Origin of the sequence: Niastella vici (genome assembly GCF_002077945.1) — a bacterium.
In the GTDB taxonomy this organism is placed as follows: domain Bacteria; phylum Bacteroidota; class Bacteroidia; order Chitinophagales; family Chitinophagaceae; genus Niastella; species Niastella vici.
The window spans coordinates 1-57,671 of the sequence record NZ_LVYD01000050.1; the positions used below are offsets into that span (position 1 = coordinate 1).

The 57,671-nt window shown below is 46.2% G+C and carries 52 protein-coding genes and 1 riboswitch (1 of these 53 running past the window's edge); of the genes, 37 read left to right on the plus strand and 15 right to left on the minus strand.

What is annotated here, in order from left to right; all coding sequences use genetic code 11:
* The 3 genes from A3860_RS19530 to A3860_RS19540 form a co-directional block, all read left to right on the plus strand.
* Positions 1-2,244: T9SS type B sorting domain-containing protein (locus tag A3860_RS19530; protein WP_173820233.1), on the plus strand; the 2,244-nt coding region annotated here is incomplete at its 5' end.
* 12 nt (positions 2,245-2,256) lie between these two features.
* Positions 2,257-3,270, plus strand: a complete 1,014-nt coding sequence (locus tag A3860_RS19535; protein WP_081148766.1) for a PorP/SprF family type IX secretion system membrane protein — start codon at positions 2,257-2,259, stop codon at positions 3,268-3,270.
* 160 nt (positions 3,271-3,430) lie between these two features.
* Positions 3,431-6,673 (plus strand): AsmA family protein, encoded by a 3,243-nt coding sequence (locus A3860_RS19540; protein WP_081148768.1) that lies wholly within the window; start codon positions 3,431-3,433, stop codon positions 6,671-6,673.
* 336 nt (positions 6,674-7,009) lie between these two features.
* On the opposite strand, the gene abc-f is transcribed toward A3860_RS19540, so the two are convergent.
* Positions 7,010-8,593 carry a ribosomal protection-like ABC-F family protein gene (abc-f, locus tag A3860_RS19545; RefSeq protein WP_081148771.1) on the minus strand — a complete coding sequence of 528 codons (1,584 nt, stop codon included), beginning with the start codon at positions 8,591-8,593 and terminating at the stop codon, positions 7,010-7,012.
* 129 nt (positions 8,594-8,722) lie between these two features.
* Entirely contained in the window at positions 8,723-10,033 is a 1,311-nt protein-coding gene (locus tag A3860_RS19550) for an ankyrin repeat domain-containing protein (protein ID WP_081148775.1), read from the minus strand.
* Positions 10,034-10,102: 69 nt separating this feature from the next.
* Between A3860_RS19550 and A3860_RS19555 the strand changes: the two genes are divergently transcribed.
* The 9 genes from A3860_RS19555 to A3860_RS19595 all read left to right on the plus strand — a co-directional run bounded on the left by A3860_RS19555 (position 10,103) and on the right by A3860_RS19595 (position 19,156).
* A complete protein-coding gene (locus A3860_RS19555; RefSeq protein ID WP_317043501.1) occupies positions 10,103-10,681 on the plus strand; it encodes a helix-turn-helix domain-containing protein in 579 nt (192 codons plus the stop codon).
* Positions 10,682-10,891: 210 nt separating this feature from the next.
* On the plus strand, positions 10,892-13,153 hold the full coding sequence (locus A3860_RS19560; protein WP_081148780.1) for a heavy metal translocating P-type ATPase: 2,262 nt from the start codon (positions 10,892-10,894) through the stop codon (positions 13,151-13,153).
* Between the two features lie 16 nt (positions 13,154-13,169).
* A complete protein-coding gene (locus A3860_RS19565; RefSeq protein ID WP_081148783.1) occupies positions 13,170-13,385 on the plus strand; it encodes a heavy-metal-associated domain-containing protein in 216 nt (71 codons plus the stop codon).
* A 120-nt stretch (positions 13,386-13,505) separates the two neighbouring features.
* A complete protein-coding gene (locus A3860_RS19570; RefSeq protein WP_081148785.1) occupies positions 13,506-14,417 on the plus strand; it encodes an STM4015 family protein in 912 nt (303 codons plus the stop codon).
* Positions 14,418-14,424: 7 nt separating this feature from the next.
* Positions 14,425-15,528 carry an STM4014 family protein gene (locus A3860_RS19575; protein ID WP_081148788.1) on the plus strand — a complete coding sequence of 368 codons (1,104 nt, stop codon included), beginning with the start codon at positions 14,425-14,427 and terminating at the stop codon, positions 15,526-15,528.
* The gene (locus tag A3860_RS19580) at positions 15,522-16,211 is read left to right on the plus strand and encodes an HAD family hydrolase (RefSeq protein WP_081148794.1); all 690 of its coding nucleotides are present in this window, start codon (positions 15,522-15,524) and stop codon (positions 16,209-16,211) included. The genes A3860_RS19575 and A3860_RS19580 overlap by 7 nt, the downstream gene beginning before the upstream one ends.
* Positions 16,190-17,008: an STM4013/SEN3800 family hydrolase gene (locus A3860_RS19585; protein ID WP_081148795.1), complete on the plus strand. Its 819-nt coding sequence runs from the start codon at positions 16,190-16,192 to the stop codon at positions 17,006-17,008. Before A3860_RS19580 ends, A3860_RS19585 begins: the two co-directional genes overlap by 22 nt.
* Entirely contained in the window at positions 17,001-18,302 is a 1,302-nt protein-coding gene (locus A3860_RS19590; RefSeq protein WP_081148798.1) for an STM4012 family radical SAM protein, read from the plus strand. Before A3860_RS19585 ends, A3860_RS19590 begins: the two co-directional genes overlap by 8 nt.
* Entirely contained in the window at positions 18,299-19,156 is an 858-nt protein-coding gene (locus A3860_RS19595; RefSeq protein WP_081148799.1) for an STM4011 family radical SAM protein, read from the plus strand. The genes A3860_RS19590 and A3860_RS19595 overlap by 4 nt, the downstream gene beginning before the upstream one ends.
* 199 nt (positions 19,157-19,355) lie before the next feature.
* Here A3860_RS19595 and A3860_RS41675 read toward each other — a convergent pair whose 3' ends face one another.
* A complete protein-coding gene (locus A3860_RS41675; RefSeq protein WP_081148801.1) occupies positions 19,356-19,565 on the minus strand; it encodes a hypothetical protein in 210 nt (69 codons plus the stop codon).
* Between the two features lie 12 nt (positions 19,566-19,577).
* On the opposite strand from A3860_RS41675, the gene A3860_RS19605 reads away from it, so the two are divergent.
* Complete coding sequence (locus A3860_RS19605; RefSeq protein ID WP_081148803.1) at positions 19,578-20,630, plus strand: glycosyltransferase family 9 protein; 1,053 nt, start codon at positions 19,578-19,580, stop codon at positions 20,628-20,630.
* Here A3860_RS19605 and A3860_RS19610 read toward each other — a convergent pair.
* Positions 20,601-20,990 carry a response regulator gene (locus tag A3860_RS19610; RefSeq protein WP_158085310.1) on the minus strand — a complete coding sequence of 130 codons (390 nt, stop codon included), beginning with the start codon at positions 20,988-20,990 and terminating at the stop codon, positions 20,601-20,603. The genes A3860_RS19605 and A3860_RS19610 overlap by 30 nt on opposite strands.
* 461 nt (positions 20,991-21,451) lie before the next feature.
* A riboswitch (TPP riboswitch) is annotated at positions 21,452-21,586 on the minus strand.
* Positions 21,587-22,002: 416 nt separating this feature from the next.
* Between A3860_RS19610 and A3860_RS19615 the strand changes: the two genes are divergently transcribed.
* Positions 22,003-23,073 (plus strand): KGG domain-containing protein, encoded by a 1,071-nt coding sequence (locus A3860_RS19615; RefSeq protein WP_081148807.1) that lies wholly within the window; start codon positions 22,003-22,005, stop codon positions 23,071-23,073.
* Between the two features lie 183 nt (positions 23,074-23,256).
* Positions 23,257-23,883, plus strand: coding sequence for a YciE/YciF ferroxidase family protein (locus A3860_RS19620; protein WP_081149114.1), 627 nt, complete (start codon positions 23,257-23,259; stop codon positions 23,881-23,883).
* 143 nt (positions 23,884-24,026) lie between these two features.
* Here the strand turns inward: A3860_RS19620 and A3860_RS19625 are convergent, their stop codons facing one another.
* Positions 24,027-25,181, minus strand: coding sequence for a sensor histidine kinase (locus A3860_RS19625; protein ID WP_081148809.1), 1,155 nt, complete (start codon positions 25,179-25,181; stop codon positions 24,027-24,029).
* Between the two features lie 149 nt (positions 25,182-25,330).
* Between A3860_RS19625 and A3860_RS19630 the strand changes: the two genes are divergently transcribed.
* Positions 25,331-25,795 carry an inorganic diphosphatase gene (locus A3860_RS19630; protein WP_081148811.1) on the plus strand — a complete coding sequence of 155 codons (465 nt, stop codon included), beginning with the start codon at positions 25,331-25,333 and terminating at the stop codon, positions 25,793-25,795.
* Positions 25,796-25,860: 65 nt separating this feature from the next.
* Here A3860_RS19630 and A3860_RS19635 read toward each other — a convergent pair whose 3' ends face one another.
* Together A3860_RS19635 and A3860_RS19640 are read right to left on the minus strand one after the other, a co-directional pair.
* A complete protein-coding gene (locus A3860_RS19635) occupies positions 25,861-27,279 on the minus strand; it encodes a hypothetical protein (RefSeq protein WP_081148813.1) in 1,419 nt (472 codons plus the stop codon).
* An 87-nt stretch (positions 27,280-27,366) separates the two neighbouring features.
* On the minus strand, positions 27,367-28,401 hold the full coding sequence (locus A3860_RS19640) for an LLM class flavin-dependent oxidoreductase (protein WP_081148816.1): 1,035 nt from the start codon (positions 28,399-28,401) through the stop codon (positions 27,367-27,369).
* Between the two features lie 289 nt (positions 28,402-28,690).
* Between A3860_RS19640 and A3860_RS19645 the strand changes: the two genes are divergently transcribed.
* Complete coding sequence (locus A3860_RS19645) at positions 28,691-30,040, plus strand: alpha-L-fucosidase (protein WP_081148818.1); 1,350 nt, start codon at positions 28,691-28,693, stop codon at positions 30,038-30,040.
* A gap of 196 nt (positions 30,041-30,236) precedes the next feature.
* Here the strand turns inward: A3860_RS19645 and A3860_RS19650 are convergent, their stop codons facing one another.
* Complete coding sequence (locus A3860_RS19650; protein ID WP_143774190.1) at positions 30,237-30,899, minus strand: hypothetical protein; 663 nt, start codon at positions 30,897-30,899, stop codon at positions 30,237-30,239.
* An 807-nt stretch (positions 30,900-31,706) separates the two neighbouring features.
* Here A3860_RS19650 and A3860_RS19655 point away from each other — a divergent pair.
* Complete coding sequence (locus A3860_RS19655) at positions 31,707-32,255, plus strand: hypothetical protein (protein ID WP_081148822.1); 549 nt, start codon at positions 31,707-31,709, stop codon at positions 32,253-32,255.
* Between the two features lie 146 nt (positions 32,256-32,401).
* Here A3860_RS19655 and A3860_RS19660 read toward each other — a convergent pair whose 3' ends face one another.
* On the minus strand, positions 32,402-33,712 hold the full coding sequence (locus A3860_RS19660; protein WP_081148824.1) for an acetyl-CoA hydrolase/transferase family protein: 1,311 nt from the start codon (positions 33,710-33,712) through the stop codon (positions 32,402-32,404).
* 228 nt (positions 33,713-33,940) lie between these two features.
* Here A3860_RS19660 and A3860_RS19665 point away from each other — a divergent pair, with 228 nt between their 5' ends.
* The 13 genes from A3860_RS19665 to A3860_RS19725 all read left to right on the plus strand — a co-directional run bounded on the left by A3860_RS19665 (position 33,941) and on the right by A3860_RS19725 (position 43,563).
* On the plus strand, positions 33,941-34,738 hold the full coding sequence (locus A3860_RS19665) for a HipA family kinase (protein ID WP_081148826.1): 798 nt from the start codon (positions 33,941-33,943) through the stop codon (positions 34,736-34,738).
* Positions 34,716-35,099 (plus strand): DUF3037 domain-containing protein, encoded by a 384-nt coding sequence (locus A3860_RS19670; RefSeq protein WP_081148828.1) that lies wholly within the window; start codon positions 34,716-34,718, stop codon positions 35,097-35,099. The genes A3860_RS19665 and A3860_RS19670 overlap by 23 nt, the downstream gene beginning before the upstream one ends.
* 135 nt (positions 35,100-35,234) lie before the next feature.
* Complete coding sequence (locus A3860_RS19675; protein ID WP_081148830.1) at positions 35,235-35,429, plus strand: hypothetical protein; 195 nt, start codon at positions 35,235-35,237, stop codon at positions 35,427-35,429.
* Between the two features lie 87 nt (positions 35,430-35,516).
* Positions 35,517-36,596, plus strand: coding sequence for a fatty acid desaturase family protein (locus A3860_RS19680; RefSeq protein ID WP_081148832.1), 1,080 nt, complete (start codon positions 35,517-35,519; stop codon positions 36,594-36,596).
* Between the two features lie 177 nt (positions 36,597-36,773).
* On the plus strand, positions 36,774-37,472 hold the full coding sequence (locus A3860_RS19685) for a Crp/Fnr family transcriptional regulator (protein ID WP_081148834.1): 699 nt from the start codon (positions 36,774-36,776) through the stop codon (positions 37,470-37,472).
* Between the two features lie 144 nt (positions 37,473-37,616).
* Entirely contained in the window at positions 37,617-38,084 is a 468-nt protein-coding gene (locus tag A3860_RS19690) for a YHS domain-containing (seleno)protein (RefSeq protein ID WP_081148837.1), read from the plus strand.
* 102 nt (positions 38,085-38,186) lie between these two features.
* The gene (locus tag A3860_RS19695; protein WP_081148840.1) at positions 38,187-38,567 is read left to right on the plus strand and encodes a DoxX family protein; all 381 of its coding nucleotides are present in this window, start codon (positions 38,187-38,189) and stop codon (positions 38,565-38,567) included.
* Between the two features lie 195 nt (positions 38,568-38,762).
* Positions 38,763-39,302 carry a YceI family protein gene (locus tag A3860_RS19700; RefSeq protein WP_081148842.1) on the plus strand — a complete coding sequence of 180 codons (540 nt, stop codon included), beginning with the start codon at positions 38,763-38,765 and terminating at the stop codon, positions 39,300-39,302.
* Positions 39,303-39,381: 79 nt separating this feature from the next.
* Positions 39,382-39,882, plus strand: coding sequence for a hypothetical protein (locus A3860_RS19705; protein WP_081148845.1), 501 nt, complete (start codon positions 39,382-39,384; stop codon positions 39,880-39,882).
* A complete protein-coding gene (locus A3860_RS19710) occupies positions 39,870-40,607 on the plus strand; it encodes an NRDE family protein (protein WP_081148847.1) in 738 nt (245 codons plus the stop codon). The genes A3860_RS19705 and A3860_RS19710 overlap by 13 nt, the downstream gene beginning before the upstream one ends.
* Positions 40,607-41,671 (plus strand): ATP-grasp domain-containing protein, encoded by a 1,065-nt coding sequence (locus A3860_RS19715; protein WP_081148849.1) that lies wholly within the window; start codon positions 40,607-40,609, stop codon positions 41,669-41,671. The genes A3860_RS19710 and A3860_RS19715 overlap by 1 nt, the downstream gene beginning before the upstream one ends.
* Before the next feature lie 159 nt (positions 41,672-41,830).
* On the plus strand, positions 41,831-42,430 hold the full coding sequence (locus A3860_RS19720; protein WP_245843577.1) for a LysE family translocator: 600 nt from the start codon (positions 41,831-41,833) through the stop codon (positions 42,428-42,430).
* 281 nt (positions 42,431-42,711) lie between these two features.
* Positions 42,712-43,563, plus strand: a complete 852-nt coding sequence (locus tag A3860_RS19725) for a hypothetical protein (protein WP_081148854.1) — start codon at positions 42,712-42,714, stop codon at positions 43,561-43,563.
* A 225-nt stretch (positions 43,564-43,788) separates the two neighbouring features.
* Here A3860_RS19725 and A3860_RS19730 read toward each other — a convergent pair whose 3' ends face one another.
* Both A3860_RS19730 and A3860_RS19735 read right to left on the minus strand, forming a co-directional pair.
* Complete coding sequence (locus A3860_RS19730) at positions 43,789-45,108, minus strand: (Fe-S)-binding protein (RefSeq protein ID WP_081148857.1); 1,320 nt, start codon at positions 45,106-45,108, stop codon at positions 43,789-43,791.
* A 178-nt stretch (positions 45,109-45,286) separates the two neighbouring features.
* Positions 45,287-45,934 carry a carbonic anhydrase gene (locus A3860_RS19735; protein ID WP_143774191.1) on the minus strand — a complete coding sequence of 216 codons (648 nt, stop codon included), beginning with the start codon at positions 45,932-45,934 and terminating at the stop codon, positions 45,287-45,289.
* A 116-nt stretch (positions 45,935-46,050) separates the two neighbouring features.
* Here A3860_RS19735 and A3860_RS19740 point away from each other — a divergent pair, with 116 nt between their 5' ends.
* Positions 46,051-46,548 carry a phosphoribosyltransferase family protein gene (locus A3860_RS19740; protein WP_081148860.1) on the plus strand — a complete coding sequence of 166 codons (498 nt, stop codon included), beginning with the start codon at positions 46,051-46,053 and terminating at the stop codon, positions 46,546-46,548.
* A gap of 180 nt (positions 46,549-46,728) precedes the next feature.
* On the opposite strand, the gene A3860_RS19745 is transcribed toward A3860_RS19740, so the two are convergent.
* Complete coding sequence (locus tag A3860_RS19745; RefSeq protein WP_143774192.1) at positions 46,729-47,691, minus strand: DUF2279 domain-containing protein; 963 nt, start codon at positions 47,689-47,691, stop codon at positions 46,729-46,731.
* 193 nt (positions 47,692-47,884) lie between these two features.
* Here A3860_RS19745 and A3860_RS19750 point away from each other — a divergent pair, with 193 nt between their 5' ends.
* Complete coding sequence (locus tag A3860_RS19750) at positions 47,885-49,618, plus strand: phospho-sugar mutase (protein WP_081148865.1); 1,734 nt, start codon at positions 47,885-47,887, stop codon at positions 49,616-49,618.
* Positions 49,619-49,868: 250 nt separating this feature from the next.
* Here the strand turns inward: A3860_RS19750 and A3860_RS19755 are convergent, their stop codons facing one another.
* The 3 genes from A3860_RS19755 to A3860_RS19765 form a co-directional block, all read right to left on the minus strand.
* A complete protein-coding gene (locus A3860_RS19755; protein WP_081148868.1) occupies positions 49,869-50,447 on the minus strand; it encodes an OmpH family outer membrane protein in 579 nt (192 codons plus the stop codon).
* Between the two features lie 91 nt (positions 50,448-50,538).
* Entirely contained in the window at positions 50,539-51,732 is a 1,194-nt protein-coding gene (locus A3860_RS19760) for a Gfo/Idh/MocA family protein (protein ID WP_081148871.1), read from the minus strand.
* Positions 51,733-51,884: 152 nt separating this feature from the next.
* The gene (locus A3860_RS19765) at positions 51,885-53,132 is read right to left on the minus strand and encodes a nucleoside permease (RefSeq protein ID WP_081148873.1); all 1,248 of its coding nucleotides are present in this window, start codon (positions 53,130-53,132) and stop codon (positions 51,885-51,887) included.
* A gap of 220 nt (positions 53,133-53,352) precedes the next feature.
* Between A3860_RS19765 and A3860_RS19770 the strand changes: the two genes are divergently transcribed.
* The 4 genes from A3860_RS19770 to A3860_RS19785 form a co-directional block, all read left to right on the plus strand.
* On the plus strand, positions 53,353-53,841 hold the full coding sequence (locus A3860_RS19770) for a MarR family winged helix-turn-helix transcriptional regulator (protein WP_081148876.1): 489 nt from the start codon (positions 53,353-53,355) through the stop codon (positions 53,839-53,841).
* A gap of 5 nt (positions 53,842-53,846) precedes the next feature.
* A complete protein-coding gene (gene hutH / locus A3860_RS19775; RefSeq protein WP_081148878.1) occupies positions 53,847-55,409 on the plus strand; it encodes a histidine ammonia-lyase in 1,563 nt (520 codons plus the stop codon).
* A gap of 34 nt (positions 55,410-55,443) precedes the next feature.
* Complete coding sequence (gene hutU / locus A3860_RS19780; protein ID WP_081148881.1) at positions 55,444-57,117, plus strand: urocanate hydratase; 1,674 nt, start codon at positions 55,444-55,446, stop codon at positions 57,115-57,117.
* Between the two features lie 135 nt (positions 57,118-57,252).
* Positions 57,253-57,671, plus strand: partial view of a hypothetical protein gene (locus A3860_RS19785; protein WP_081148884.1) — the 5' portion only. Its footprint extends 160 nt past the window's final position; 419 of the gene's 579 nt are visible here — the first part of the coding sequence; its start codon is at positions 57,253-57,255; its stop codon lies off the right edge, out of view.

Here is a 57,671-nt window from a genome sequence, read left to right on the forward strand (position 1 = left end):
TTACCATACACCTGGAACGGCAACACCTATAATGCCGCTGGCACTTATAAAGACACCCTGAAGAATGTGGCTGGCTGCGATTCTATCGTCACGCTCACATTGACCGTAAAAGCAACCCTGACCGGCGCTCAAACCGTAACCCTCTGTACAAGCCAATTGCCATACTCATGGAACGGCAACACCTATAATGCCGCCGGCACTTACAAAGACACCTTAACAAGTGCCGCTGGCTGTGACTCAATCGTAACATTAACACTCAACGTAAACACCGTAGTAACCGGCGCTCAAACCGTAACCATCTGTACTAGTCAATTACCATACACCTGGAATGGCAATACCTATAATACTGCTGGAACTTATAAAGACACCTTGAAGAACGTGGCCGGTTGCGATTCTGTCGTCACGCTCACCCTGACCGTAAACGCAGCATTAACCGGTACGCAAACCGTAACCATCTGTACCAGTCAATTACCATACACCTGGAACGGCAACACTTATAATACCGCAGGAACTTATAAAGACACGTTGAAGAACGTAGCTGGTTGCGACTCAATTGTAACCTTAACACTCAACGTAAACACCGCCGTAACAGGCTCTCAAGCGATAGCCATCTGCAACAACCAATTACCATACACCTGGAACGGCAACACCTACAATTCTGCTGGCACTTATAAAGACACCTTGAAGAACGCCGCCGGTTGCGACTCTATCGTCACGCTCACCCTGACCGTAAACGCAACATTAACCGGTTCTCAAACCGCAACAATCTGTACCAACCAATTACCATACTCCTGGAACGGCAACACCTATAACGCCGCCGGAACCTATAAAGACACATTAATCAGCGCCGCCGGTTGCGACTCTATCGTAACACTTACCTTAATCGTAAATGCAACATTAACCGGCACACAAACCGCAACAATATGCCCAGGCCAGTTACCATACTCCTGGAATGGCAATACATACAACGCCGCCGGAACCTATAAAGACACATTAATCAGCGCCGCCGGTTGCGACTCTATCGTCACCTTAATCCTGAACGTAAAATCTTCCACTTCAAAAACAGAAAATATTTCTACCTGTGCCGGCTCTTATAAATTACCCAATGGAGTCATCGCCTCCACAAGTGGCGTATACAGCTCCAGCTTTGTCAACCAGGCGGGGTGCGACAGTATCATCATTACTAACCTTACTTTACAACCTGCTCCTAAATTAATTGTAAACAACCAGAACGGCGCTTGCAACCAAACCAGTATCGACCTTACTTCACAGGCCACAACTGCTGGCAGCGATGCGGGTCTCAGCTTCTCTTACTGGACAGACTCCAACGCTACCAAACCTTTGCCTGCGCCCAATGCAGTAAAGGCCAACGGCACCTATTATATCAAAGCTACCAACGCAGCCGGTTGTACCAGCATTAAGCCGGTTACGGCTCAACTGAAAAACATGCCTACGGCTAAGATCCTGGGTGGCAATGTTTGTCCGGGTACAAAAACCAAGTTAACAATTACGCTCACCGGTACAGCGCCATTTAACTTAACCTATACCGATGACACGGCCAGTCATACTGTCAATGGCATAACCAATTCTATTTATCAGTTTGAAGTAACGCCAACGACCTCTACCAAATACACCATCACCAGCGTAGCTGATGCGGTGTGCATAAACAATTCGCCTAATGCATCGGCCATGTTAAATGTGATCAAACCGCCGGCCTCAATACGTTACAATGAAGTAATTACATCTGTCAATCTGTCAACGCCGCTAAGGGCCAGATACTTTGGAAACAATTATTCCTACTTCTGGTCGCCTGCAACCGGCCTGAACAGCGATGACGTGATCAATCCAATATTCAAATATGGTCAAAAGGTAGATTACCTGATCTATATAAAATCTGACCAGGGTTGTTTAATTGTAGATACACAAACAGTAAAAGTAATTGCCAGAACACAGGGTAATGAACCGCCAAACTTATGGGTGCCCACGGCCTGGTCGCCGCATAATAAAGATGGCCATAACGACTACCTCTATCCATTTACGGTGAATATTGTCGAACTCAGATATTTCAGGGTATTCAATCGTTGGGGTGAACTGGTATTCGAAACAAAAGAATTAGGCAAAGGATGGGATGGCGTCTATAAAGGCGTGCAACAGGTAATGGATACCTATACCTGGACGGTGGAAGCTGTTGGTAACGATGGTACCGTATTCAAAAAAGCTGGTAATGCAATGTTATTACGATAAAAAATTTGCGTTATGAAACAAGATCTAATTCGCAAAGTAGCAGTTCTGTGGTTGTTTTTCCCATGTATTGCATGGGCACAGGACCCAAGTTTTTCTCAATTCTTTTCATCTCCGCTGAATATAAATCCGGCGTTAACCGCCAATATCGATACCAAATGGCGAATGGTCACCAATTTCCGCAGTCAGTGGATTGGTCCTGCCGCACCATATTCAACAGGAACGATCTCATACGATACCAAGGTCATGAAAGATAAATTACCCGAAACAAGCGTGCTGGGCCTCGGCGGCATGCTTATGTACGATTACGCACAGGCAGGCATTCACCAAAGCGTATACGGATCGCTGAATGTTTCATACAACATTACCCTGTCTGATGCAAATGGTGATCACCGGCTGGGAATAGGAGTGGGGGGCATTGTTGCTAACAAACATATAGCTTTCCACCGCCTTATTTATCCCGAACAATTTACCGGCAATGGTTTTGATACCAATTTGCCTTCCGGCGAAGCAGCTCTCTCCAATATGAGGCCTTATTATTCTACCAGTGCAGGCGGCACTTATAGTTATACAAATGACCGTACGAATTTCGACATGGGTATTGCCGTGTTCCATTTGAACCAGCCCAAACAAACCGTGCTCGATGATCCCAACAAATACCTCGCCATGCGAAAAGTAGTGCATGCAAATTTCGAAACCTATCTCAATGATAATATGTTAATAAACACCAATGGCATTTATCAGGAACAATCAAAAGCCAGCTATTTTTCCGTTGGTGGCGCGCTGGGCTTTTTTATAAACGAAACCGGGGAAGACCAGGTCTTATACACGGGCGTTTGGTATTGGTCAAAGAACGCTATTATTCCGTACATCGGTCTCCGGTATAAAACATGGCAATTTGGCTTAACGTATGATATCACTATTTCAAAGCTCAGTCAGGCCGCACAAAAACCAAAAACATTTGAATTATCCTTTATATTGAGGGGCGATGACCATAAAGATGGGGTCATCTGGTGCCCGTGGAAATAGCGCTCCAGATACTTTTTTTCATAATATTTCGTTACGAATAAAGCTTTGCGTGGCAATGGGAACCGCCCCGTAAAGCTTTGTATTATTTTTAGTTTTTCAGGAGTTATTTTTGCCTGGTATTGCCTTGCCGGCTTAGTGAACCCCCAAACCAAATTCGTCCATGAAAAGCAAGATGCGAAAAAGGCTTATCAGATTTCTGTTGATCCCGGTCCTGGTGATGGTTTTGTTGATAGGAGTGGCATTCACCATTTTGCTGACCCAGCAACAACGCCTGGTTAAATTAGCTGTTAAGGAATTAAACAAAAAATTACCCGGCACCCTGTCTATAGAAAGCAGCGACATCTCCCTCTTTCAAAACTTTCCCTATATTTCCCTTCGGCTCAATAATGTGCGCTTTTATGCTACCAAAAGCACTTCCGAAAAGCCGTTATTTGCGGCGGAACGCCTGTTTACCGGCTTTAGTGTCACCGATATTTTGAAACAGAACTACAAAGTGAAAGTGATCGTGCTGAAGAACGGCCATCTCGACCTCGTTGAAGAAAGCAATGGTCAGCTGAATATTGTGGAGGCCAGCCGCATTACCAGCGATACTACCACCACTGCAGATACAACCGATGCCGCGCTCAAACTCGATATCAAAAAGATCGTACTGAAGAATATTGCGGTTTCGTTCCTTGATAAGCAAAACGGCCGCAGTATAGTTTCGCAGATCGAACGCATACAATCATCGGTTCAGGATGACAGTCTGAAGATAACAGCCAGCCTTTCCGGCAAACTGATCATCGATTATACCAGCCCCGGCAATACCTCGCTTTTCCGCCAAAAACATCTCGAAACAGATCTGGCGTTGGCATATGAAAAAAATTCCGAATGGCTAACCATTGGCACCGGCAAACTGAAAGTGGAAGACGCTCTTTTTAACATTATCGGTTCTGCCAGCCTGCAAAAGAATAACAATTCGGTTGATCTCAAATTCGCCGGTGATAAACCCGATCTGCAACAATTGTTTGCCTTTGTACCCGCATCGGTTGCCCGTGAATTGAAGCATTTCCGCTATGATGGACACGTGAATTTTGAAGGGACTGTAAAAGGCAATGTGGGCAACAGACAAATGCCCCGCATCGACGTATCATTCGGTTGTGCCAATGCCTGGCTGCACAATTCCAAAACAAACAAAAAACTCGATTCGCTGGCCTTTAAAGGTTATTATACCAATGGCGATGGAAAGAATGGTAAAACGTCGGAACTGCGAATACTGGGCATGCATGCAAAACCGGGCTCTGGCATTTTCGACGGCAACTTCGTCATGCGCAATTTTGAGAACCCGAAGATCTTCATGCAGGTCAATTCCAAACTGGAACTGGAATTCATAGGCGCCTTTCTCGGCATAAAAGACCTGCAACGGCTTACCGGGCAAATCGATCTTAAAATGAATTTTAAAGAGCTGGTCGATATCAGTATGCCCGAACAATCGGTGGGGCGGCTTACTGAAGGTATCCAAAGCGAACTGGCTGTACATAATCTTACTTTCCGCATCCCCAATTATCCATATAATGTAGAACGGCTTAACCTGCATGCCAATATGAAGAACGGGTTCGTTCGCCTCGATTCCCTGGTATGCAATATTGGCCATTCCGATTTTTATGTCGACGGCACCCTGAACGATCTGCCGGCGATCTTCCACCAGCAAAGCAAACCGGTGACAGCCACCATAAATGCACGCAGCAGCAAAATGATCCTGCGCGAACTGCTGAATATCGATACAACCAAAAACCGTAAGGGAAAAGAAGAGATCTACGGGTTTACGATCGGCGCCTCATTGGAAACTTCAGTCAATGAATTGCTGCATTCGCATCCCTTGCCCAAAGGCATCTTGAAGATAGAACACCTCAACGCCGCCTTTAAAAGATACCCGCATGCCTTCCATGAGTTTGGCGCCGAGCTTACCATCGCCGATACCATGTTGCGGTTAAAGAATTTTGGCGGTCATATTGATAGCTCCGATATTTTGTTCAGCGGCCGCGTAAACAACTATGCGCTGTGGTTCAACAAAATTAAAAAGGGGCGAACTGAGATCGCCTTCGACCTGAAATCGCAACGCCTGGCCATGAAAGACCTGCTGGGCCGCCGCACTAAAAAAATGGTCCCCATCGATTATCAGGATGAAATAGCTACCAACCTGTGGCTGCGTTCCAAAACACAATTGCGATACGATTCTGTCTTCAAATTCGCCAATATCAGGATCGCCAATATTTCGGGACAGCTCACCAAACATGCCTTCCAGCTCGATAGCATCAAAGGCAACGTGAAATTCAATACCGAAAACTTTATAAAGATCGATACGCTCACCGGAAAGATCGGCCGCAGTGATTTTGATCTCAATATGCGGCTGTATACCGGCAAAGACAGCGCAAGGAGAATGAAGGAAAATTACCTCAAATTCAACTCCCGTTTCCTCGACGTTGATGAGCTCACCAATTACAAATTAACCGCAAGGGAAGAAGCCACACCAGCCGCCACCGATTCATCAGCCGCGGCAACAACACCCGTACAACAGGTATCGTCATCAGTACACGCCAAAGCCTTTAATATCTTCCAGGTTCCCTTCCTCGACTTTAATGCAACAGTGAATGTGGGCAAGGTAAAGTATCGCCGATTGTGGCTTAAAAACCTTTCTACCAATGTGCGCATGCTCGAAACCCATCACCTGTACCTCGATACCCTGCATGTTGAAATGGCCGGGGGCGCCATCGATGCACGGGCGCATTTTAATGGCACTGATCCTGAAAAGATCTATTTGAGAAGCCGCATAAAAGTGAACGATGTTGACCTCGAAAAACTGATGCTGAAGCTGGATTATTTTGGCCAGGACTATGTGATCAATAAGAATATTAAAGGCAGGCTTACCGGACAAATAAAAGGTTATATGCGGGTGCATCCTGATCTCACCCCAATGCTCGATCAATCACAGGCGCAGCTCGATATCAACATCTACAATGGTACGCTGATGAATTTTGCCCCCATGGAAGCCATCTCATCCTACTTCAAGGATAAGAACCTGAAAATGGTACGGTTCGATACCTTGCGAAATGTGCTAACGTTCAAGGATAACACCCTGAACATTCCCGCCATGAACATCAACTCCTCATTGGGCTTCCTCGAATTTTCCGGCACGCAATCGCTCGATCTCAAAATGGAGTACTACGTGCGCATCCCGCTCAAAATGGTAACCCAGGTTGGTTTCCGCATGCTGTTCAACAAGAAAAAAGAAGAAGTGGACCCCGACCAGGTTGATGCCATAGAATATCGCGATAAGGATAAAAAGGTGCGCTTTATGAACCTGATGATCACCGGCACCCCCGATGATTACAAAGTTCATTTGGGCAAGCCGAAAAAAGCATAAAGCAGGAGGGGGGAACACCATACCAATAAAAAAACCCCATCACGATATGGGGTTTCTGGGTTTAATAATTTGCACTAATAGAGTCATCGTGCTTTCTTCACAGGGATTGGATCTGCTCATAAGATATCGGACAAAACGGGGCCATCTCTGGAAGTTCTGGGATTGGCACTAGAGCTATATCAAATATAATAAGTAATTAAAATAAAGTAAAGTGTTTTGCGGGTTTTGTTTTAAGTTCCTGAAGAATTAATAGAAGTTCCGCTTTAAGTGTTTTGGTCACAGATGATTAAGTGCCATTTTAAAAAAAGTGATCTGGATCAAGAAATATTTCCAGGGCTAAACTTTAATTGTCCGTTCAACATTTACTGCGCCCAGAAAGTGTTCATCATGCGACACTACGATAAGGGTACCCTGATACCCATTGATTGCAGCAGTCAGCATCTCTATATTCTGAATATCAAGGTTATTGGTTGGCTCATCCAGCACAATAATATCCGGCGCCTGGTTGCTGATGGTAAGGCAACAAAGAATTAACCGCATGCGCTCACCACCACTCAGCGAGCCGCAGCCTTTGTCCCAATCTTCTTTTGTGAACAAGAAACGGTTTAGCCTGATCTTTATCTCATGCTCCTGCAAGGCCATATTGAATTGCTGCGCCTGCTCGTACACATTATAATTGTTGTTGATCAATGTATAATCCTGATCAATATAGATCCATTTGTTATCAGCCCGGTAAACCGTACCAGTCGCTGGTTCCAGCTCACCGAGGATCATTTTTATCAGCGTTGTTTTGCCAGAACCATTTATCCCTTTTATAACGATCCGCTCGCCGCTGTTTATTTGAATATCGAGGTTATGCGCCCAAATGTGATGCTGATCATACTTATGATTTACCCCGGTGGCCGTGAACAGCACCTTTCCCTTGTGCAGCATCATATTATTAAAACCGAATTGCATTTTGTCGATCTCCGGCAATTCATTGCGCAAGGCCTGCAGATCACCCGAAAGTCCGCTGATCTTTTCAGCATGAGCGCCTTTGATCTTTGCCGTACTGTTTTCTGCACTGTTCCGCAAGGTGTTCATCATGATCTTTGCCACGCCTGCTTTTTCCTGCTTACGCTTTCCCCGCGCATCCAGCTTTTGCTGCCTTTCCATGGTTTCCCGTTCTTTCTCCTTTGCCTTTCGCAACGCTTTTTCCTTGCTCTGGATGTCGAGGTTCAGGGCATTATTTTCTATTTGCTTTTGTGCCGCATAAAAATCATAATTACCGCCGTACACAGTTATGCCGCTGCTGCTTAATTCACAAATGGTATTCAACAGGTTCAATAGCTTTCTGTCGTGGCTTACCACTACCAGGGTGCCCGATGTCGATTGTATATAATTATATAATAGTTCCCGGCCCGCAGTATCGAGGTGATTGCTGGGCTCATCCAGTAACACCAATGAAGGCTGGTGAATATGAATACCGGCCAGGAAGACCTTTGTTTTTTGTCCGCCACTTAATGTACTCATTGGCCGGGTGAGGTCAGGCTCATTCAATTGCCAGTACTGCAGTGCTTCCTGGCAACGTTCTTCAATCGTCCAGTCATCATTCAATATAGTAAGGTGTTGTTCTGTAACATGTCCGGCCAGTATCGCTTTCAATGCAGCCAACTTATGCTCAATGCGCAATGCCTGTGCAACAGTAAGCTCGTTGTACTGTCCAAATAGTTGGGGAACATAGTAAGGGGAAACATGTATATTTAAATAACCATCATGTGGTAATAATTCACCCGCCATGATTTGTAACAGCGTCGATTTTCCCGTACCATTATTCCCGGTCAGGGCAATTTTATCACCGCTGTTTACAGATAAATTGAGATTATCAAACAACCGCTCTTTATTGGGATGCTGATAAGAAAGGTTCTGGAGAATTAGCATAATTTCTTTCTTCAGTAGATAAATAAATAATAGCAGGCCGCTTTGCGGTTGCTATCTATTCCGGGCTGAAAGAAATTATCTATTACATTGAGTTGATCTAAATGAAGGAATGCAAATATACGAACTATTTTATTTACGCACCAGCAACAGATCTATCTCATCATACCCCGTTGGCAGGGTTATGCCATTGGTGTTGGCGCCTGCATCGAGCAGGGCTTTAACTGCATCTGGCGAACGCCGCCTGATCCAGTACGAATCCACACAAGCCTTTACAGCCAGCATCAATGGAGTTTGCCCATTCTTATCGGCCACCTCAATGGGTGAACCGGCAGCTATCAGTTTTTTTACCACTGCAGGAAATCCGCGCCAGGCAGCAATATGTATGGCAAGGCTTCCGGTAGGAATGCCATAATAGGCATCGCCGTTCCTGTACGGCTCCTGTGCCGGAACACCAAGATTCAGCAATTGCTGCACGCCGGGTGAATTCCCGCAAACACAAAAACGGGCGAGCAGTTCACCACCCATGCCAAGCAACTGTGTTACCAGGGTGGGGGATTGTTCAGCCAGTGCATGTACGGCCGTTTCATCGCCCATAGCACAGGCAGCTATCAATTCATACACCCCATGCTGTTCAACAGGAATGCCTTTTTGCGCAAATAACGTCAGCACATCGCCACGGCCTTCACAGGCTGCCATGGTAACAGGCGTAATGCCATTGCTCGCCAACAATGGATCGGCCCCCCGGTCGAGCAGCAGCGCTATAAACTCCAGTCCATTGGCGCGTTTCAACGAGTGATGCAATGCATGCCAGCCGCGTTTCCTTTCTCCATTGGCATCAGCCCCGTGATCCAACAGGTATTGAAGTCCATCGTAATCGTGCCAGTCGATTTTCCTGATCAGCATCATCGACAGGTTTTCATTCGTTAGCTTACCGGTTTGTACAAGCGCCTGCATGGCCTCGTTCTCGTATGTTTCGGGTGAATGGTACACCGCTTCTTCATCGTTGGGTTCGGCGCCATAAGCAAGCAATAAACTGGTAAGCGCGGCATCGTGCGCTATACCTGCCGCGCCATATAAAGCCGATTCAAATCCGGGAAATTCTCCCTGCATCATAAAACCCGAGTTGGGATCGGCGCCCGCATCAAGCAACGCAGTAGCCGCTTCTATAAAATCCCCGTTCCTGTTTTTATGGAGCCGCAAATATTTGGACATACATAAATACACCAATGCATTGCCGCCATAGGGCTCCGACAAAGCTGTAGCGTTTGCCGCATCTTCGGCCAGAAATTCACGTACCAGCTCAACCTGGCCGGTAACAGCGGCCGTGTGAATATCCATCGCAGCTATCTCCGGATGCGATAGCAGTAATTGCTCCGCTTCTTCCAGCGAACCATCCCAGATGGCCGCCTTTATAAAGGCCGTACGCCGTTCTTCGTTCATGGGAATATTTTGTTAAACTAATTTATCGAAAAAATGGCAGCTGATCTATAACATCCTGCTAAAAACTATATGCCGTATCTTTGCGCCATGCAATTGTATATAAAAAATATGGTGTGCGACCGCTGTATCCTGGTCATAAAAGAGCAACTGGAAAAAGCAGGCATACCTTATAATAATGTTAACCTGGGTGAAGTAGAACTGGATAAGGAGCCCACGCCTCAACAACTGGAAGTATTGAACAAAAACCTCACCGCCATCGGCTTTGAACTGCTCGATGATAAAAAAGATAAGCTGGTGGAGAAAATAAAGAACATCATCATTTCACTTGTTCATAGAAATGAAGACAGCAACAACAAAAAGCTGTCTGCTATTCTGGAAGAAAGACTGCAACTCGATTATCATTATTTATCAAACCTCTTTTCTTCCCAGGAAGGCATTACCATTGAAAAATATTCCATTCGCCAACGCATAGAACGGGTAAAGGAATTGCTTACCTATAATGAACTAAGTTTGAGCGAGATCGCCAACCAAATGGAATACAGCAGCGTGCAACACCTTTCGCAACAGTTTAAAAAAGAAACCGGTTTAACACCTACCAAATTCCGCGAGTTAAAAGAGAATACCCGCAAGCCACTTGATAAGGTGTAGTTGCCGGTTACTGGTTACCGGGCAAAAAATTCGGAGCCACCGATTACATGTAGAGTGATCGACAATCAAGACCCGGCAACTGGTACCTGGCACCTGGTAACTGGCAATTGGTACCTGGTAACCGGTAACTTAAAATTATATACATCCCGCACTTAATCTTGTAACAATGGATTACTCGCATAGCTGGAACTTTGTACAAAGGTTTTTACTATGTCTACAAGTACCATTGAAAAAGAACAAACATATATAGCCCACGGCCAAACCGTTAGGAAAACATTTCCTGTGCTCGACATGACCTGTGCCGCCTGTGCCATCAGTGTTGAGTCTATGTTAAAGTCGGCAAAAGGCGTCACCAATGCAGGCGTGAATTTTGCCAATCAAAGCGCCTGGGTTGAATACAACCCCGCCATTGCCACGCCTGCCAATTTACAGCAAACTGTGCGCTCCATTGGCTACGATCTCGTTATTGACGAAGCAAACAGCAACGAAATAAAAGAAGCCGCCCAACAGGAACATTATAATGCGCTTAAACAACGTACCCTTTGGGCTTCCATATTATCATTACCGGTAGTACTGATCGGTATGTTCTTTATGGACCTGCCGTATGGAAATTATATCTCCATGGCACTCACCATTCCCGTTATTGGCTGGTTCGGCCGTTCTTTCTATGTAAATGCGTTTAAACAGGCCCGTCATGGCAAGGCCAATATGGATACACTGGTGGCCCTGAGTACCGGGATTGCTTTTTTATTCAGCGCCTTCAACACCATCGATCCCGGCTTCTGGCATGCGCGGGGAATTCACCCCCACGTTTATTTCGAAGCAGCCTCCGTTATTATTGCCTTTATTTCATTAGGGAAATTGCTGGAAGAAAGAGCCAAATCCAATACATCTTCAGCTATTAAAAAGTTAATGGGTCTGCAACCTAAAACGGTGCGGGTGCTTACCGGCGATAAAGAACAGGAATTACCCGTTTCGGCTGTGCTTCCCGGCCATACTATTCTTATTCGCCCCGGCGAAAAGATCCCCGTCGATGGCATCGTAACAAGCGGCGCTTCGTACGTTGATGAAAGTATGATCACCGGCGAACCGGTGCCGGTACAAAAAGAAAAAGACAGTAAAGTATTTGCCGGAACCGTAAACCAGAAAGGCAGCTTTCAATTCCTGGCGCAAAAAGTGGGGAACGATACCATGCTGGCCCATATCATCAAAATGGTGCAGGAAGCGCAGGGCAGTAAGGCGCCCGTACAAAAACTGGTTGATAAAATTGCCGGCATCTTTGTGCCGGTAGTGATCGGCATTTCCATACTCACCTTTGTGGTATGGATGCTGGCCGGTGGCAACAATGCCTTTACCAATGCACTGATCACTTCAGTAACCGTGCTGGTCATTGCCTGTCCATGTGCGTTAGGCCTTGCAACACCTACTGCCATCATGGTAGGTATAGGTAAAGGCGCCGAAAACAATATTCTTATCAGGGATGCCGAAAGCCTGGAACTGGCTTATAAAGTAGATGCAGTTATTCTCGATAAAACCGGCACCATTACCGAAGGAAAACCGGTGGTAACACAAATGAGCTGGCTAACCGGTGCTCAAAACGACCCGGCATTGAAACAGGTGCTGTACAGCCTCGAGATCCAGTCAGAACATCCGCTGGCCGAAGCCGTTATCCATGAACTGAAAAAACAACCAGTTACCGCAGCCCCTGTGCAACAATTTGAAAGCCTTACTGCAAGGGGTGTAACCGGGTTGGTGAATGGTAAACGGTTCTATGTGGGCAATAAACAACTCATTGATGAAAATAAGCTCTCCATTGACGTCGGGTTGTTGCAGCAGGCTGCCCAATTACAACAACAGGCCAATACCGTTATCTATTTTGCCAGTCAGCAACAGGTGCTGGCCATCATCGCCATTGCCGATAAAATAAAGCCAACCTCGGCCAAAGCCATTAAACAGTTACAGCAAATGGGTATTGAAGTGTATATGCTTACCGGCGATAATGAACAAACGGCTGCGGCCATTGCAGCAGAAGCAGGCATTACCCATTATGGTGCCGGTATGCTTCCATCGGGCAAGGCCGGTTTTGTAAAAGAACTGCAGCAGCAACAAAAAGTAGTGGCTATGGTAGGGGATGGCATCAACGATTCGCAGGCCCTGGCCCAGGCCGATGTAAGCATTGCCATGGGCAGGGGGTCGGATATTGCGATGGACGTAGCAAAAATGACACTCATCACCAGCGACCTGCAATCGATCCCCAAAGCGCTGGTGCTTTCCCGCAAAACGGTGCGCACCATTCGGCAGAACCTGTTCTGGGCCTTTATTTATAACCTCATTGGCATACCCCTGGCTGCCGGTGTACTGTATGCGTTCAACGGGTTCCTCCTGAACCCAATGATCGCCGGCGCGGCCATGGCCCTCAGTTCCGTATCGGTAGTGACCAATAGTTTAAGATTAAAAACAACTAAAATATAAAATAAAAACCCATAGTATGGAAACAGTAAAATTCAAAACAACGATCAAATGTGGTGGCTGTGTAGCCACTGTTACCCCGTATTTAAACGAAGCGGTGGGCGCCAACAACTGGAATGTAGATCTTCAATCACCCGATAAAGTATTAACCGTTAATACCGGTCAGCAGGAAAAAGAAGCCGAAGTGATCAAAAAACTACAGGAAGCCGGTTACAAGGCCGAAAAGATCGGCTAAAAGATAAAGGGTTTTGTGGAAAAACAGGGCTGAACGTTATTCATTAAAAAATAATTTTAGTCACATTACTGCGGTAATACTTGCTTCCACAAAACCCTTACTTTTACAAAAACAATTCCCATGGTTTCAGAACACTTGCAAACCTTTCTCAACAAACCTGTCCAGGATTTTTTACCTCCCACCACTATTGATCCCGAAAAATTTGTTTACCGCCTGCGTGTCAGTTATGAAGATGAAGGCGTAACCATCACCGACCTGCTCGAAGCATTTGTACGCGATCCCCAGGTTGGTAAAGTAACAGAACTCATCATTGGCCAGTTCAATGCCGAAGTTTCTGAATCAAGCTTTGAAGTAGTTGACAAACTGGTTGCCCTGAAAAACAGTTTACCAGGCCTGAAAGCGTTGTTCATCGGCGATATCACCTATGAAGAATGCGAGATCTCCTGGATCAATCAAACCGATATATCCCCCATATTAAAAGCATTTCCCGCCCTGGAACATTTACAGATCAGAGGCGGTTCAGATCTTTCGTTCAGCGATCTGCAACACGACCGGCTCACCACACTTATTATTGAAACCGGTGGCATGCCACCCCCGGTGGTTACCCAGGTGAACGCCGCCCGTTTGCCCAACCTTACAAAATTGGAATTGTGGCTCGGTTCAGATGAATATGGCTTTGCTTCCACCACAGCTGATCTGGCAATGGTATTGTCAGGTTCCACCTTTCCAAAACTCACACACCTCGGCCTCATGGATAGCGTCATTCAGGATGATATCGCCATTGCCATTGCCCAGGCGCCGGTACTGAATCAATTGCAGGTGCTCGATTTGTCAAAGGGCATTCTTACTGATAAAGGCGCTGCCGCCCTGCTGAAGAGCGCAGGCATCAAAAAATTGAAACACCTCAACCTGCGCCACCACTTTATGTCGGAAGCCATGATGGAACAGTTGCGATCATTGGGCATTTCCATCAACCTTGATGACAAACAGGAAGAAGACGACGATTACCGCTATGTAGAAGTAGCCGAATAAATAGCATATGCAGTTCACCATTATTGGCAATCCGGAAAACAGAAGGGTAAGGGGCTTTTGCGAAACCGCGCAACAGCTTGGATATGGTATGCCCACCCTCATTTCCTATGCCGGTTGGTTGAATGGCGCCGGCCGGCCCGCCATTCCTTATGGCAGTATGCTGAAGATCGATTCCCCCGGCGAAAATGAAGCCGTACGCAATATGCTCGTGGCCCGGGGAGAGGGCGAGGCATCAGCACCGGCTGAGCACGGTGAAATAAAACATATGCGTGCCTGGTATACCGGTTATGCCGGCTGGTTGCAACAAGTGCAGGCTATCATTCAGGAACAATCGCTGCGGGTTATGAACACCCCGGCCGATATCTTATTGCAATTTAATAAACCCGCCTGTCAGGCATGGTTACAACAACAGGGCGTACCGGTGCCGTTCAGGTTACCGGCTTTTACGGGTTACGACGAACTGGTTGAACACATGCAACGGCATGGCCTGCATAAAGTGTTCATTAAACCGGCGCATGCCTCTTCAGCATCCGGCGTTATTGCCTTCCGCAAAAGCGGTCATCGCGTACAGGCAATTACATCTGCCGAAACGGTTACCTCAGCAGCCGGTATTCAACTGTATAATTCCTTACAGGTATGCACCTATACCCGCGAACCCGAAATAGCGCAATTGATCAACCGCATGGTTAAAGAAAACGTGTTTGCCGAAGAATGGCTGCCCAAGGCAACCCTGAACGGGCGGTACTTCGATGTACGGGTGCTCGTGATTGCAGGCCGGGCACGTCATACGGTGATCAGAACAAGCCGTCATGTCATTACCAATTTACATTTGGGCAACCGCCGCGGCGACATGAACGAATTCATCGAAATAATAGGCGCTCATAAATTGGCGGAAATAAATCAACTGGCCGAAAAAGCAGCCGCCTGTTTTCCCGGTTCATTATACATGGGAATCGACATACTGCTGACCGCCGGTCTTAAAAAAACAGTCGTACTGGAAATAAATGCTTTTGGCGATCTGCTGCCGGGTTTGCTCCATGAAGGGGAAACGTGTTATGAAGCACAGCTCAGGGCCATGGTCAAAAAACACGAACAAGCTGCCATATGTTGACAACGTCTATCAATACCCTCATTTTTGACCTGGACAATACCCTTATTGACCGCAATGCCGCCATGCGCCTGGCCGTGCATGATCTGTTAAAAATATGGGGCTATCGCGACCCGCAATTAAAAACAGCCGTGAAAGAAAGTATCGCATACGACAATTGGGGTTATACCGACAGAGCTGTTTTTTGTTCCTGGTTTTTGCATACCTACGCAAAAGGTGATTTCCGGAGTAAAATGACCCCGGCGGCTTTATTGACGGCGCTGCAGGTAATGATGGCGCAAAGATTACAACCCGACCCTTCTTTAAACGGCTCATTGCATTTTTTGTCAACACAATTTCAACTCGTACTGGCATCAAACGGTGGCGGCAACATTCAACGGGCAAAGCTCTCACGGGCCGGGCTGGAACCATTCTTTCAACCGAAGGCGATCTTTATCTCCGGTGAAATGAAATACGAAAAACCCAATCCGGCGTTCTTTCAAAAGATCATAGAGCAGCTGAAACTCGATCCTTCCAGCACTATGGTAATAGGCGACAACCTCATTCACGACGTTATGGCGCCTGCGTTATGCGGTATGCTCACCTGCTGGGTATCGCATGGCAGGGAAAACGAAGCAGGCATCAGGCCCAACAAAGTCATTAAGAATATAACGGAGATAAGCAGATGGAGCAGGCTATTGACATGAACAGCGTAGTGAAGCACATGCATGTGCTTTTTGTTACGCTCGACAGTTTACGGTACGATGTGGCAGTTAACTTATTCAATGAAGGCCGCACCCAACATCTTCAACAGTACAGCCCCGGTGGCTGGCAGCAATGCCATTCGCCAGGCAACTTCACCTACGCAGCGCACCATGCTTTCTTTGCCGGTTTTTTACCCACGCCGGCTACCAATGCCAAAGCGCCCCGGCTGTTCGCGGCCCGTTTTGCCGGCAGTGAAACTACAGGATCTCAAACACAGGTCTTCGATACGCCCGACATCGTTAGCGGTTTTGCTTCACTCGGCTTCCGCACCATCTGCATAGGCGGTGTGGGCTTTTTTAACAAGCAAACCGCGTTAGGGCAGGTATTACCCTCGCTTTTTACCGAAAGCTACTGGCAGCCTTCCTATGGCGTTACCGACCGCGATAGTACCCGCCATCAATTTGAACAGGCAGCACAACTGGTAAACACTGCCGGCAACCAGCAGCTGTTTATGTTCATCAATGTATCGGCCATTCATCAGCCCAACTATTTTTATTTGCCCGGTGCACAAACCGATACGTTGCAATCGCATGGCGCGGCCCTGCAGTATGTCGACAGCCAGCTGCCCATATTGTTGGAAGCTTTCCGGCAGCAGCACCGCGACACGTTTTGCATCTTCTGTTCCGACCATGGCACTGCCTATGGCGAGAACAATTATTACGGCCATCGCGTGGGGCATTCCACCGTATGGGAAGTACCTATGACAACTTTTATCTTGAAAAAAACTGGCAATGGTTAAAACCCTTTTTAACAACATATACGAAGGGTACGCATATTCCTACCCGCACAAACACAGTTATCGCCGGTTAAACAACCTGTCGCTGCCGGAATTATGGTCACCCGAAAAGAAAGACGCCCTCTTTCTGTATGTGCATTTGCCCTTCTGCGAAATGCGTTGTGGTTTTTGTAACCTGTTCACGATCGCGAATCCACAGACCGACATGGTAGATGCCTACCTGCGCACCCTGGCGCGGGAAGCCAAAACGATAAAAGACCAGATCGCCCCCAAAGCATTCGCACAAATGGCAGTAGGCGGCGGCACACCCACTTTTTTACAACCACCGCAACTGGAAAAACTGTTTTCCATAATCAGGCAACTGGGGGGCGAACCCGAAAACATACCCACCTCGTTTGAATTGTCACCGGCTACGGTCACCCGCGAAAAGCTCAGGTTGTTGGTTGAGCAGGGAGTCGATAGGGTAAGCATGGGGGTGCAGAGTTTTGTGGAAACCGAGGTAAAATCCCTGGGCCGGCCGCAAAAAAATACCGAAGTATACGCCGCACTCGATCTGCTGAAACAATATTCCTTTTCAATAGTGAATATCGACCTCATTTATGGCGCGTATGGGCAAACGCTGTCGTCCTGGCTGCATTCGGTGCAGGAAGTCATCAGGTATGGGGTGGAAGAAGTATTTATCTACCCCCTGTATGTACGGCCGCTTACCGGCATTACAAAACTGAACCAGGAACCCGAAGACAACCGGTTTATATTTTATCGCGAAGCAAAACAGTTACTGCAATCGGCCGGCTACCACCAGGTATCGATGCGCATGTTCCAGAAAACAGGCATTGCACAAAAAAGGCTTGCCCGCAGTTATGCCTGCCAGGAAGATGGCATGATCGGGCTGGGCGCAGGGGCCAGGTCCTATACGCAGTTGGTACATTATTCATCGGAATACGCAGTTGCCCGCCAGAATATTCGTTCCATCATTGAAAAATATATTGCCCGGCCGCATTTTAACGAAGTGGATTATGGCATTGTGCTGAACAAAGAAGAACAGCAGCGGCGCTTCGTTATTAAATCCATTCTGCATGGAACCGGTCTCGATCTGAAAAGATACCATACATTATTTGAGCAGGATGCACTGCGCGAATACCCATTGTTACCAGAACTGATCAATGCCGGTATGGCGCGGCTGCAGGGGCATGAACTCCGGCTAACCGATATGGGCCTCGATTATTCCGACGCCATTGGGCCCGCGCTGTATTCAGCACCCATAAAACAACTGATCACTGAATTTGAATTGCAATGACGTTGTCAATATTATACCGCGGTGTATTATCAGGCTGTAACTACGACTGCCCCTATTGTCCGTTTGCCAAGCGTAAAGATACCCGGGCCACGCTGGCTACAGATGCGCAGCAGGTAGCCCGCTTCGTGCAATTTGTAAAACAGCAAACCAATATCGAATTCAAATTATTCTTCACGCCCTGGGGCGAAGCCCTCATTCGCAGGTATTACCAGCAGGCATTGGTTGAATTAAGTCATTGCAGCAACGTACAAAAGATCGCCATTCAAACCAACCTCTCGTGTGCCACTGGCTGGCTGCAAAAAGCCCTTAAAGAAAAAATAGCGCTCTGGTGCACGTATCATCCCGGTCAGGTTAGCCGCGAAGCATTTTTGAACAAATGCAGCGAGCTCGATGCTATGGGCGTTACCTACAGTGTAGGCATAGTGGGTTTCAAAGAAACGATCCCTGAAATTGAGACCATGCGCACGCTGTTACCCAAAGAAAGATATTTATGGGTGAACGCGCTCAAAAAGCAGGCAGACTATTACGACAATAATGAACGGGAACGGCTGATCGCTGTTGACCCGTACGTGCCCTATAACATGGTGCATCATGAAAGCGAGGGTAAAGCCTGCCGAACGGGACATACCGTAATAAGCGTGGATGGTGAGGGCAATATTTACCGGTGTCATTTTATAAAAGAAAAGCTGGGCAATATTTACCAGCACGACCTCAATACTATTCTAAAACCCCGCGCGTGTACCAATGCCACCTGTGGCTGTCATATTGGTTATGTGCATATGGACCACCTGAATTTGTACGAGGTGTACAATGGCCGCGAGCTGGAGCGGGTGGTGGCAGCAACCCGGCATTAACCATCATTTATCATCTTTCGTTTCCGCGTCAGCATCTGTCTTCAATGACCGCATCAACATCAGTGTTGAAGAATGCCGGTTCTCCATTCTACAGCAGATTGGCCCGGAAATGCGGGGCAATGCCGCATAATGCTGGGGAAATAGCGAAACGCTTCGCTGACATTCAATTTTTTATAAGGCGTTATGTCTACAATTTCTATCAACAATTCAGCTGAAATGGCAGGGCAGGATATTTGATGCCTTTGAAATGCGTGGGCTGTTTATTAATATGACTGCTGCTTACCGCCTGGTTTATAAATAACAGGCTCCGGAACACGTCCCGAAGCCCGTTACACTTTGCTGAAATGGCATTCACATCAGCGGTGGTTTTGCCGGTATATTGGACTATCTGCGGAGCTAAAATATTCAAGAACCTTTTTGTATGATACAATTTGATACAGAAAAACCAACCATCGCCCTGTTCAGGGCCCTGCAACTCGGCGATATGTTGTGCGCAGTTCCCGCCATGCGGGCCTTGCGTCACGCCTTTCCACAAGCCGATATTGCCCTGATAGGTTTACCATGGGCAAATACATTTGTGCAACGGTTCAACCATTACCTCAATCGCCATATTGCTTTCCCCGGTTATCCCGGTTTGCCCGAACAACCATTTTCAGAGAACGGCTGGATGACATTTGTTACCACCATGCAACAGGAACAATTTGATTGCATTATACAAATGCAGGGCAATGGAACAATAGTGAACCAAATGCTGCAGCAGTTATATGCAAAACAACTGGCCGGCTTTCACCGGTACGACTGCCAAATGGACCCACAATTTTTTTTAGAGTATCCGGAAGAAGAGCATGAAGTAATGCGGCATCTGTTATTGATGAAGCACCTGGGCGTGAAGGATGAAGGGGTACAGCTGGAATTCCCCATCACCGAACAGGAAGAAACAACTTTGCATCAGGTAGCGCCGTTTGTACATGACGAACCCTATGTATGCATTCACCCGGGATCAGGGAGCACAGCCCGTCAATGGAATCCCTGTTACTTTGCCGCATTGGGCGATTATTGCGCCGAACATGGGTACCGCGTAGTGCTCACGGGCACGCCCGATGAAACCTGGATCACCGATTATGTAGCCAACCTCATGACACATAAACCAGTGAACCTGGCCGGAAAAACAGGGCTGGGGGTGGTAGCGGCATTAATAAAACGAGCCCACCTGCTGATAGCTGATTGTACAGGCGTTTCCCACATTGCTGCGGCCACGCAAACACCCAGTATCATTATAAGTATGGATGGCGAACCGCATCGCTGGGCACCAATGAACCATTCGTTGCATCATGTATTTGACTGGACAAATAACAGGTCTTTTACAGAGGTACATAATCAGCTTGTAAACCTGGTTGCCATGGATACAAAAGAAAATACATTATCAAAGTTTGCCGTTTTTCAATCAGGGGCAATGGGTTTTATCGTTGAATAAACTCATGAGGTGTTTGCGCAGGATCTTTACATTTTCCGGCTTGGGGATACAGCAATCGGCTCCCAATTGCAATGCTTTTTTATGGTCCTCTTCACTGATGTAGGTAGAATACATTACAAAGACCGATTTTTTTAACTGGTCCAGTTCTTTCAATTGCTTCAGGCAATTGAGGCCATTATAGCGTGGCATATTGATATCGATAAAAACAAATTCAGGTTGCAGCTCCTTTACGAGATGGGTAGCCTGTTCAAGACCGTTAGCCCAAACACACTGGCAATTTTCCCCTGTCATCTCCAATGCCAGTTTAATGATATAATATTCCTCTTCATCATCGTCTACCAACAGAATGGTCCTTTGCATAACAGTGGTTGTGTTGTACATATTTAACGTAAAATAATGGTTCGGGTTAGGCATACAGAAACCAAATACCAATTACAAATGAATTGGGCCTGGGTTTAAATTCCAGAATGAAAGCTGTACATCATACCAATATCCGGGCGCAGGTAATCCTGAAAAAAATAGAACTGAAAGGGCTTAATCCTTAATTATAATATTTTGGTTAATATACAGGAAAAGAATGTATAAACAAACGGGACACTGTGTTGCCGTAGGTATTATGAAGATAGCCACTTAGTCATGTGAAAACAAATTATTTTCTGCTGGCGGCCAGCCGGGTATGAATTGTACCCGGCCCCCGGCCCAGGTAAACAGCATTAAAACAAGACCGTAATTTACTGAAATGAAGAAGACTGTGGTGTATTATTTAAACCAATGCATGCAGTAACGGGAACAGCAAAAAAAAGACTCCGGATGTACCGGAGTCCCCTCTGTTTCCCAGTCCCTACGCTGGCATTATCCAGATCAGGTTGTTGGAGTATTTTCTCAGGTTTAGTTTACTGGTTCTATCCCTTATTCAGAGATATACTTGTTTACTTAAACCACCTCCCTGAAAAACATTTGATCTATAACTAAAAATAATGTGCCAGTAATATCTCCCTCCTGACCAAAATCATTGCAGGTGCATATTGAGGAAATATGTCGTCACTGTACTCAACAAAAATAAATACTGGGGTTTATTTTTTTTATTCATTCAAATGTCGATAGCTTTAATATACCAACAGATCAATTTACCAGCTCACCGTTTGTTTATTTGCTTCGAAACGTTTTATTACTTTTTATTAACTGGGATCAACAATTAACAACAGTAAGGAACAGTTTACGACTATAACGGACAATAACAACCGTTATAGCAACTGTTATACTTATTGAGAACAACGATCAGTGTTTGCAACAATAAAGCAACACAATGCAGTGAGCATTAAAATTGCAGTATATCAGACATTCCATTTACTAACGATTAAACTATTTAATTATGGAAAGAAGAGATCGACAGGGCAGGCGTAATACCGGCCGTCAGTACAATGAAGGAAACCGGGAACGCTATGGCTCGCAAGGAGGCTGGGGACAACAAGGTGAATATGGACAGCAAAGAAGAGGAATGGGAGGTTATGGACAAGGTGAATACGGCAGCCAGCATCAGGGCGGCTGGGGACAACAGGGTGCGTATGGCGGTCAGCAAGGTGGTTGGGGACATCAGGGTGGATACGGCGGTCCGCAAGGCGGCTTTGGTGGAAACCAGGGCTATGGCGGCCAACAAGGTGGCTGGGGCTATCCCGGTTACGGAAACCAGGGCTATGGCCAGCAAGGCGGCTGGGGCGGTGGTTACGGCAACCAGGGTTATGGACAAATGGGCGGCTATGGACAGTATGGACAACAAGGCGAATATGGACAACACAGAGGCGCCTGGGGACAACAGGGTGGTGGTTATGGCAACCAGGGTGGCTATGGCCAGCAATATGGTGGTCAGTTTGACCAGGACTATGACGATAGATACGAAGATGATGATTATGGCAGCCAGATGCAGGGAAGGTATGGCGAAGAAGAAGACTTTGACGAAGATGATGATTATGGTAACCAGATGCAGGGAAGGTATGGCGAAGAAGAAGAGGAATATTATGACGAAGACGAAGATGATTATGGCAGCCAGATGCAGGGCCGTTCGCGCCAGGGCTTCGGCAGCATGAGCCGGGAAAGGGAACGCAGCGGCATAGGTATGGGCAGCCGCCGTTATCAGCATGAAATGGGCGGCATGGGCCAGCAAGGCAATCGTGGCCGTTCATACCGTGAAGAAGAGGATTACGATTACGAAGGTGGCATGTATGGCCGTCAGGGTAGAAGAGGCAGCTCCGACACTTCGCGCCGTGGCTTTGCCAGTTTGCCCAAAAGTGAAGTACGCCAGATAGCCAGCATGGGCGGACGTGCTCGCAGCGGCCAAACAAGCGGCAGCTCGGGACGGGGCCGTTCTTCCAGCAACAAAAGCAGCTCATTTTCCCGTTCACAACGCGGAAAGAGCGGGCAAAGAAGTAAAAGCAGCTCGAGGTAATGAATAGGAAGTAAGAAGTAGGAAGTAGGATGTAAGAAGTATGAAGATCGCAAATAATTGTAAGGCTGAAAATTTCAGACTTTTCTTACCTCCTACTTCTTACTTCAAAAGGTTATGACCTCAATGGTGAACCCATTCACCAAACAATCATTTATTAATAATCACCCACTAAATAATAGTAACATGGCAGCGGTAACAGAAACAGGGAAAAAAGGTAACGGACATACCATAGAATCAGAAACCAGGAAAAAAAGCAGCAGTCAAAGCAGTATAGATGAATCTCCAACCTATTTGCAGAAGTTCTTTCTTGACCAGGTAAAAGATATATATTATGCCGAACAGGAACTGCTGAAAACTTTACCTGAAGTAAAGAGTGTGGCCACTACCGAAGAATTGGAAGACGCCATCGAAGAGCACCACCAGCAAACAAGACGGCATGTGAAAAGATTGGAAAAGATCTTTCACATGATCGGCTCAAGAGCAGAGGGGAAGCGGTGTGAAGCGATGGATGGCCTCATCAAGGAATGCAAAACTATTATCCGCGAAACTGAAGAAAGCACCATGACCCGCGATGCGGCGCTGATCATAGCTTTGCAAAAAATCGAACACTATGAGATCGCTTCTTATGGTGGTTTGGAAGCACTGGCGGTGACCATGGGCCTTGAAAAAGCGGCAGATCTTTTAGACAAAACACTGGCCGAAGAAGAAATGGCCGACCAGCAGTTAACTGATATTGCCGAGAATTTCATCAATGTGGAAGCAGAACACGAAGGCTCCTATAATTGGGATAAAAAGATCTGGGTAGTATAAAGATTAGTTGCCAGTTACCGGTTACCAGTTACCAGGACTTGAATATCGGGCACCCGGCCAATCATTGGGCCCGCCGGATTTTCGCCCGGTAACAGGGAACCGGCAACCGGTAACAGTAACATTGACTATTGGGGATTTCAAATTCATTCCGCAGGTAAATAACATTTTATTGTTGCCCCCTTTCCCGGCTGGGCAATGGCTTGTATAAACCCATCATGCGCTTCCACGATCTTCTTTGCAATGGTAAGTCCCATACCCGAACCATGATACAGGCTTTTGGGATGTAATTTTTCAAACATGATAAAAACCCGGTCGGCATGCACAGGATCAAAGCCGATGCCATTATCAGTAAAAGAAACCTGTACTATTGGTTTATTACTTTGAAACCCGGGTGGCAAATCGGCTGAGTCAATTGCATGGCTGGCAATCCTGATATAGGGCTGATTCCCTTTCTCCTGAAACTTCAGCCCGTTATCAATGAGGTTAACGAACAGGGTTTGCAGCATGTCTTTATAACCGGGTATCAACGGCAAACCGTCTGTTTCAATAACAGCCCCCCTTTCAGTGATCTTTTTTTCCAGCTTTACCAGGGCTTCCCTGTACACTTCGTTCAGGTCAACGTTATTGCGCACCTGTTTGAAACTGTTGATATGACTCAGCGCCCAGATATCATCCAGTAACAGGTTAATTTTATTGATCGATGCCTGAATGCGGCGGATGTTGGCCTTGCCGCCATTCGATAACACCTTTCCTTCCGATTTCACCAGCAATTCAAAGGCAGTATACACATGCCGTAAGGGTTCCTTTATTTCGTTACTGGTGATATAAGTAAAAGTGGCCATTTCGGTAGTGACGGTTTCCAGTTGACGATATTGCTGTGCCAGCGCCTCATTCACTTCCTGCAATCTCTTTTCCGCTTTTACCCGCCCGGCTACATCATGCATGATATTCATAACGCTCTTTACCTTGCCCGCTTCATTGGTGAGAGGAATAAAATGGTTTTCATAATTTTCCCGGTTAAACAAGCCGGTACGGGCCGGAACAAAAGTTTTATAGCCCCTGAATGCAGATTGAATGGCGTCAATCATCTCTGGATCTTCCTTTAATTGCGCAAATACCTGCAGCAAAGATTTGCCAATGATATCATCTTTATGTATTCCGGTAATTAAAGCCGCCGTTTTGTTCCAGGCGATCACGCACCATTGCTCATCGATAGCCATAACCCGGTCAATACTGTTATCGGTTAGCAATTCATACAAATCAGGGTGGGATGTTTGCTGAAAAGCCGCTTTACGCATAGAAGTAAGTTTACTGTTAAAGTCAGCATTGTCAACTTCCAAGGGTTAAAAAAGAACCTGGGTCATTAATTTAAATAACCTGTTCAAACACTCTTAATCCAATATTAAGGTACACCTTTTGATGCAAAAAATAATCAAACCATTACCTGATGGATATCATCATTGAAACGCCCAAAGGAAGCCGCCAGAAATATACATATGATAAAAGCTTACAATTGTTTAGATTGAAAAAAGTATTGCCGCCCGGGCTCGTATTTCCATTTGATTTTGGTTTTATTCCCGGCACAAAGGGTGAAGATGGAGACCCGCTAGATATTATGGTACTTTCAGAATACCAGGGGTTTCCCGGCTGTGTAATGGATGTACGACTGGTGGGCTGTTTACAGGCCACACAGGTTGCCGGCAAAAAACCTTATCGTAATGACCGGTTTATCGGGATACTTGAACAAAGCACGGTCTACGACCGCATCACGTCGCTTGAAGAATTATCCACCGAATTAATTGACAGCATCAAATTGTTCTTCTCTACCTATCTGCAGGCCGAAGGGAAAACCGTTCAATGGGAGGCTGACTTGAACACGTTGCAGGCGATGGAATTAGTTAAAGGCAAATAGTTCACAGTTTAAAGTTCCTGATAAAAAACTGTGAACTTTGAACTTTAAACTTTAAACTAAATAACTTACTTAATTGCCTTTTCTATTCTCGAAAAATTTATTCCAACACTGTGAAATTCTGGTTGCGAACGCAAACGCTCTTTTTCATTAAAACCACAGGCCACTGCTTTTAACAGATCGTTTTCGGCGCCCTTTACTTCGTTTTTCCTTGCCTGTAAGATGGCAGAAAAATACCAGGCTTCGCTGTTGGTGGGGTCGGCCATTTTATACAGGTTCACAAAATATTGCGCGGGCTCATTCTGGTTGTTTTTTATCAGCTGGTTGCTGTACGAATAAAAAGCCAGTGATAAATAGGCCAGTAAACGCTGGTACATGGCGCCATCGGCAGTTTGGGCTTTGGCTTTTGCCTGCAGGTCGTCGATCGTCTTCGTCCAGTAATTCATATCGCCCTGCTGAAACTGTTGCATATACTGGCTTTTGATCTGCTGTTCCTTTTCAAGCAACTGTTGTTTCGCCTGCAGTTGATGCTGGTAAGCCGGTTTACTGGTAATAGCAGCAGATTGCTGTTCAAACCAGCTGCTTTCATTCGATATTCCCTTCAGCAGGTTGATGGCCAGGGTGCATTGCGCCACCGCCTGCACCAGTTTGTTTTCTTTGTTGCTTTTTTCAACAGCATTTTTGCTGGAACCGGTAAAACTATTGATCAGCGCTTCATTCACCGGCAGCCCTTTATTGCGCATGGCATCGAACTGAAAACCGGTAAAGGCTTCGTTCATCGTTGCTTCGGGCGCCCATTCGTGTTTGCCATTGAATAAGAGAATGCGGTGTGGGGTAGAAGTTTTATCAAATGCGGCATTGATGGCTACCAGCTCGGTCATATTCATATCACCTTCACCGGCAATGGCGGTAAAGCTGAACCCGTAATTATCGGCCGGAGCACCATCGGGCAAACCGGCACTGTTGGCAATAACCCCTTTTATTTCGGGATGTTGTAAGGCCACATAGCCGGCCACCTTGGCGCCGCCCGAAAACCCGGCTGTATATATTCGTTGAGGATCTATGTTCAGTCTTCTCCTGGTATCAGCAGAAAGGGCCTGCCAGGTCGCTTCTGCCTGGTCCCAGCTATTCCCGTTCTTTGAGTTATTACTTCCCACCAAAATAAAACCATAACTATTGGCCAGTTGCTGGTATTTGCGCAGGGGTAATGAACCGCTCGCATGCGGATCAAAAAAATAGACTATTGGTAATGGTGTCTTATTTTGCACAGCAGGTATGTACAGGGCATACGACTGGGTGGCATTGCCCGTACAGGGCACGGTATCGATCAGCTTTCCAATTGGAAAAGAATCGGGCGATGCAGCAGAGGTGGCTATAACGGTATCCTTTGCAATACTATCCGTTCGTTTGGGATTGCGGTTATCGCCGGCACATGATTGCGTGCAAAGTATGACCAGAAATAAAACAACAAACCGGTGCAATTTCATAGACGAACAAGTTATTCAGTTCGTAAGTTAGTAAGTTCTTTAATTAAACACAATAACTTACTAACTGAATAACTCAGTAACTAACCACTATTTCTTCAGGTGTTTTCTCAGCTCCGGCGCCACTTTAGTTCCCAATAATTCAATGGCCCGCATCACTTTACTATGCGGCATGGTGCCCACACTGATGTGTAATAAAAACCGGGTGAGGCCCAGCAACTCCTGTTCATACAATATCTTTTCCGTTACTTCCTGCGCACTGCCCACCAGCAGTGCACCACGTTTGCTGCGCATATTTTCAAACGCCTGGCGCGACATCGGTTGCCAGCCACGTTCCTTGCCCAACTGCGTCATTACATACTGGTACGAAGGGAAAAATTCATCGGCCGCCTGTTGCGAGGTATCGGCTATATAGCCATGTGAGTGCACCGCCAATTGCAGCTTGCTTTCATCATGACCGGCTTTTTTATAAGTGTTTCTATATAAGTCGGCCAATGGCACAAAATGCTCCGGACTGCCCCCAATGATCGCCATGGCAAGCGGTAAACCCAAAGTAGCGGCCCGCGTCACTGAATTGGGAGTGCCGCCAACTGCTATCCATACCGGTAATTGATCATGAAAAGGCCTTGGATACACGCCCTGGTTTTGAATGGGCGAGCGAAACTTGCCCCGCCAGTTCACCTTTTCACTTTTATTGATCTGTAGCAGCAGATCGAGCTTTTCGGCAAACAGTTCATCATAATCGTTGAGGTTGTAACCAAACAGCGGGAACGATTCAATAAAGGAACCCCGGCCGGCCATGATCTCGGCCCGGCCATCACTCAACAGGTCAACCGTGGCAAAATCCTGGAACACCCGTACGGGATCAGCGGAGCTTAATACGGTCACTGCGCTGGAAAGCTTTATATTTTTTGTTTTGGCCGCTGCAGCAGCCAGGATAACAGCAGGGGAGGAAGCGATAAAATCGGGCCGGTGGTGTTCGCCAACGGCAAATACATCGAGCCCAACCTGTTCCATTAACTCCACTTCTTCCATCAGGTCGCGCATGCGCTGATGCTGCGAAATGCTTTTGCCCGTAGCGGTATCGGGCGTTAATTCAACGAAAGTACTGACACCTATTTCCATATAAATTGATTCTCCTATGATTGATATAGCAATTGTTATTCGTGAATGGTGAAGGCAATGGGCAAATTATTCCGGTGGTGCAGGATTGGTCATTATTTTCAAAATTCGCGAGCTATTCACCATTGACCATTCACCATTGACCATTGCCCATTCACCCCCATACAACCAAAAGTATGGCAAATAAGTTCAACATACCCACTATACTCCATGTAAGCGATCTCACCCCCGAACAAAAGCAACCGATTGCGGGAGATTGTTTTAATTAATGCTAAAATCTTACATTCACGCCATGAAACGAATTGCATTCGCTATTACCAGCTTACTCCTGTCAACCGGTTGTTTATTGGCACAAACCGCCACCACTGGCACGGGCCATTACCAACCCGCCGCACAGAATATAGCAGCCCGCCAACAATACCAGGTCGATAAATTCGGGATGTTCATTCATTGGGGACTCTCGAGCATGCTGGCCGATGGCGAATGGGTAATGAATAACCGGAATATTAAAGTGGTTGATTATACCCGCCTGCTGCGCGCTTTCAACCCCGTTGATTTCAATGCCGCACAATGGGTGGCCACGGCAAAGAACGCCGGCATGAAATACATTGTTTTCATTACCCGCCACCACGATGGGTATTCAAACTGGGACACCAAATATTCCGACTGGAAAATAACCAATACGCCCTATGGTAAAGATGTGCTGAAAATGCTTGCTGAAGAATGTAAAAAACAGGGCATCAAACTGGGGCTTTATTATTCCCTGCTCGACTGGTACCGCACCGATTATCCCAGGGAAACCGGTCGCACCGGCCAGGGTACGGGTAGAACCGGAAAAAGCGATTATGCCTCGTATTTGCAATTCATGAAGAACCAGCTTACCGAACTGCTCACCAATTATGGCGATATCATGTGCATCTGGTTCGATGGTCATTGGGACCAAACCAATCCCGAAGGCCAGGCCGACCGTTCTTCACGCATTGACTGGAAGTACGACGAGATCTATAGCCTCATTCATAAATTGCAGCCGCAATGTATGATCGGCAATAACCATCATTTATCGCCTATAGATGGGGAAGATTTTCAAATGTTCGAACGCGACCTGCCGGGCGAAAATAAATCGGGCCTCAGCTTTCAAAAGGCATCTGCCCTGCCGCTCGAGACCTGCGAAACAACCAATGGCGCCTGGGGATATAACATCACCGACCGCAATTACAAATCAGTAAAGCAGGTAGTGCAATTGCTGGTGGGCGCAGCCGGCCGCGATGCCAATCTGTTGCTGAACGTAGGGCCCATGCCTACCGGATTGATACAATCAGAATTTACCGATACACTGGCCGGGGCAGGGAAGTGGCTGCAGCAATATGGCGAAAGCGTGTATGGCACCCGGGGCGGCCCCCTGTCACCACAACCCTGGGGTGTAACCACCCAAAAGGGAAAGCTCATCTATCTGCATTTGTTCAAAGCGCCCGAAAGCAACAGCATTGAAATACCCGATGCAAAGCTCAAAATAAAGTCGGCCAAACTGCTGGGCAGCAATACGCCGGTAAAGTTCACCAAACAAAAAACCGGAATTACTATTTCAACAGAAGGTATAACAATAGATGGGCCCGATACGATCATTGTGCTGGAAGCTAGCTAGTAAGATGTACCCTGGCTGAACAGGTTAATGCTGTTCACCTCACAGGTTAGCCCGTTTCACACCATCCCCAGCACGCCGGCGCCACCAACGTATTTAACCATTTCAATATGGCCGTTTGGCATATTGCCAAAGGCAATGCCAATGCCCAGTATACAACTGTAGGCATCCAGGCTGATCGCTTCTTTAAATTCCTTTCTCAGCGATGTAAGGCTGGCAAATATGGTGAATGCGGGTGATTGTGGTCTGTTTCCCGGAACTTGCAAAAACTCCAGCGTACTTCTTTTCCTGCTTTATTCACGTACCCTTTAGGATCATAGAACATATCCTGGATTATACCGAATACGGCAATGAACTTATACCAGGAGTAATTGCCAGGCACGAAAAAGTTTACCCCCGGTATCAATGCAGGTATAGTAACAGCACCCATCAATGTTTCTTTCGACAACGTATATTCCAGTGGGTTAGCAATAATGGTATTGAATGGCGTGCGGCGGTTGAGATTAAAGCCCTGCATCAGGCCCGGATTTTTGGAGAGCTCAATACTGCGTTGCCCATGCTCACTTTCTGTATCCAGCGCCTGTATGGGTATAAATAGGGAATTGAGCGGACCGGCAATGTTATAATCACCCAAATATTTCAACGGGCGCAAGGCGTCCATAACCTGGCGGGTAATTTTAGCCCTTCCGCCAAATTCACTATTGTTCCTGCGGGTGGCGGCAAAAGAAGGCTTTGTTTTTATTTGCCTTTTGGTAGGCCCCCCTTTTGTTCGCACAACCGGTTTATCAAGTCCTCTGACATTATAGATAGAGAGATTGCCTACAGAACCTGTAAAGGTGGAGTTTGGATTGAATTTTCCCATACTGGTTGGTTTAATGGTGATAAAAAGCCCGGCCCTAAAGCCCTGGCGTGACCGAAAAAACATATTGTAATTTACGAAAATACCTGTATCTTCGGTTTAACGTGCAGGTTAACTATATTTTACACATTACACCTGACGTATATACCACACATTAATTCCGCCTGGAATTGCCCCCTTCGTTTACTTCAATTTATTACCTAAGCTTTACCCCCGCATCAACACCGGAAGCGTACCTGCTTCGTATTAGCTTCGCATCGGCTTCGCTATTATTACATACTTATCGGCTACCTGTTTAGCAAATATGCCGAACATGTCCCGTTCTTTTAAAGGAACGGCTTATATACGGCACATATACGAGACATGTACGGAATAAATACGGGAAACAGGCGAAGCCGGTACGAAGCATGGGCGAAGCAAAGCCGGTCCCGGTTACAACCCGGGATAAAGAATAAGTAATAAAAAGGGAAATAATAGAAAGAGGAAAGACGGCGGCCCATACTCAACTTTTTGGGCCTTTTGGAGGTGCTCACAAAGAGCATGAAGCTTAAAGAATGGTCAATTAAAGATACGTTTTATTCGCCCAATCACATTCAATTTATATCTCATTTGTTAAGAATATTTCCATCCCAACTAAACCTTCCTGTAACAAAATGATCGAAGCCGCAACCTATTACGCATATAAACCAGAAAGCAATACATCAGGACTAAGGTAAGTAGGTATTGTTGATAAGTTCATATTGCTTTGCTGTTAAATACATTTTATTTGCATGCTTATTCAATTGGAACATTTAAACCTCAATTTTTTTTATGAAAAGAGTAATTACCCTCTCTCTTATTGCGACTGTCCTTGTGTTCTCGGCCTGTAAAGGTGGTAAAAAAGAAGAGACCAGCGAAGCAACCGGTTCTACCCAACAAACTTCCGGCAGCGAAGAAAAAAAGCCTGCAGCCAATCAGCCCAAAGAATACAAAGTGACCATCACACCTGATTCTGCTATTTTAGGTAAAAAGAAAGAAGCCCTGGTAAAAGTGACCGGCGCCACAGCCATGGCATTAACCGATGCCGATGGTAAAGATAATGGTATTGAAGTATCGTTCAAGCTTACCCTCACCAATAAAAACAAGATCGGCGAAGGCTACAGTATCCATGTTGATTATACTAATTCCCGGTTGAAATTAGACAACGGTACCACCATCACCCACGATTCAGGTACCGATTATTTGCGGGCAGAACCCGAAGCCACTTCAAAAGAAGAAACCTGGACGTATAAAATTCCTGCCGGCGCCAAACCAACTGAATTGAACCTGTTCATGGACGAAACCCGTGTTTCAGTAGGAGTGAGCCTGAGCGAGAAATAATTTTGCATACAACTTGAAGTAAAGCCGCCCCGAATTCCGGGGCGGCTTTTATATTTTTTCATGCGCCAACAGGTTGGTGCAATCCCTTTCATCGATGATCCTGAAACCCTTGTAGCCAGGGCCGTATAAAGAACCTTTTGTGGAAATTATAAGGCCGTAGTTTTTTCACTTACCGCCTTTTTATAGAACCGTTCATACACCGCCTTGTCCAGTTCTTCCCGGTGATCGGGATGCGCCAGGTTGATCAACGCCTGCGCCCGCTGTTTCAGGTTCTTACCAAACAAATCGGTGATCCCGTATTCCGTAACTACCCAATGTACATGCCCCCGCGTGGTAACCACGCCGGCGCCTTCTTTTAAAAAGGGCACAATGCGTGAGATGCCTTTTGAAGTAGTGGAAGGCAGGGCAATAATGGCTTTCCCATCCTGCGACAAAGAAGCGCCATGCATAAAATCCATTTGTCCGCCAATGCCCGAATACTGATAGGTACCAATAGAATCGGCGCATATTTGTCCGGTAAGATCAATTTCCAGCGCGCTATTGATGGCCGTGGCCCTCGGGTTCTGGCGAATGATGCTTGTATCGTTCACATATTCTATAGCCATGACGCGAATGGCGGGATTGTCGTTCACAAAATCGTACAGGGCGCGCGTTCCCGCTATAAAACCCGTTACCGACCGGCCTACATTCAGCTTTTTACGCCTGTTATTGATGATGCCCTGTTCTATCAAAGGAATTACACCATCGCTCAACATTTCGGTATGTACGCCCAGGTCTTTATGGCCGGTGAGGTTCTTCAACACCTGGTCGGGGATATTACCAATGCCCATTTGCAGCGTGGCCCCGTCTTCGATAAGGGAAGCTACATTTTTTCCGATCTGTTCAATAGCACTGTTCACTTTGCCGGCATAATTCACTTCGGGCAACGCGCATTCATGTTCTACCAGCAGGTCAATTTTATCAATATGAATAAATCCATCGCCATGGGTGCGGGGCATTTGCGGGTTTACCTGCGCAATGATGATGCGGGCAGTATCAACCGCGGCACGGGCAATATCCACTGAAGTTCCGAGGGTACAAAACCCATGCCGGTCGGGCGGCGATACCTGAATTAATGCCACATCAATGGGTAGAATATTTCGTTTAAACAATTGTGGTATCTGGCTTAAAAAAACCGGTACATAATCGCCCTGCTCACTGTTCACTACGTTGCGCACGTTGGCCGACACAAAAAGGGAATTAAAGAAAAAGCTGTTCCGGTATTCGCGCCTGCCAAAATCAATATCGCCCAGGGTGGTGATGCTTACGAGTTCTACATTGCGTAGTTCGGTATAGCGGTGTTGCAATGCTTTTATCAGGTGTAATGGGGTAGCGGCGCTTCCATGTAAAAATACCCGTTGATCACTCTGTATAACTTTTACGGCTTCTGCTGCGGTACAATATTTTGCTGTTGTCATAAATGCCTGTTTACGGATACAAGATTACAACGGCGGCCAATTGTTTAAACTGATTATTGTCAGGTCAACCTGTGAAAAAGATCAGCCGGGTTAGCAGCAATTTGAAAAGTAGCCGGGTTTGGATGACCGGACATTATACGAAAAACGTTCCGCAATACCGGGCCTTTTTTTTGCGCTATATAAAAACACGCAATCAATAAATTTAGGCTATTTTTAGCCCCATTTTTTATGCCGGCAAAAAACCTGGAAATAAGAACAGTGAACGTAACCCGTTACGTAACGCCCCTGCGCGAGGGCGGTTCACTACCCGCCATTGCAGAAGCAGATGACGGCTTTATGTATGTGCTGAAATTCAGGGGAGCAGGGCAGGGGATAAAAGCGCTGATCGCCGAATTGATCGGTGGCGAAATAGCGCGTACCCTGGGGCTGAAAGTTCCCGAGCTCGTATTCGCCAACCTCGACACCGCTTTCGGCCGTACAGAACCCGATGAAGAAATACAGGACCTGTTAAAAGCAAGTGTTGGACAGAACCTGGCCCTGCATTATTTATCGGGCGCCATTACTTTTGACCCCGCAGTTACCAAAGTAGCAGCAAGGCTGGCTTCGCAAATAGTGTGGCTCGATTGTTTACTGATGAATGTTGACCGCACGGCACGCAACACGAATATGCTCATCTGGCATAAAGAACTTTGGCTCATCGACCATGGGGCTACTTTATATTTCCATCATTCCTGGAACAACTGGAAAGAACAGGCATTAAAACCATTTGCGCAGGTAAAAGACCATGTGTTATTGCCACAGGCAACACAACTGGCCGAAGTGGATGCCGAATACAAAGCAATATTGACAGAAGAACGCATTCGCGCCATTGTTGCGCTGCTGCCCGATGAGTGGCTGGCAACCGATGAACAGGAAGCAACTATTGCCGAACGCCGCCAGGTGTACGCCGATTTTTTAATAACCCGAATAGCATCGTCACACATTTTTGTAAAAGAAGCCCAACATGCAGGAAAAATACTTATTTGAGTACGCCGTTATTCGTATTGTGCCGCGGGTAGAACGGGAAGAATTCTGCAATGTGGGCATTATTTTGTTCAGCAAGGAGAAAAAATTCCTTGGCGCCATGCACACCGTAAATGAAACCCGGCTGAAAGCCCTCGATGAAAAAGCCGATATCGACGAAATACAGGCTTATTTGCTGGCATTTGAAAAGATCTGTGCGGGCGCTAAAGACGGCGGCCCCATTGCACAGCTCGATATGCCTTCGCGTTTCAGGTGGCTCACCGCACAACGCAGCACTATTTTGCAAACTTCACGCGTGCATCCGGGTTTTTGTGCCAACCCGCAGGAGGCGTTAAAACGCCTGCACGAACAATTGGTATTGTAATTTGTGGCAGCAACAATTCTTAGGATAATAATTCGTTAATCAACAGGTAATTTTAACAATACGATCCAATATCCTTCATGGCATAGAGTTTGCTCAACACGGTGCATATTTCTATGCTGTTAAAACCAGTTTTGCATGAAATTTCCACTGCCGTCATATGAAGAACAACGCACAGTAAGTGCAACTTTCCCTGCCAGTTATCCCCAATTTTACGAAGTGGTGTTTACCAACGTTCGTATGACAATTATCATTTTGAAATCATTTTTTAAATGGGGGTTCTTTAACATTTCTTTCTTTACCTTTGCCCCGCTCAAAAATCAGACGTATTAAACCCCGCTGGAAATAAAAAGGCTCTCCTGGTAGCAGCATTTTTGATTTGTAGTTAAAGTTGATACAAAAACAATTTTTCGCATTACTATGCATAAAGTAACCTTTAATAATAAGAACAAGAGCTTTTTCAATACGCTGAAATCAAACGTTGATCAATATTTTGCTACAGCGCAAATAAAAAAGACCGGTAATTGGGGACTGTATTCCAAAACAGCCATTTTAGCGCCCGGGGCCATACTTATTTATGCGCTCCTGATCTTAATACCCGCTATGCCTGCCGTTTTGGCTATTTTACTGTGCTGCTTATTGGGATTCGTTTTAGCAAGTATCGGTTTTAATGTAATGCACGATGCCTGTCATGGCAGCTATTCAAGCAAAGGCTGGGTAAACGACACCATGGCCCTGAGCTCGAATTTACTGGGCGGCAACACTTATATCTGGAAATTCAAACATAATATCGTTCACCATACCTATACCAACATCGACGGGGTAGATGATGACATTGCGCTGAGCCCGTTGATGCGCCAGTGCGAAACCCAGAAATGGCTTCCGCCACACCGCTACCAGCACATATATGGCTTTCTTCTATATGCCTTTACTTCACTGGCCTGGTTCTTTGTAATGGATTTTACCAAATATTTTAACCAGAAAGTGCATACTACCCCCATGACGAAGATGGATTTCAAGGAACATGTGATCTTTTGGGTAAGCAAAGCTTTATATGCAGCTTTTTTTATTGTGATCCCCATCTATCAATTAGGCTGGATGCCCTGGTTGTTTGGTTTTATTGCCCTGAACCTGACCCTGGGTTTAACCCTGGCGGTGGTATTTCAGCTGGCGCATGTGGTGGAGCATACTGAATTCGTTCATTATGATCACCAGGACGACATGAAAATCGAGAACGAATGGGCTATTCACCAGGTAAAAACAACAGCCAATTTCGCTCCCCGCAATAAATTTATCTCCTGGTATGTGGGCGGACTGAACTACCAGGTTGAACACCACCTGTTCCCCCGCATCAGCCATATACATTATCCGGCCATCAACCGCATTGTAAAACAAACCTGCCAGCAGTTCAACATCGGTTACAATGAGTTCCCGACCATGCAGGCGGCCATTGCCTCGCATTACCGAATGATTCGTGAGTTGGGGAAGAAACCAATTTAATTGCAGGTATAATTTCAGATTTCAAGTAACAGTAACCGGTTACCAGTTTCCGGTTACCAGGAATACAATTAGTAGTTCCGATTTTCAGCCCCGGTAACCGGGACCCGGAAACCGGCAACTGGTTCATTTTGCATTCTCACCAATTTTTAGCTATTCTCCAATTGTGTAACTTAGAGCATGTTTTCAGATGACAAATGGCTGCTGATACGCAATTACGACCTGTGGGCGCATTTAACCGATGAAGAGTATGATGAGCTGAACATCGTACACAACTTTATTGAGGCCCGTAAAGGCGATTATATTTACTTTGAAGCTTTTCATCACAACAAACTGTACTTCGTAAAGGAAGGCTATATTCGCATAGGCTATATTGACAACAGCGGCCGTGAAGTGATCAGGGAGATCATTCAGAAAGGCGAGCTGTTCGGACAAATAACCCTCGAAAAAAGCAGCCTGAACGGCGAGTTTGCCCAGGCCTATAAAAGCGAAGTAAGCCTTTGCGCCTTCTCCATCGAAGACTTTCAAAAGCTGCTGCAGAAAAAGCCGGCCCTGGCGCTTAAATACAGCAAACAGGTAGGTTCCAAACTCAGACACATCGAAAACAGGTTGCTTAACCTGCTGAACAGGGACGTAAAGACCCGCCTGCAGCATTTTTTATTGCAGCTGGCGCAAAAACACGCCGGTGCTTCCGCCAATTCCATTTGTATTCCCAATTATCTTACCCACGAAGACATTGCCAACCTCATAGGATCGAGCCGCCAAACCGTTACCACCCTTATCAATGAGCTGGCCACAGAAGGATTGATCACCTACAATCGCAATGAGATCTGTTTTCCCGATGTTAAAAAAATACAAAACCACGGCGATGTCGTATAGCCGACAGACGAGCCGAACCAGGCCGTGTAGTTTTGATTACTGATTTTGAGATATAGGGAATTAGGGATTTAATAAAAGTCATGACTCCCGACAATAAAGAAATCTCAAGATCCCTACATCAAACAATCAAAAATTTAAAAAGTTATGAAGCACTTTATAACAGCTGTGTGCCTGCTATTGATGCAGGTGACCATCGGTAATGCCCAGGAAAACAACCCACGTACCAAACAATTCAACCTTAACCACAACCTGGCCATTGAAGGGTATGACCCTGTAGCGTATTTCAAACAAAACGCTGCGGTAAAAGGCAGTAAAGACCTGGCCGTTTTTTACCAGGGTGTTACTTATTACTTTTCATCGGCGGCCAACAAAGAGGAATTTAAAAAGAGCCCGGCCCGGTATGAACCCCAATACGGCGGCTGGTGCGCCTATGCCATGGGCAGCAAGGGCGAGAAAGTGGAGATAGACCCCAAAACCTTCAAGATCACCGACGGCAAGTTGTACCTGTTCTATAATAAATTCTTCAATAATACCCTTACGAGTTGGAATAAAGACGAAATGGGATTGAAAAATAAAGCAGATGTCAACTGGAAGAAAATTTCGGGAATTTGAGATTTGAAATCCAATGCGGAGATCCTGATAATAAAGAAATCTCTAAATCTATAAATCTCGCAATCAGAAATATAAAATTAAGCCCTCAAAACATCATCGCAAATGAAAAGTAACACTATATTCATGTGGATCTTACGGTTGTTAGCGGCCGTGATCATGTTACAAACCCTGTATTTCAAATTCACCGCGCACGAGCAGTCGGTGGCATTGTTCACCCAACTGGGCATGGAACCCTGGGGCCGTATTGGCACCGGCGTGCTGGAGCTCATTGCTTCCATTTTGATCCTGAACCCGCGCACAACAGGGTGGGGCGCCGGCCTGGGTCTTGGCCTCATGAGCGGCGCCATATTCTTCCACCTCACCAAACTGGGTATTGTGTTCGCCGGCGATGCAGTGCTCTTCATTTATGCCGTGATCACTTTTGTGTGCTGTTTGATCCTGCTTATTAAGTACCGCACGCAGTTACCGGTTTTGAGATTTTGAGGTTTCAGGATTTCGGGATTTAAAAAAAAGCGCAGAAGGCTGCCTGCAGACCGGCAGGCTTGATCTTAAAGCAAATCTCAAAATCGCAAAAACGCTAAATCAGAATTTTGTCCAATATTTTCCCCGCTTTGCGTTTAAAAACTTTAACATTTATATTGGTCATCAGGGTTTACTTTAGATTAAAAGGCTTTTTATATGAAGTACATAACCGGTTCTATACTGTTCCTGTTGCTTGGTTTTTATTGTAGTGCCCAAATCTATACCCCTGTTGACAACGCTTCGGACGTTTCTTTCAAAATAAAGAACCTCGGCTTCAATACAGGCGGCTCTTTTAGCGGCCTGGCGGGCACTATAACCTTTACGCCCGACAATCCCGCTGGCTGCAGTTTTGATGTGCATATTGAAGCGAATACGATAAATACGGGGGTTGAAATGCGGGATAATCACCTGCGAAGCGATGATTATTTTGATGTAAAAAACTATCCACAGATCAAATTCGTATCTGAAAAAGTAACCGGCACAAAAAAGAACGGAACATTATTTGTTTCCGGTAAACTTACCATAAAAGGGATCACAAAGGATATCTCATTTCCTTTTACGGCACAGCCCATTTCCGATGGTTATTTATTTAACGGGCAGTTTAATTTGAACCGGCGCGATTTTAAAGTAGGAGGCGGTAGTACAGTGAGTGATCATCTAACGGTATTGCTGAAGGTAGTAGCAAGGAAAGCCTGATCTTCGGGTATAACGGTTAAATGCCAAACAGGAAATTCTTAATAGAAAAATAGTTTAAATTTAAGTACAAAACCGACCAATGCAATTACAACAAGCCGTAAATACAATTTTTGTACAATTGTCTGGCTCACTCGGCCAGTTGTCGCCACCGCAATACAGCCAATCGTGCCAAACCCTGTTCAACAATACGATAGGCCAGCATGTGCGACACATTATTGAGTTGTTTCAATGCCTCGAAACAGGTTACCTGTCGGGCATTGTGAATTACGAAAAACGTAAGCGCGACACATTGATAGAAACCGATAAGGAGCTGGCGGGCCGCCTGTTACTGGAAATTCACCGGGGGTTGAGCAAGCCCAACAAAACGCTCACCCTCGAAGCCTGCTACGATGAGCACCATACCGAAGCAATTGCCATTGAAACAAATTATTACCGCGAGGTAGCTTATAACCTCGAGCATACGATACACCACATGGCCCTTATACGGGTAGGCATAACTGAAATTTCCAACATTCAATTACCAGACGATTTCGGGGTAGCTACTTCTACCATTAAGTATCGAAAACAATGTGCACAGTAACATTCATTCCTGCGGGAGATAAAATATACCTCACCAGCAACCGCGATGAAAAGCACTGGCGTTCCAATGCATGGCCGCCTGCTGTTCACGCCGCCGCTTCGGGCAACCTGTTGTTCCCGAAAGACGGGGATGCCGGTGGAACCTGGATAGCGGCCCACGAAAACGGTAATGCCATTGTATTTTTAAACGGCGGTTTTGTGCGCCATACACCGCAGCCGCCATACCGAAAAAGTCGGGGGCTGATATTGCTTGAGCTGTTAGATTCCGCCGACCCCTTCCTGGCTTTCAGCGCTATTGGCCTACAACAAATAGAACCCTTCACCGCCATCATCTGGAGCACCGGCAACCTGTTTGAATGCCGCTGGGACGGTCATCAAAAGCATGTAAAACGGTTATCTGCCGCCACTCCGCACATTTGGTCATCGGCCACCTTATACGAAGGGGAAGTGGTGGAGAAAAGAAAAAGCTGGTTCAGTGAATGGCTGCAGCAATCCCGCATTGCGGCACAACCTGTTCCCGATGATATCCTTTACTTTCACCAGTTCACCGGTGATGGCGATACCCATAACGACCTGCGCATGAACCGCAACGGGCAGGTGTTTACCGTAAGCGTAACCATGTTGACACTTACTGATGAAGCAACACACATGCATTATCTTGATCTTAAGAACAACAATGCTTTCACGCAACAATTAACAGTTGAAAAATCATTGGCAGGCCGATAATGAACAGCATACAACGCATCGTGCACCGACCATTCTTTATAAAATTATTTAACTGGGAATACTGGAGCTTTACAAGTGTATACCTGTGCATTTACCCGGTTTGGCTATTGCTATGCCTTCGGGCACGCTCTTTCTTTTTCTTCGCCGCATCGAACCCCACCATAAAGAACGGCGGCTTTTTGGGCGAAAGCAAAAAAGACATTATCACTATTATACCGCCGCAATATCATCCGCCCTCGGTTTTCTTTTCCATACCAGCCAATGGCGATATTGTGTTACGCGAGTTGCAACGGGCTGGCTTACAATTTCCCCTCATTGGTAAACCCAATATCGGCGGCCGTGGCCGGGGCGTAAAGGTATTACGCGATGAAAAGGACGTGAAGGCTTATGTACACAATGCCTATCTCGATTTTCACATCCAGGAATTTGTTCCCTGGAAAAATGAAGCCGGTATTTTCTACGTACGTTATCCCAACCAGCCAAACGGTTTTATCTCGGGCATCGTAGGCAAGGAGTTTTTATCGGTGACCGGCGATGGAAAACATAGCATCCTGCATTTATTGCAACAGGATAAACGCGCCCTTATGTACCTCGGCAGCATGAAAAGGATCCATGGCAATGGGTTGAACTTCGTTTTACCCGAAGGCGAAAAAATGATCGTTTCACCATTCGGTAACCACGCACGGGGTTCCAAATTCCTCGATGTAAGCAACCTGGCCGATGAAAAGCTGACCGCCGTTATTGATAAGATCTGTAAACAGATCCCCGGTTTTTATTATGGCCGGCTCGATATTCGTTTCGAAAGTTGGGAAGCCTTAAAAGAAGGCCGTAACTTTTCAATTATAGAAGTAAATGGGGCAGGGGCTGAACCAACGCATATTTATGATCCCCGCCATTCAATATTTTTTGCCTGGAAAGAGATCGTGCGGCACTGGATCATACTCAACCGCATCAGCCGCATGAATCATAAAAAAGGCCACCGGTATCTTTGCCTGCGCGAAGGCATTGCCATGTTCAGGGAAGCAAAGGATTGGAGCCGGAAGCTGGCGGCGATGACGGAATAGATACCCCCGCCCCTAAAGAGGAGGAAGAAGCTTCAGATTTCAGGGCCCTGAGCGAAGTCAAAGGGATGAAAAAGGCATTGCGCGAAGTCGAAATGCCGTTTTAAGTTTCACGATTCAACAACATTAAGAAAATTGTACTTAAGAATCTTCATCACGGGAATGTTCATTAGTTTCCTAGGAACTTTGCCATTGGGAACGCTGAACGTTGCGGCCATGCAGATCTCCGTTAGTGATGGCGTACGGCCGGCATTGTATTTTTCCCTGGGCGCTTTACTGGTTGAGATCATCTATGTACGCATTTCGCTGGTGGCCATGGATTGGGTACAGCGGCAAAACAGGTTGTTCCGCTGGCTCCAATGGTTTACGGTGCTCATCATAGCAGCCCTGGCCGTTTCGAATTTTGTTGCCGCGGCAAGTCCGCATGCGCAAAAGAACATCATTCTTTCCCATACGTTGCATCGCTTTTGGCTGGGGGTGGCCATGAGCGCCATTAACCCGGCCCAGATCCCCTTCTGGTTTGGCTGGAGCTCCGCCCTGTTCACGAAAAAACTCTTACTACCCCGCAACGATCATTATAACACCTATATCGCCGGTATTGGCCTCGGCACCTTTCTGGGCAATGCAGTCTTTATTTTTGGCGGACAATTGATCGTAAACCGTTTAAACGCGCACCAGGACCTCATTAGCTGGATCATCGGCGGGGTGTTTGCGATCACCGCAATCATTATGAGTATAAAGATTGTCAGGAAGAAAAAATGAGGCATAGTGTAATTAAAGGCAGAAGTAGGAAATAAGAGGTAAGAAAGTTCTGAAATTCCTGGCCTCGCCATTACTCGTCAACCTGTCAATTTATTAACTTCCTACTTCTTACTTCATACTTCCTATTTCTTTATCCTACAGGCACAAAAACAGCATTGCTAATCAACACATTACATCTTAACAATCATTTTCCTGCCAACCCACACACCAAAAAAAACCCTTATACGTTTAAACCTTATGCCCGGCAAGTAGTCTGAAACCGGACTCTTAAATTATACCCCATGCAAAAAAAACAATCCATGCTCCTCGGCCTCATGGCCTGCTTTCTGATCACTTCATTTATTGCCTGTAAAAAGGATGCTAAAGATGACACCGATACGCAGCCTGCGCAGGATAACTCCCTCGCAGAATCGAATTACAACGATGCCAATACCATGGTAGATGCATCAGTAGCTGCAGGAACGAGCTTTACGTTCAGACAAGCTACCAACCAGGACGTAGCCCGGCTGGAAGGTATACTGGGCACTTGCGCCACAGTAACCATTGATACAGTAAGTACTACACGTTCAGTAACGATCAACTTCGGCACCAGCAATTGTTTGTGCGCCGATAACCGTTACCGCCGTGGTAAAATACTCGCCACCTGGACCGGTAAATACCGCGAGTCAGGTACAGTAGTAACCATCACCTACGATGGCTACTATGTAAACGATAACCAGATCAAAGGAACGCATACAACTACCAATATGGGGTTGAATGCAGCACAACACCTGGTATATAAGATTGAAGTGAACGGCTCTATTGTGAAAGCCAATAACGGCGGTACCATTACCTGGGTGTCGACCCGCTATCGCGAATGGGTGGCCGGTTCCAGCACACCATTGAACCTGCTCGATGACACGTATTCAATCACCGGTTCTGCCAGTGGTACCAATGCAGCAAATGAAGCCTATACTATTAACATTACCCAGGCGCTGGTTCGTAATATGAGCTGTTACTGGTTCGAAAGCGGTAAAGTGGAAGTAACGCCTGCCGGCAAACTGACCCGTACGCTTGATTATGGCAGCACCGGTTGCGATAACAAAGCCACGGTTACAATTGGCAATACCACCTTTAACGTTACACTACAATAATATAACGAAAGTTTTTCAACATTTCATCCCATAATAATAGTGTTTGTTTTAGTGGCCTCCCGATTCATCGGGGGGCTTTTTGTTTTATAAGAGGCAGGTAGTGTTAATTGAAAGAATTGTGAATGTATGAGACTGAAATAAGAAGTAAGAGGTAAGAAGTAGGAAATACTTTTTCTAACTTCCTACTTCGTAAGCCTATTATGAGAAATATATCATTTTAAAACCTTAGCCCATTTCCTGCAACCACTTGTCTCTATCATCGGGACTGAACTTCCAGGGTGCAAAATTATTTTCTACGTTGCTGAACATCGCGTTCCACTCCTGTGGCGCATTGCTTTCTTCCATGATCAGTGAACGGCGCAGCTCAAGGATGATCTCCAGCGGACTAATACTTACCGGACATTCCTGCACACAACTGTTACAGGTAGTACAGGCGCGCAGCTCTTCTACTGAAATATAATCGTGCAGCAGGGTTTTACCATCGTCTTTAAACTCGCCGTTTTGATCTATGTTCTTCCCAATATCTTCGGCCCGGTCGCGGGTAGCCATCATGATCTTGCGGGGCGATAATTTTTTACCGGTAATGGTGGCCGGACAAGCCGCACTGCAACGGCCGCATTCGGTACAGGAAAAGGCATCGAGCAAATTACGCCAGCTGAGATCGGTGACGTCTTTGGCGCCAAATTTATCTGGAGGCGTAGCATTTGTTGGCGCCAGTTCGGGCTGCATGGCATACAGTACCTCATTTTGAATCGACTGCATGTTATTCATTTTGCCCATAGGCTGCAGCCGTGTATAGTAGGCGTTGGGAAATGCCAGCAATATATGCAGGTGTTTGGAGAAAGGGATATAATTCAAAAAAGCAAAAATGCCGAGGATATGCAGCCACCAGCAGGTTCTTTCAACACCCACAAGCGCACTATTGCTCAACCCGCCCAGCAAAGGATGCAGCATGGAAGAGAATAAAAAATTACCGGTAACGTTCTCCCCATAATGGCCATAGCCGCGTTGTTGTAAAACAGTATCGGCCGCATTCATGGTGAGGAACAGGGTCATCAGCACGATCTCGGTAATGAGGATATAATTAGCGTCGCTGCGCGGCCATCCATTCAGGTCGGGGCTGGCCAGGCGTTTTACTTTCACAATATTCCTTCTGATCAAAAAAATAACACAGCCCGCCAACACGGTCACCGCCAAAAACTCAAACGCATCGATCAGATAGGGGTATACAACACCGCCGGCCTTTGAAAAAATGCGGTGAGTACCAAATACACCGTCAATAACGATCTCCAGTACTTCCAGATTAATAATAATGAAACCGGCATAGATAAAAAAGTGCATCGTTGCCACTAAAGGATTGCGAAACATCTTTTTTTGTCCGAACGCCAGCAAAAACACATTGCGCCAGCGATCGCCGGTACGATCGGTATAGTCGGCATCTTTACCAAGCAGGATATTACGGCGTATGGTCATTATCTTTTTACTGAAGAACCAGATGGCCACAGCAGAAATGATAATGAAGAGTATTTGTGGTATATATGACATAATACTAAGATAGCTAATTTGGTAATTGAAAAGAAGCCGAAGTAAGAAGTAGGATGTAAGAAGAGATTGCTGATTTTTAGATTTCGTGATCTTTGGATTTGTATAGGATTAAATTTTCCGATAAATCTCAAAATCTCTAAATCCCGAAATCTCTAAATTTCTTACCTCCGCATATTCCTTAACCTCCACTTTCACCTGTAAGATTATAGATCTTTTGTATTCGTTTCAGTATTCCATCAAAGTCGATATGCAGGTCTTTCAACAAACCATTGTGCAGGTCGAACACCCACCCGTGCACAACAGGATAGCCTTTTTCTTTATAGTTCAATTGTACTGCTGCAGTTTTGATAACGTTGATGGCCTGTTCTTCTACATTTAGTTCAACCAGGCGGTTGTACCGCAGGGTGGCATCCTCAATGCTGTCGAGCTCTTTTTCGTGCAGGCGGTAAACATCCCTGATATTACGTAACCACGGGTTCATGATGCCGAGGTCAACAGGTTGCATGGCAGCTTTTACCCCACCGCAATTATAATGGCCGCATACAATAATGTGTTTTACCTGCAGGGTGCGTACGGCATAGTTCAGCACCGCCATAACATTGAGGTCAACATTATTTACCAGGTTGGCTATGTTACGATGTACGAACACCTGGCCGGGGCCGGCGCCCATGATCTCCTCGGCAGTTACGCGGCTGTCGCTGCAACCAATGTACAGGTATTCAGGTTGCTGATCGCCCGCCAGTTTGGCCAAAAAATTTCCATCTTTCGCTGTTTGCTGGCTAACCCATTTACGGTTGTTCTCAAAAATCTGGTCGTAGGAGAGCATATTGTGATGGTTTATTGTGAAATATTGGCAAATGTAAGGCCATATGGTTTTACAAAGAACCGGGCAGGCAGTACTAAAACTCAGAACTTTCATTTAGATTTGACCCCAAAAAATCCATGGCGCGTAACTATATACTCGATAAAGAAACTGTAGCCCGGAAATTACAACGGATAGCCTATGAGATCGTAGAAAACAATATCGACGAAAAGGAGATCATTCTCGCCGGTATTCGTGATAATGGCAGTGTAATAGCCCGTAATATAGAGCAACTGTTACGTTCCATAAACAGCGATATTAAGATCTGGAATATCGATATTTCCCTCGATAAAAGATCGCCGCACGATATAAAGCTGAGCGGCGAAACCGATTTTACCGATAAAGTGATCATTGTGATCGATGATGTGGCCAACAGCGGCAGAACCATCCTGTATGCTATAAAACCCTTTCTGGCCTATTTGCCCAAAAAGATCCAGACACTGGCGCTGGTTGAACGCACCCATAAGACATACCCCGTTAATACCGATTATGTAGGACTTTCGGTAGCTACTACATTACAGGAGCATATTTTTGTTGAAGTGGAGGGGGATACTGTTACAGGCGCTTATTTAGAATAGAGGAACGTTTGTGATAAAAGTAACTGTTGCAGGGTGCAGGTTACCGGGGCTGCCAGTTACCAGGTACCGGTTACCGGGGCTGAAAACAAAAACAGCTTAACTATTGGCGGAATACTGAACCTTAAAGCCTGGGATCTGGGAACGGGCAAACCGGGAACTGATCCATAATTCACAAATTTATTAGTAGTACAAAGCATACAATTTAAATTTTCCCTTACTTAATGCAATCGCAGGCGCCGGTATCTTCACCATATTGGCTATGTACAATACCGAGCGTAAAAATTTATTGTTCGTTTTAATACGGGTAAGGTCAATATCGGGCGACAGTAAAAAATGGCGCTCGCGGGGAATATCGTAGCGGCTGAAGGTATTGCCCTGTTTATCGGTCCATTTATTTTCATACCCGCCCAGCATTCCGTTGCTGTTATACCCAATGGCGATATTTAACCAGGCCGGCCAGTTTGAACCCGGAAAAAAAGCATGCACGTTGGCGCTGAGCCAGTAGGTTTGCGAATTATAATCTTTCAGCATTCGCTCGGGCAGGCTTTTACCAAAAAGCTGATCGCGGCGGGTAACCAGTTCAGGCGAATTATAGTCATACGGCCAGTAGCTGAGTTTAAATTGCAGGCGTTGTTCGTGCCAGCCCAGTTGCTGGGCAACAAAGGTGGCAGCGCCCACGGTATTGGCAGTCATATCGCCCCAGCTAAAGCCCCATTCACTGCTGAAACCATCCTGAATTTCGATAATACTTTGATAGGCGAGTCCGGCGGCTCCACCCAGCCAGGCGCTTTGACGCTCGTTCAACCCCGACCATTTCCATAGCCGGGCCGAGAGGCGGCTCATTTGGTAGGCCGTCCAGGTATGGCCGCATTTATCCATCTGGTTCCATTCGCCATTATCATTAAAAAAATGGAAATCGCTTTTGGGATAACCTGCATACCAGGCTTTGTTTAAAGCGATGTAGGAGGCGCCCCAGGCAGCGAGATGCGAGCCCGCGATCAGCCATACGCGTTGCCGGGTACCGGATACCAGTTGCCCGGTACCGGGGCTGAAATCAATAGCAGCCTGATTGCTGTCGGGTATGCGGGCATTAAAGTCCTGGTAACCGGGAACTGGCAACCGGGAACTAACCTGAGCATTCACATTAACATTTAAGCAAATAAGGGTCAGCAGGGCGGTCGGTATTCTGAAAAAGGGGAGGTATGTTTTTTGAATAGTAGAAGCCACTATGAATTTTATTGGATGGCGCAAAAGTACGGTTCCCTTAATAAACCTGTCGTTAAATCATAAAATTATATAACTTCAAACCTTCAATACTAACATCAAATTGAGCACTATGGATGATGCAATTATGCAGCGCGTACAAGTTTGGAAAAACGGAAACTACGACGATGCCGCCAAACAGGAGATCGCCCGCCTAGAAAAAGAGAACCCGAACGAACTGGCCGATGCTTTTTACCGGAACCTGGAATTTGGTACGGGAGGTTTGCGCGGAATTATGGGCATTGGCACCAACCGCATAAACAAATATACGGTGGGTATGGCCACCCAGGGTTTTGCCAATTACCTGAATGCAACCTATCCCGGTGGTGTTATTCGTATTGCTATTGCACACGATAGCCGTAACAACAGCCGCCAGTTTGCAGAGATCACTGCCAATGTAATGGCCGCCAACGGCATCAAAGTATTTTTATTTGAAGCATTGCGCCCCACCCCCGAACTCAGCTTTACCATCAGGCAACTGGGCTGCCAGGGCGGTGTGGTTTGTACCGCTTCGCATAACCCCAAAGAATATAACGGTTACAAAGCATACTGGAATGATGGTGGACAGCTGGTTCCGCCACACGACAAAAACGTAATAAAGGAAGTAGAGAAAATTGCTTCGGTCGATGAAGTGAAATGGAGTGGGGGCGAAGCCAATATTACCCTCATTGGCCAAGAGGCCGATGCAGCGTATATTGATATGGTTAAAGAGCTGAGCGTTTATCCCGAAGTGATCACCCGCCAGCACGATCTTAAAATTGTTTATACGCCTATACACGGCACCGGTATTATGCTGGTTCCGCAGGTACTGCAACGTTTTGGCTTTACCAATGTGCACATTGTTGAAGAGCAGGCCAAACCCGATGGCAATTTCCCAACGGTTATTTATCCCAACCCCGAGGAAAGCGAAGCCATGAGCATTGGGTTGAAAAAAGCGAAAGCACTGGATGCTGATATTTTATTGGGAACCGATCCCGATGCCGACCGCGTAGGTATTGCCATCAAAGACAAACAGGGCAACTGGGTGTTGATGAATGGTAACCAAACCGCCGTACTGGCATTCAATTATATCATTGAAGCGCGCAAAGCCAAAGGCATTGCCCAAAAGAATGATTTTGTATGCAAGACCATTGTAACTACCGACATGATCGACCGCATTGCAGCCGATAACAATGTGAAATGTTACAATGTGCTCACAGGTTTTAAATGGATCGCCGAACTCATCAAGGAAAAAGAGGCCAGCGAAAATTACACAGTGGGTGGCGAAGAAAGCTATGGGTTAATGATCGGTAGCAGGCTGCGCGACAAAGACGCCGTTTCGGCCGTTGCCCTGTTGTGCGAAATGGCCGCTTATGAAAAAGACAAGGGCCGGTCGCTGTTTGAAAAACTGATCGATCTGTATGTACAATACGGTTATTACAAGGAACACCTGATCTCCATCACCAAGAAAGGGATGAACGGACAAAAGGAAATTGCCGAGATGATGGACGGTTACCGCCATAATCCGCCAATGACCATCAATGGTTCACCGGTGGTGCAATTGCTCGATTATGAATTGAAGAAGGGGAAGAACCTGCAAACCGGTGAGGAATGGGATATTAAATTGCCTGCTTCCAATGTATTGCAGTTCATTTTATCTGATGGCAGCAAGATCTCGGCCCGCCCAAGCGGAACGGAACCAAAGATCAAATTCTATTTCAGTGTAAATACCACCATCAAAAGCGCCGCGGAGTTCGATGGAACTCAGGTGCATGGAGAGCTGGATAAGAAAATTCAGGGAATTATTAGTGATATGGGGTTGAAGTAATCTGATGGATGTTTTGACATGAAATTGTTACCCACCAGAATATAGGAAAACGAAGTAAGATGTAAGAGGTAAGAAGTACGAAGAACCCGTATTTCGAGCCTCTTCCTTTTTTGCAACCTGCTTATATTCGCTACTAAATGAAGTAGGAAGCATGAGGCAGGAAGATTTCATACTTCCTACTTCTTACTTCCTACTTCAGCTTTTAAAATACTATTATTTGTTCTTAAACCTGGTGCTTAACAGCCCACCACTATTGCTTGCCACCTTCTTTAGGCGCAGTGGCGGGTGCAGGGGCTGCTTCCTTGGCCGCAGGCGTAATATTCAACTTCTTGAACACCAGTGGTAAAATATCGTCGGCAGCGGGGAACGCGATCAATTGCTCTTTGGGCAGAATATAAGCGTAACCGTTCTCTTTGGCCACTGCCTGAGAGGTAGTCACCGCTTTTTCCTGGATGGGCGCCAGCAACTCCTGTTCGTGCTGGTTCATCATTTGCTGGGCTTCCTGGTTAACGAAATTGGTCCATTTCAAATACAGGTCATTCAGCTCTTTTCTCTTAACTTCCTTCTGAGCAGAAGTCCATGTAAGGGTATCTTTGCTGGTGGCCACTTTCTGTTTTACCATAAAATCCTGCTGATAGTCATTGCCTTGTTGAACCAGGGCTTTTTTATATTCTTCCATATCTGCGGCCGCCTTCTTGTATTCAGGCATGGCGGCGATGAGGTCCTGCAGACTTATATAACCTATTTTGTTTTGTGCATTAGCTTGAAAAGCGTTGGCTAACAGACCAATCGTAAAAATTAAAATCACTGCTACAAATTGCCTTTTCATATACGTAAACGTGGGTTTGAAGTTATAGGTCGCAAAAATAGCGGAAATCGGTGCTTTCCCCGAAAAAATCGGGGCTGTTTATTTCTTCACGTTATTCCAGCACTTTTTCGCTGATCTTTCCTGTTTTTTTATTTTTTAAAATTACTTTTTTAGCCCCGTAATGGGTCACTTCCTCTTTAACGAGATAATGGTCTGCATCGTATTCGGTGAGGTGGCTATCTTTCGTAACCCCGGTTCGGCCCCGCCAGATGTCGAGTTGAACCGGCTCCCACAACTTTGATTTGGCCGAGCGGTAAGCGGCGTCGAGAATGCAATTCACCACATACCCGTCGTAAAAGGTTTCTTTGGGGTCGCTGCCGGCATCCAGGGCATTGAACATATCCATAAACATGTGGTTATAGCCCAGCTCATTGAGCTCATCGCCTACCGGAAATAACCAACCGGTATTGCTTTCGGCTTTTTCCGCAACATAATCGGCCCCCTTGCCGCTGGTGAACATATCGAAACCGGTACGCAAAAAGCTGTTGATCCAGATGGTGCCTTCAGAACCCATTACTTCATCGCGGAGGTCGAGCCCGCCGCGGAAGGTCCAGCTTACTTCAAACTGTCCTATGGCGCCGTTCTCATATTTCACCAGGCCAATGGCGTGGTCTTCGGCATCAATGGGTTTTACCTGGGTATCGGCCCAGCACATCACCTCCACCGGTTTTATATCTTTTCCAATATAACTGCGGGTTATTTCAACGCAATGGCAGCCGAGGTCAAGAATGCAACCGCCGCCGGCCTGTTCCATATCCCAGAACCAGTCGCTATGCGGGCCAGGGTGGGTTTCGCGCGACTTGGCCCATAAAATGCGGCCCAGTGCCCCGTTCTTCACACTCTCCAGGGCTTTTATGAATTTGGGCGTATATACGAGGTCTTCGAGATAGCCATTGAAAATACCGGCCTGTTCAACGGCCTGCAACATACGCTTTGCTTCTTCGCCGGTACGGCCCAGCGGTTTGGTGGTCATTACGGCTTTGCGGTGAACGCAGCAAAGCATTACGGCCGCTTCGTGCAGGTTGTTGGGCAGCGATATGCAAACGATATCTACATCGGGATGCGCTATGGCTTCTTCCATATTGGTGGTATAATGCGCAACCTGGTAGTCTTCAGCAAAACGCTTTGCGCTTTCAGTGCGGCGCGAATAAACGCTTACGATCTTATCACGGCTTCTGTACCCTTGTAGGGAATCGGCATAAAACCGGCCTATAAAGCCCGAGCCCAGCATTGCAATACGTGCCATAGAAATAAGTTTGTTAGTTTATTAGTTTTTAGTTCGAAGTTCTTTTGTTCGAAACCCGCGGGTATTTTCGGAATTCACTATTGAAAAGAATTTTCGAGTTCTTTATTCGAAACCCGCTGGTATTTTCCGGCTTCGCCCCGATACCTCGTTGCCTATTGAAATGCATTTTCAAGTTCCTTATTCGCTTTTTTTTCTTTAAACGTCACGATAAAGAACAGCAGGATTACAGCGGCAAAGCCGGCTGGCAACCACCAGAAGCTTTGCCATTGGGGCAAAGTAAGCGCTTTGGCCGAACCGAGGAATTTATTGTAAGCCATGCCGGCTGTTTGTGCTCCTACGAGCATACCCACGCCATAAGTGACAAATACAATGAGGCCCTGCGCCTGCGCCCTGATGAGGGGATTGGCTTTTTTATCAACGTAGATCTGTCCGGTCACAAAGAAAAAATCGTAGCAAATACCATGTAGCGCAATACCGGTCAATATCATCCAGCTTACCTGGTCGGGCGCGCCAAGGGCAAACAATGCATAGCGTAATACCCAGGCCAGCATACCGGCAGCCAGCATCCATTTTACACCCAGCCGAATAAAAAAGAAAGGCATCAGCACCATGAACAGGGTTTCAGAAATTTGTCCAACGGTTTGCGTAGCCGCAATATTTTTAAACTGCGCGCCCTCGAGGAAGATCTGTGTAAAGTTATAATAAGCAGCCAGCGGAATACAGATCAGGAATGAGCTGATGAGGAAAATAAAGAAAGATGGACTGGCCAGTTGTTTAAATGCATCGACCCCAATGATACTGCTGGCCGAGATCTTTCTACCGGCGGCAGGGGGTGGGGTATTGGGTAAAAAGAAACTATAAATGCCCAACAGCAAACTTGCGGTTGCCGTCATATACAACGGCAGCGAAGTTTCTTCGGGCTTCAAATTATTTGTAACAAAGCGGCTCAATACAAAACTGATGATGATGCCGGCAACGATCCAACCGATGGTGCCAAAAACACGGATCAGGGGAAACTCTTTTTCCTGGTCGTTCATTTTATGAAAACAAATGGTGTTGGCCAGGCTCATCGTTGGCATGTAGCATAAATTATAAGCCAGCAGCAATAAGATAAATACCACGGGATTTCCGGTGGCAGAAGGCGTAAGGAACATAAACACCGCACCTAAAATATGCAGGGTGCCCAATACCTTTTGGGTAGCAAAAAAGCGGTCGGCTATTAACCCAACAAAGAACGGCGCAATAATAGCAGCAATCGGGTTCGCCGTATATGGCCAGTGGGTTAAATTGGCCATATCGTGGTTACTCATATATACGCCAATGGAAGTATACCACGAACCCCAGATAAAAAACTCCAGGAACATCATTACAGAAAGTTGAACACGCAATGCTGCTTTCATATTTGCAGGTTATATTTTTTTCAGGAACCGACTGGATCTCGCTCTAAAGATATTGTTTCTGCTTACTTCAAACACATTAAAGATTGATAAATACCTGTATGTGATGAAGCCCGGAAATTACAACAAAATTGTATTAGCGCCTGACCGATTAGCACCCGCCTGATTTAAATTTTGAATTATTACCGGTTATTGTACATTTGTATAAGTACTTATATAATTTATGAGCTTTTACCAATCCCTCGGTTTTCTTGTATTCGGGAGCCGCTTGCGGCGACTGAGCGAGGCTTTCCTGGCCGATGTGAACAAGATCTATGCAGAGCATGAGTTATCGTTCGATGCGGCCTGGTTCCCGGTGTTCTATATTTTGTCGCGCCAGGAAACGGTTTCCATAAAAGACATTTCAGAAGAACTGGGCATTTCCCATTCGGCAGTGAGCCAGCTGGTAAGCAGTCTGCAACAGAAAGGACTTACCAAAACCACCACGGCCGATGATGATGCCCGCAAAAAAGTAGTGGCATTTACCACCAAAGGCAAAAAATTACAACAACAGGTGCAGCCGGTATGGGATGCCCTGCAACAGGCCATGGAAGCGCTGGCCAATGAAGGCCGGCACAGCAAAACCATTTTAACCGCCATTGAGGAAATAGAGCAGGGATTACAAAACGAATCAGTTTTTAACCGGGTGCAAACCATTTTGCACCATAAGTAATACATATGCAACAGGAGTTTTATTACGGTATAGACCATTTAACGATTGGGACCGCCCTGGCCATCGCCAGCGGCAAAACAAAAGGCGTGCTGAACCATGCGGCCATTGCCAACATTCAAAAAAGCCAGCAGCATGTTCAGGAAATTGTTGAGCATAATAAAACCGTGTATGGCATTAATACCGGTTTTGGGGTGCTGGCCAATAAACCAGTTTCGGAAGAAGATACCCGCATTTTGCAACATAAGATATTGCAAAGCCATAGCGTAGGTGTGGGCGAGCCCATTGGAGTTGAAATTGCGAAACTCATGCTCATTACCAAAGTGCATGCCCTGGCCCGCGGTTATTCAGGTGCCCAGCTCACCACGCTGCAACGAATTTTATGGCATATTGAACAGAATGTAATTCCCGTTGTACCCGAAAAAGGAAGTGTGGGCGCCTCGGGCGACCTGGCGCCACTGGCGCATTTGTGTTTACCATTGATAGGGTTGGGCGAAGTTTTTTATAAAGGGGTGCGCTATAGGTCAACTGAAATACTACAGCAATTTGGCCTGGCTCCTATACAACTGGGCCCCAAGGAAGGGTTGGCGCTCATCAACGGCACCCAATTCATTTTATCCTTTGCTGTAAAGGCCGTGCAACGCCTGCATTATTGCCTCGAGGCAGCCGATATCATTGGCGCCATGAGCCTCGAAGCGCTTACCGGCACCAAGGCGCCGTTTGATGAACGACTGCATAAGCTGCGGCCCTTTGCCGGCAATGAGCTGGTAGCACAACGGCTGCGTTTGTTGTTACACCAGAGCGATATTATGCAAAGCCATGTTGATTGCGGCCGCGTGCAGGACCCATACAGTTTACGTTGCATGCCCCAGGTACATGGCGCCAGCCGCAATGCCTGGCTGCATTTGAAACAACTCACCGAAATTGAATTGAATTCCGTAACAGATAATCCCATCATCTTAAGCGCCGATGACACCATCAGCGGTGGTAATTTTCATGGGCAACCGCTGGCATTGCCACTCGATTATGCCTGTATTGCTGCCGCCGAAGCCGGTAATATCTCTGACCGCCGCACCTATCTGTTGCTCGAAGGCAAGTGGGGCTTACCGTTATTGCTGATGAAAAATGTAGGGTTGAACAGCGGTTTTATGATACCCCAGTATACCACGGCCGCATTGGTAACAGAAAACAAAACATTGTGTTTTCCGGCAAGTGCCGACAGTATTCCCACTTCACTGGGGCAGGAAGATCATGTAAGCATGGGCAGCATCAGCGGCCGCAAGCTGAACCAGGTGATCGATAACCTGGAATATATTTTAGCCATTGAATTATTGAGTGCGTGTCAGGCCATTGAATTCAGACGGCCATTGAAAAGCACCGAGCTGTTAGAATCGGCCCATGATTATGTGCGGGAGTTTGTAAGCTTTGCAGAAGAAGACAGAATATTTGCTGACGATATTGATAAGATCAAACGCCTCATCAGTGATTTTTCGTTTGTGGAGCATTGTAATGGATTTGCGAAATTGAAAAAGATCAATTTAAATGAGGGTTATGAGGGGTTTGGGGTGTAGAATTAAAGAAATTGGTAACTTTTAAATAAAACGTATGACCACTTCACAATACGACATAAAAAAATACAAAACCCCAACGGGATCACAATTGAATTGTAAAGGCTGGATACAGGAAGCGGCCCTGCGCATGCTGCTTAACAACCTTGATCCCGCCGTGGCAGAACGGCCCGATGACCTCATCGTATACGGCGGACGCGGAAAAGCAGCCCGCAATTTTGAAGCGCTTGATATGATCATTCAATCGCTAAAAGACCTTAACGATAATGAAACCCTGTTGATACAAAGCGGCAAACCGGTTGGCATATTACAAACCCATGTTAATGCCCCCCGCGTACTCATCTCCAATTCACAACTGGTTCCTAAATGGGCCACCTGGCAACATTTTGATGAACTGGAAAGAAAAGGATTGATGATGTACGGACAAATGACCGCCGGTTCATGGATCTATATCGGCAGCCAGGGTATTGTACAGGGCACGTATGAAACTTATGCAGCGGCTGCCAGTAAACATTTTGGCGGTTCGCTCAAAGGCACGCTGAATGTTACAGCCGGTTTAGGTGGCATGGGTGGCGCCCAACCAATGGCCATCACCATGAATGAAGGCGTGGCGTTGATCGCAGAAGTGGAAGAGTGGAGAATAGACAAACGCATCGAAACAAAATACCTCGATGTTAAAATGACAAATATTGATGCAGCGATTGACCGGGCGTTGGAAGCAAAAGAAAAAGGGGAAATACTTTCTATTGGGGTATTATGCAATGCAGTTCATTTGTTACAACGTTTGGTTGAAAGAAATATTGTTCCCGATACCTTAACCGATCAAACATCGGCACATGATCCGCTGATCGGTTACTGGCCGCATGAAATTTCATATGAACAGGCTAAGATATTACGTGAACAAAATCCGGATCAGTATATTAATTATGCGTACAACTCCATGTACAGGCACGTAGAATTAATGTTAGAATTACAACAAAAAGGTGCTATCACGTTTGATTATGGAAATAATATCCGTGCAAGGGCGCAGGAAAAAGGTTTGACAAACGCTTTTGATTTCCCGGGTTTTGTTCCGGCTTATATTCGTCCGCTGTTCTGTGAAGGCAAAGGTCCCTTCCGCTGGGCGGCATTAAGCGGCGACCCAAACGATATTGCAGTAACAGATGAAGTCATTGGCAACATGTTCCCCGAAAATAATTCTTTGCAACGCTGGCTCAAACTGGCCAAAGAAAAAATTGCCTTTCAGGGATTGCCGGCGCGCATTTGCTGGCTGGGGCAGGGAGAACGGGAAAAAGCGGGACTTGCGTTCAATGAACTGGTAAGGACCGGAAAGGTAAAAGCGCCCATTGTCATTGGCCGCGATCATTTGGATACCGGCTCAGTGGCATCGCCCAATCGCGAAACAGAAAGCATGCTCGATGGCAGCGATGCAGTGGCCGACTGGCCCATACTGAATGCATTGGTAAATACTGCAGGCGGCGCCAGCTGGGTAAGTTTGCATCATGGGGGTGGGGTAGGAATGGGCTACAGCATTCATGCAGGAATGGTGATCGTTGCAGATGGAACCAACGAAGCAGCGCTTCGCCTGGCGCGGGTTTTAAGAAACGATCCGGGTATGGGAGTTATACGACATGCCGACGCGGGATATGACGTAGCAAAAGAAACTTCATTAAAATTTGATCTTGATTTAAAAAAACGGTTTCACAGATAAAAATAATTTTTTATTTTGTCGGCGATACCACCCAACTGATAGGAAAAAAATGGTATTTATACTATGACAAAATATCTTCGTAATTCTGTACGTTGTAGCAGAGGAGAAGATAAACATGTATGAAAAATCCGAAATATGAAAACAACCATCGCCTTGTTCTTTTTTGCCTTAGTAGCCAGCACAGCATTTTCTCAGGCCAAAGTTGGTCTGAAGATCGTTCAGAACGGAGCTCCCGTAAATCCCGTTAACGGTGAGTATGATTTAAAGAAAGCCCCTTTTACCGTTGAATTCACATTCGACGTTAATGCGTATGATGGCGTTTTTGTTTACGCCGATGTTACCGACGCCATTTACAAGATTGGCGACAAAGCCTCTTTACCCGACCTGCAAGACATTCCCTACAAAATTGCTAAGGAAGATAACTTCAACCCAAACAAACAGGTTGTTATCAATTCTGACAACTGGGCTTTCTGGTACTATAATAAAGCCACCAATGAATACCGGTTCGACAGAGACATTAAAACAGTGGATGCCAATACGGTCACTGCCACCAG

Bases quoted from the DNA above. Each gene is read 5' to 3' on its own strand.
- A3860_RS19570 (WP_081148785.1), top strand. From the start codon at position 13,506: ATGGTTTCAGAACACTTGCAAACCTTTCTCAACAAACCTGTCCAGGAT.
- A3860_RS19665 (WP_081148826.1), top strand. From the start codon at position 33,941: ATGCCGGCAAAAAACCTGGAAATAAGAACAGTGAACGTAACCCGTTAC.
- A3860_RS19625 (WP_081148809.1), bottom strand. From the start codon at position 25,181: ATGCGTAAAGCGGCTTTTCAGCAAACATCCCACCCTGATTTGTATGAA.
- A3860_RS19730 (WP_081148857.1), bottom strand. From the start codon at position 45,108: ATGTCATATATACCACAAATACTCTTCATTATCATTTCTGCTGTGGCC.
- A3860_RS19770 (WP_081148876.1), top strand. From the start codon at position 53,353: ATGAGCTTTTACCAATCCCTCGGTTTTCTTGTATTCGGGAGCCGCTTG.
- A3860_RS19675 (WP_081148830.1), top strand. From the start codon at position 35,235: ATGAAATTTCCACTGCCGTCATATGAAGAACAACGCACAGTAAGTGCA.
- A3860_RS19620 (WP_081149114.1), top strand. From the start codon at position 23,257: ATGGCAGCGGTAACAGAAACAGGGAAAAAAGGTAACGGACATACCATA.
- hutH (WP_081148878.1), top strand. From the start codon at position 53,847: ATGCAACAGGAGTTTTATTACGGTATAGACCATTTAACGATTGGGACC.
- A3860_RS19685 (WP_081148834.1), top strand. From the start codon at position 36,774: ATGTTTTCAGATGACAAATGGCTGCTGATACGCAATTACGACCTGTGG.
- A3860_RS19765 (WP_081148873.1), bottom strand. From the start codon at position 53,132: ATGAAAGCAGCATTGCGTGTTCAACTTTCTGTAATGATGTTCCTGGAG.
- A3860_RS19740 (WP_081148860.1), top strand. From the start codon at position 46,051: ATGGCGCGTAACTATATACTCGATAAAGAAACTGTAGCCCGGAAATTA.
- A3860_RS19565 (WP_081148783.1), top strand. From the start codon at position 13,170: ATGGAAACAGTAAAATTCAAAACAACGATCAAATGTGGTGGCTGTGTA.
- A3860_RS19540 (WP_081148768.1), top strand. From the start codon at position 3,431: ATGAAAAGCAAGATGCGAAAAAGGCTTATCAGATTTCTGTTGATCCCG.
- A3860_RS19660 (WP_081148824.1), bottom strand. From the start codon at position 33,712: ATGACAACAGCAAAATATTGTACCGCAGCAGAAGCCGTAAAAGTTATA.
- A3860_RS19750 (WP_081148865.1), top strand. From the start codon at position 47,885: ATGGATGATGCAATTATGCAGCGCGTACAAGTTTGGAAAAACGGAAAC.
- A3860_RS19615 (WP_081148807.1), top strand. From the start codon at position 22,003: ATGGAAAGAAGAGATCGACAGGGCAGGCGTAATACCGGCCGTCAGTAC.
- A3860_RS19720 (WP_245843577.1), top strand. From the start codon at position 41,831: ATGTTCATTAGTTTCCTAGGAACTTTGCCATTGGGAACGCTGAACGTT.
- A3860_RS19610 (WP_158085310.1), bottom strand. From the start codon at position 20,990: ATGCAAAGGACCATTCTGTTGGTAGACGATGATGAAGAGGAATATTAT.
- A3860_RS19690 (WP_081148837.1), top strand. From the start codon at position 37,617: ATGAAGCACTTTATAACAGCTGTGTGCCTGCTATTGATGCAGGTGACC.
- A3860_RS19710 (WP_081148847.1), top strand. From the start codon at position 39,870: ATGTGCACAGTAACATTCATTCCTGCGGGAGATAAAATATACCTCACC.
- A3860_RS19755 (WP_081148868.1), bottom strand. From the start codon at position 50,447: ATGAAAAGGCAATTTGTAGCAGTGATTTTAATTTTTACGATTGGTCTG.
- A3860_RS19705 (WP_081148845.1), top strand. From the start codon at position 39,382: ATGCAATTACAACAAGCCGTAAATACAATTTTTGTACAATTGTCTGGC.
- A3860_RS19700 (WP_081148842.1), top strand. From the start codon at position 38,763: ATGAAGTACATAACCGGTTCTATACTGTTCCTGTTGCTTGGTTTTTAT.
- hutU (WP_081148881.1), top strand. From the start codon at position 55,444: ATGACCACTTCACAATACGACATAAAAAAATACAAAACCCCAACGGGA.
- A3860_RS19735 (WP_143774191.1), bottom strand. From the start codon at position 45,934: ATGCTCTCCTACGACCAGATTTTTGAGAACAACCGTAAATGGGTTAGC.
- A3860_RS19575 (WP_081148788.1), top strand. From the start codon at position 14,425: ATGCAGTTCACCATTATTGGCAATCCGGAAAACAGAAGGGTAAGGGGC.
- A3860_RS19760 (WP_081148871.1), bottom strand. From the start codon at position 51,732: ATGGCACGTATTGCAATGCTGGGCTCGGGCTTTATAGGCCGGTTTTAT.
- A3860_RS19585 (WP_081148795.1), top strand. From the start codon at position 16,190: ATGGAGCAGGCTATTGACATGAACAGCGTAGTGAAGCACATGCATGTG.
- A3860_RS19695 (WP_081148840.1), top strand. From the start codon at position 38,187: ATGAAAAGTAACACTATATTCATGTGGATCTTACGGTTGTTAGCGGCC.
- A3860_RS19680 (WP_081148832.1), top strand. From the start codon at position 35,517: ATGCATAAAGTAACCTTTAATAATAAGAACAAGAGCTTTTTCAATACG.
- A3860_RS19725 (WP_081148854.1), top strand. From the start codon at position 42,712: ATGCAAAAAAAACAATCCATGCTCCTCGGCCTCATGGCCTGCTTTCTG.
- A3860_RS19595 (WP_081148799.1), top strand. From the start codon at position 18,299: ATGACGTTGTCAATATTATACCGCGGTGTATTATCAGGCTGTAACTAC.
- A3860_RS19580 (WP_081148794.1), top strand. From the start codon at position 15,522: ATGTTGACAACGTCTATCAATACCCTCATTTTTGACCTGGACAATACC.
- A3860_RS19640 (WP_081148816.1), bottom strand. From the start codon at position 28,401: ATGGAAATAGGTGTCAGTACTTTCGTTGAATTAACGCCCGATACCGCT.
- A3860_RS19590 (WP_081148798.1), top strand. From the start codon at position 17,001: ATGGTTAAAACCCTTTTTAACAACATATACGAAGGGTACGCATATTCC.
- A3860_RS19605 (WP_081148803.1), top strand. From the start codon at position 19,578: ATGATACAATTTGATACAGAAAAACCAACCATCGCCCTGTTCAGGGCC.
- A3860_RS19635 (WP_081148813.1), bottom strand. From the start codon at position 27,279: ATGAAATTGCACCGGTTTGTTGTTTTATTTCTGGTCATACTTTGCACG.
- abc-f (WP_081148771.1), bottom strand. From the start codon at position 8,593: ATGCTAATTCTCCAGAACCTTTCTTATCAGCATCCCAATAAAGAGCGG.
- A3860_RS19715 (WP_081148849.1), top strand. From the start codon at position 40,607: ATGAACAGCATACAACGCATCGTGCACCGACCATTCTTTATAAAATTA.
- A3860_RS19555 (WP_317043501.1), top strand. From the start codon at position 10,103: ATGCCGTATCTTTGCGCCATGCAATTGTATATAAAAAATATGGTGTGC.
- A3860_RS19550 (WP_081148775.1), bottom strand. From the start codon at position 10,033: ATGAACGAAGAACGGCGTACGGCCTTTATAAAGGCGGCCATCTGGGAT.
- A3860_RS19670 (WP_081148828.1), top strand. From the start codon at position 34,716: ATGCAGGAAAAATACTTATTTGAGTACGCCGTTATTCGTATTGTGCCG.
- A3860_RS19650 (WP_143774190.1), bottom strand. From the start codon at position 30,899: ATGGGAAAATTCAATCCAAACTCCACCTTTACAGGTTCTGTAGGCAAT.
- A3860_RS19560 (WP_081148780.1), top strand. From the start codon at position 10,892: ATGTCTACAAGTACCATTGAAAAAGAACAAACATATATAGCCCACGGC.
- A3860_RS19535 (WP_081148766.1), top strand. From the start codon at position 2,257: ATGAAACAAGATCTAATTCGCAAAGTAGCAGTTCTGTGGTTGTTTTTC.
- A3860_RS19630 (WP_081148811.1), top strand. From the start codon at position 25,331: ATGGATATCATCATTGAAACGCCCAAAGGAAGCCGCCAGAAATATACA.
- A3860_RS19645 (WP_081148818.1), top strand. From the start codon at position 28,691: ATGAAACGAATTGCATTCGCTATTACCAGCTTACTCCTGTCAACCGGT.
- A3860_RS19655 (WP_081148822.1), top strand. From the start codon at position 31,707: ATGAAAAGAGTAATTACCCTCTCTCTTATTGCGACTGTCCTTGTGTTC.